Raw genomic sequence first — 57230 nt, 5'->3', positions numbered from 1 at the left:
GCTGCGCGACACCGACATGCAGGCGGCGACCATTGGTGAACCGCTCGACCCCGGGCCGGATTTTGCCGGGTTGCGGCGCGGCGACCTGGTCTTCTGGAAAGGCCACGTCGCGATCATGACGGACCCGGAGACCATGATCCACGCCAACGGCCACACCATGCTGGTGTCGCGTGAAGGACTGAGGGAGGCGGTCGCCCGTATCGGCTATCTCTATGGCGGACCGACCGGGTTTCGCCGGCCGTAATGCGAATCGATCACCTTTTGTTCTGATTCTGCTTGGCGATTGCGCGTCACCGCGCTACCTCTGGCGCGTGACAGAGCAGCCGCGCCTTGCCGAACAGAATGCCGCCGTCGTCCTGCCCGAGCCATTTGTCAAATGGTTTGCGGAAAAGGGCTGGTCGCCGCGCGCCCACCAGATCGATTTGCTGGCCAAGGCCCAGAGCGGGCAGTCGGTATTGCTGATCGCGCCGACCGGCGCCGGCAAGACGCTGGCCGGGTTCTTGCCATCGCTGACCGAACTGGCTGGCCGGCCGAGGAGAAGGCCGGGGCAGGCGCACCGAGGCATCCACACACTCTACATCTCGCCGCTGAAGGCGCTGGCCGTCGACATCGAGCGCAATCTCGGCAAACCCGTCGAAGAAATCGGGCTGCCGGTCACCGTCGAGACACGCACCGGTGACACGCCCGCACACAAGCGCCAGCGGCAGAAGCTGGCACCGCCCGACATTCTCCTGACCACGCCCGAGCAATTGGCGCTGCTGATTGCCGCGCCCGATGCCAGGCGCTTCTTCGAGGACCTGCGCTATGTCGTGCTCGACGAATTGCATTCGCTGGTGACCTCCAAGCGCGGGCATCTCCTGTCGCTCGGGCTGGCCCGGCTGCGCTCGTTTGTGCCCGCCCTGCAGACGATAGGCCTGTCGGCGACGGTCGCCGAGCCCGACGAATTGCGGCGCTGGCTGGTCAGCCAGAATCCACCGGGGCCGATGGCCGAACTGATCATCGTCACTGGCGGCGCCAAGCCCGAGATCTCCATTCTCGATTCGGAGGAGCGCGTGCCGTGGGCGGGACATTCGGCCCGCTACGCAACACCGGAGATCTACAACGAGATCAAGCGCCACAAGACAACCCTGCTGTTCGTCAACACGCGCAGCCAGGCGGAGTTGCTGTTCCAGGAGTTGTGGCGGGTAAACGAGGACACCTTGCCGATCGCGCTGCATCACGGCTCGCTTGATGTCGCCCAGCGCCGGCGCGTGGAGAAAGCGATGGGCGAAAACGCCCTGCGCGCCATCGTCGCCACATCGACGCTCGACCTCGGCATCGACTGGGGCGATGTCGACCTGGTCGTCCATGTCGGCGCGCCGAAAGGTGCCAGCCGGCTGGCGCAGCGCATCGGCCGCGCCAACCACCGTATGGACGAGCCGTCCAAGGCGATCCTGATTCCGGCCAACCGCTTCGAGGTGCTGGAATGCAGGGCGGCGCTCGACGCCAATTATCTCGGTGCCCAGGATACGCCGCCGCTGGTCAACGGCGGTCTCGACGTGCTGGCGCAGCACGTGCTGGGCTGCGCCTGTGGTGCGCCGTTCCATGCCGATGCGCTGTTCGAGGAAGTGCGGACGGCTGCACCCTATGCCGATCTCGATCGGCCGACATTCGATCGCGTCGTCGAGTTCGTCGCCACCGGCGGCTATGCGCTGAAGAACTACGAACGCTACGCCCGTATTCGTCTCAACAGGGACGGGCTGTGGCGGGTCTCAAATCCTCGCGTCGCCCAGCAATACCGGCTGAATGTCGGCACCATCATCGAAGTGCCGGCGCTCAACGTCCGCTACGTGCAGGCTGGCAGCAGAGGCGCGGCTTCGCGTGGCGGCCGGGTTCTGGGCAAGATTGAGGAGGCCTTCCTCGAGACGCTGACGCACGGCGATACCTTCATGTTCGCTGGCAAGGTGCTGCGTTTCGAAGGCATCCGCGAGAATGAGTGCTTCGTCTCGAACGCGCCCGGCAGCGACGCCAAGGTGCCGTATTACGGTGGTGGCAAATTCCCGCTTTCGACGTACCTGGCCGAACAGGTCCGCGCCATGCTGGACGATCCGCAGCGCTGGAAGAAGTTGCCGGAGCAGGTCGCAGACTGGCTGCGCTTCCAGGCCGACAAGTCGGTACTGCCGAAACGCGACGATCTGCTGATCGAGACCTTTCCGCGTGGCAACCGCTACTATCTGGTGGCCTATCCATTCGAGGGTAGGCTGGCGCACCAGACGCTCGGCATGCTGCTCACCCGCCGCCTCGACAGGGCGGGAGCCAAGCCGCTCGGCTTCGTCGCCACCGACTATGCGCTTGCCATATGGTCGCTGGCCGATATGGGCCATATGTTCAGGGCGAAGAAACCGTCGCTGGCTCAGCTATTCGATCAGGACATGCTGGGCGACGACCTCGAAGCCTGGCTCGCCGGCAGTTGGCTCTTGAAGCGCACCTTTCGCAATTGCGCGCTGATCTCGGGGTTGATCGAGAAACGCCACCCGGGGCAGGAGAAGAGCGGCCGCCAGGTAACCGTGTCGACGGATCTCATCTACGACGTGCTGCGCAGCCACGAGCCCGACCATATCCTTTTGCAGGCGACGCGGGCCGATGCCGCGACCGGTCTCTTGGATGTCAGCAGACTTGCCGAGATGCTCTCGCGCGTCCAAGGTCGAATCATGCATAAGAACCTCGAGCAGATATCGCCGCTCGCCGTGCCGATCATGCTCGAGATCGGCAAAATGCCGGTGCACGGCGAGGCCGATGACACGCTGCTGATGGATGCAGCCACGCTGGTCGAGGAGGCCATGGGGACGAAATGACTGTCGCGCTCGCCATGGCTGCGCCTCTGGCGGATGCGGGCGCTGTCCGTATCGCCGGCGAACGCGCGATCTGCGACTGTCGCGGCGTGCTCTATTTTCCCGAATTCCGGCTTCTGGCGGTATCCGACCTGCATCTGGAAAAAGGCTCATCACTGGCCAGGCGCGGCACGCTGGTCCCACCTTACGACACCGGCGCGACGCTGCTGCGGCTGCAGGCGGTGATCGCCGATTATCAGCCCGCGATCGTCATCAGCCTGGGCGACAGTTTTCACGATGGCGGCGGCGCAGCGCGTATGCACGCGAGCTTTCGCGAAAGGCTGGAAGGGCTGATGGTCGGGCGCGACTGGTTCTGGGTCGCCGGGAACCATGATCCTGAAGCACCGGCCGACCTGCCCGGCGAGACCGTGCGCGAGCTGGCCATAGGCTCACTACTCTTCCGGCACGAGCCTTCGGCGGTGAGAGTGGAAGGCGAGATATCAGGCCACCTGCACCCTTGCGCCCGCATCGTGCAGCAAGGCCGCTCCGTGCGGCGGCGCTGCTTTGCCGGTGATGGCAGCCGCATGATCATGCCGGCTTTCGGCGCCTATACCGGCTCGCTCAACGTGCTCGATCGCGCCTATCTGGGACTGTTCAAGCGCGAAACGCTGATGGCCTACATGCTTGGCGCCGAACGCATCTTCGCGATTTCGCACGCGATGCTCAGGCCGGGCTGAACCTACCTGCCGTAGTACAAAGTGACGGTGTGCTTGGCCTCGGCGAAGAACAGCCAGCGCTCGACCAGCATTCCGGCGAGTTGGGCGATTGCGGCGAGTATCGACAGTGCTGCCGCATAGGGCCACGGCAAGGCGAACGCCGCGACCAGCAGCAACGCGGGCAAAGCAAAGGCCAGCACCTGCGTGATCTGGCGGAGTTTAGCGCTGTGCTTGCGCGCGATGCGAAAACCCATTTCCTTGAGCAGATAGTTTTCTTCCGTATGCGGCCACTCGATCGACCGCACCGTGCCGCCGGCGAGCCCGGTTGCGGTGTTGGCATTGGTCGGGATCTCCAGCCTGTCATTGTATCGCCAGGTCGCCAGCTTCAAACCCCAGCCGAGCGCAGTCAGCAACAGGGCAGCCACCAGAAGCGCACTCGAGCCTGCGGCAAATCCCTGCAGCAGGGCGTTGAGCAGTACGCTGCCGGTCATCGCCGAAAAGATCAGATAGCCGGGCAGGGTGAAGCGGCTGTGCCATTGGGCGATAGGCTTCAACGACGCGTAGATCATGCCGGTGGTGCAGACGGTGGCGGCCGCGCCGATGGCAGCGAGCAGCCCGGCGACAGCCACCCAGCCGCTCGTACGGCCGAGGACCACCCAGCCGATGCCGAACAGTCCCGCCGGCACGAAGGTGACGACGGACGCCACGCCTTCGCGCGACAGCCATGAGCTTCGCCATTGCGAGAAGGCACGCCAGGCGCGTTCGGGCCGGCCGAGATGGCCGGCTGACGACAGCAGGCCTGCCGAGATCAGGCCAAGCGCCAATCCCATGCCGATGAGGCCAAGCCAGAAATCGGGCGGGATAAAGCCCTGTCCGGCGAGCACGCCAAGCAGCGCGAGCAGGCCGTAACCGGCGCCCGTGGCGGTGGTGAAAAAGACGACCGAGAATGCTGGATGCATGAGACGCGGGTCAGTTCGAAAGCATGCGGTCGACCCAGCCGAGGAAGCCGCCTTCCGCCCGCACCGCTTCTAGCCCCGGGGCGGAGACCGATACGGCGCGAGAGGTGTGGGCACGTGGCGGCAGATATTTGTTGGTCGGCTTGTAGCCCATCTCCGGCATCAGGTCGACGCCACCGCGCTCGGCCACCAATTGTGAGATAGCCGATTCCGGATCGCCCAGATCGCCGAAATGCCGCGCGCTGGTCGGACAGGCGGCGACGCAGGCCGGCACACGATCTTCTTCCGCCAGATTGTCGTTGTAGATGCGGTCGACGCACAACGTGCATTTCTTCATCACGCCAACATCGGTGTCGAATTCGCGCGCTCCGTAGGGACAGGCCCAGCTGCACAATTTACAGCCGATGCACTTGTCCTCGTCGACCAGCACGATGCCGTCCGACGCCCGTTTGTAGGAGGCGCCGGTCGGGCAGACCGTGACGCACGCCGGTGTCTCGCAGTGCAGGCAGGAGCGCGGGAAGTTCACCGTGCGTCCGCCCATCTCCGTCATGTGCTCATAACTGTGCACGCGGTTGAACCAGACGCCGTCGGCATTGCCGCCATAGGGGTCGATGTCGGTTAGCGGCGCCATATGGCCGCCGGTGTTCCATTCTTTGCAGGCGGTAACGCAGGCCTGGCAGCCGACGCAGGTGTCGAGATCGATGACAAGGCCGAGCTTCTTGTCGGTATGGGCGGGAAGGCAGGTCATTCGGCAGCTTCTCTTTCCCGGCGAAATTCGGCGCCGAAACTGAGTTTGTCGGGCGAGGGCTCGAAGCCCGGCGGCTGCCGGAACCGCTCGAACTGCGGTTCGGTGAAGCCAGCTTCTTCGGGCGCGCATTTGACGATGCGCACGCGCAGGTCGAACCACGCCGCCTGGCCGGTCACCGGATCGGAATTCGAATAGCGTTTGCCGCTGGTATCGGCGGAGGTCTGGTCGCCGATGATGTGGTTGAGCAGGAAGCCGCGATTGGATTCGGCCGCGTCATCCTTGAGCCCCCAGCTGCCGCGCCGTTTGCCGATGGCGTTCCAGGTCCACACCGTATCGGCGTTGACGCCGTCGATCAGCCTGATCTGCCCCTTGACTTTGCCGTTGATGCTCTCGATCCACACCCAGTCGTCATCGACAAGCCTGAGGCCGGCGGCGGTCCGCTGGTGCACGAACAGCCGATTCTGGCTGGTGATCTGTCTCAACCAGGCGTTCTGCCCGCCCCAGGAATGGTACATGTGCATCGGCCGCTGCGTCAGCGCGTGCAGCGGATAGGCTTGGCTATCGACCGCAGCCTCTTCGAAGGGCGCGTACCAGAACGGCAGCGGATCCATATAGGTCTCGATGCGGCTGCGCTCTGCCTTCGGCGGCAGCACCCCGCCATGGCCGCGCGCCGCGAGGCGAAAGCGCTGCATCGGCTCGGAATAGAGCTGGAACACGATCGGCTCGGCCTTCGGGATGAAGCCCATGCTCTCGGCGAATTCGAGATACGAGCGGTTGGCCATTTTGTAGTAGCGCTGATCGGCGGCGAAATCCTGGTGCCAGAAGCCGCCATTATCGATGTAGCGCTGCAACTGGTCGGGATTGACCTCGCCCTTGCCGACCGAGGTCCCGTCCTTTCCGCGCCAGCCGGCGAGCGGACCGACACCTGGCGTGCGCTCGTGATTGACGATGTAGTCGGCATAGTCGCGATATTTGGCGGCGCCATCGTCGTCGACGAAACCGGGTAGGCCGAGCCGCGCGCCGAGCTCGATCAGCACCGACTGGAACGGCCTGACGTCGCGGTCCGGCTCGACCACGGGATGGCGGATGGCGTCGCCCGGCCCGTCGGCGTGGCTGATCGGCCGGTCGAGCAGACTGATACAGTCATGACGCTCGAGATAGGTCGTATCCGGCAGCACCAGATCGGCAAAAGGCACGGTCTCTGAATAATAAGCGTCGGAATAGATGATGAACGGGATCTTGTACTCACCCGATGCATCCACATCGGTCAGCATCGCCATCGTCTCGACCGTGTTCATCGACGAGTTCCAGGCCATGTTCGACATGTACATGAATAGTGTGTCGATCGTGTAGGGATCGCCGGCCCAGGCGTTACGGATGACCGTGTGCATGAGGCCGTGTGCTGCAAGCGGCGCATCCCAGGAGTAGGCCTTGTCGATACGAATGGGCTTGCCGCCTTCATCGACCAGCAGGTCCTCCGGTCCGCAGACGAAGCCGAGCGGCATGCCCTCGAGCGCCGTCATTGGCTTCACATTCTTGCCGGCTGGTTTGGGGCCCGGCGGCGCGGACCGCGGATAGGGAGGCTTGAAGCGGAAGCCGCCCGGCACGTCCACCGTGCCGAGAAGCACCTGAAGCAGATGAATGGCGCGGCAAGACTGAAAACCGTTCGAATGGGCCGAGATGCCACGCATCGCATGCATCGACACCGGGCGGCCCTTGATGGTCTCGTGCCGGCGGCCGGCCCAATCCGTCCAGGCCACCGGCAATTCAATTTGCTGTTCGAAGGCGACATGAGCGAGTTCTGCGGCAATGCGTCGGATGGTGTCGGCGGAGATGCCGCACCGGTCAGCGACGGCGTCCGGTGAATAGCTCTCATCCAGATAGCGGTCGGCGACGAGTTGGAAGACCGGCACGCAACGGCGGCCGTCGACGAGAAAGCCGCCGGTCAATGCGGGCTTCGCGTCGGCATCGCTGGCATCGACAGGCATCTTCGCCACCCTGTCCCAAGCCAGCGGATTGCCGTCGCTATTGCGCATGAACAGCCCGTCATCGACAGCTCCAGGCTCCTGAACGATTAGGATGTGGGCGTTGGTGTAGCGCAAGAGGTACTCGAGATCGACGCGGCCAGCCTTCAGCAATTCATGGATGAGGGCGAATACGAACAGGCCGTCGGTGCCGGGCCGGATGCCGACCCAGTCGTCGGCAATCGCGTTGTAGCCGGTGCGGCAGGGGTTGATCGAGACCACCTTGGCGCCGCGCGCCTTGAGCTTGCCGAGGCCGATCTTGATCGGATTGGAATCATGATCCTCGGCAACCCCGAACAGCATGAAATATTTGGTGTTGTCCCAATCGGGTTCGCCGAACTCCCAGAACGAGCCGCCAATCGTGTAGAGGCCGCCGGCCGCCATATTGACCGAGCAGAAGCCGCCATGGGCGGCAAAGTTCGGCGTGCCGAACTGGCTCGCCCACCAGCCGGTCAGCGATTGCGACTGGTCGCGCCCGGTGAAGAAGGCGAGTTTCTTCGGATCGGTTCGGCGGATGTTCGAAAGCCGTTCTGTCGCGATCGACAAGGCTTCCTCCCACTCGATTTCGCGGAACTCACCCGAGCCGCGCGGACCGGTGCGCAGTAACGGCTTCTTCAGCCGGGCCGGGCTGTAATGCTGCATGATGCCGGCGCTGCCCTTGCCGCACAGCACGCCGCGGTTGACCGGGTGATCCTTGTTGCCGTTGATGTAGCGGACCTTGCCGTCCTTGATATGGACGTCGATGCCGCAGCGGCAGGCGCACATATAGCAGGTCGTCTTGGCGACGCTATCGGAGACATCGGGCGAAGTATCGACGCCGTCGCCTTCAGCGGGCGCGCGCGTATCGGCAAGCGGCCGTTGGGATGGTGCTGAGTTGGCGCCGCGCAGCGGTTTGTTTGTCATGATCCGGCGATGTTTTTGCGTTCCGCGGCCTTGGCTCTCGTCTTCGGGCCTGGCCCGCGCATGTAATGCTGTTCCGGACGATAGCGTTCACCGACGAGCCGCCACCGCAGACTGCGGGACCAGTGCGTGAACACGGATTTGAACAGCCTCACCAAATTTCTACCCTCGACTGTTCTGGCGCGACTTTTTTCCAATTTCGAGCGAAAATTTAGAACAAAGCAATCAATCTGTCTAACAACTTGCTCTTGTAATTCTAATCGGATTTGCTTCTTAATGCCGGCATGACTCTGGACCAATTGCGGATCTTCGTCGCCGTCGCCGAACGGGCGCACATGACCAAAGCGGCCGACTTGTTAGGCATTTCACAGTCGGCCGCGTCCGCCGCCATCCGCTCGCTCGAACAGCAGCACGGCGTCCAGTTGTTCAACCGAGTGGGCCGCAATATCGAGCTCGCCGAGACCGGACGCCGATTCTTGCCCGAGGCCAAGGCGGTCCTCGAGCGGGCTGCGGCCGCCCACAATGTGCTGGAGCATGTCTCGCAGACGATATCAGGCAGTCTCTCGATCGCTGCCAGCCAGACCATCGCCAGCTATTGGCTGCCGCGCCGGCTTGCCTCTTTCCACGAAGCCTATCCTGCCGTCAGGCTGAGCGTGAACATTGGCAACACCAGGCAGGTCGAGACCAATGTACTTGATGGCGCAGCCGATTTTGGCCTGGTCGAGGGGCGCACCGAATCCGACATTTTGCGGCGTGCCAAGGTCGATATCGATCGCATGATGCTGGTCGTGGCGCGCTCGCACCCAGAGATCGCGGAAGTTTCGCCTGGACATCCCGACCTTGGCGGGCTTCGCTGGATCATTCGCGAAGGCGGGTCGGGCACGCGCGAGGCGCTGGAGGACCTTGCCCGACGCGACGGGATTTCGTTCGCGGACCTGCAGATATTCCTGGTATTGCCGAGCAATGAGGCGATTCGCCAGGCAGTCGAGGCCGGCGCCGGCGCCAGCATCATTTCGGAACTCGTCGTCGCGCGCGCGGTCGCCGAAGGCAGCCTGCGTTCCGTGCCGATCGATCTGCCGAAACGCGAATTTGCCATGATCACGCATCGCGACCGGCAGCCAAGCCTGGCCCAGATGGCGCTCAAGGCGCATCTCGGCGGCAAAGCCGAGAGAGCCGCGCCGCTTTAAGCCGATCAGCGGAACTTCCGCTGCGCGTCGAGCGCCAGCCCAAGCCCGACCGAGCCGAACACATCGCCTTCGATTACCGACGCCTGCGGCACCAGAGCCAGGATCTGCTGCCTGGCCAGCGGGATCGCAGTCGATCCGCCGGTCAGGAACACCGCCGTGATGTCGGAGGGCTTCACCTGCGCGTCGCAGACGGTCTGCTCGACGGTAGCTGCAACGCGCTCAATATCCCGAGCGATAGTGGCTTCGAGACCTTCGCGCGTGATCTCTGCCATGAATCTCACCTCCGGTAGCGCGACCTCGATATTGGCCGACGATCGGTCCGTCAGCTCGATCTTGGCCCTTTCGACCAGCGCCGCCAACGCGTGGCCGTAACGATGCTCGACGATGTGGATGAAGCGCTCGACCAGGTCTGCGCGCTCCGCCTCGTAGCGGATCTGGCGCAGATGCGTCATCGCCCTTGCCGTGTAGACCAGGTTGATGCGCTGCCATGTCGCCAGGTCGATGAAGTAGCTCGCCGGCAGATTGCGCTTGCCGTCCTTGGTCGGCGTCAGATAGCCGAGCTGAGGCATCACATGGGCGATGCTCAGCAACCGGTCGAAATCGGTGCCGCCGATGTGGATGCCACGGCTGGCCAGGATGTCGTCTTTGCGGTCGAGCGAGCGGGCGCGCTCGGGCGAAACCCGCACGATCGAGAAATCGGACGTGCCGCCGCCCATGTCCACGATCAGCGCCAGTTCCTCGCGCGTCACCTTCTGTTCGTAATCGAGTGCCGCTGCGATCGGCTCGAATTGGAAGGCGATGTGCTTGAAGCCTTGGGCGCGAGCGGCGTTTTCGAGTTCGTGCTCGGCCTCGGCGTCGGCCCCGGCGTCGTCGTCGACGAACTGCACCGGCCGTCCGAGCACGACGCTTTCGACGGTGTCGAAGGCGTTTTCTTCGAGCTTCTTTTTCAAGTGGCCGACAAATAGGCCGACAATTTCCATGAAGCCGATCGAGCGCGCCTTGACGCGCGTCTTTTCGTGAGCGAGCGAGCTGCCGAGCACGCTCTTCAGCGAGCGCATCAGGCGGCCTTCGATACTGTCCGTATAGTTGGCGATGGCGCGTCGCCCGAAATAGGTGCGGTTGTCCTCGAAATTGAAAAACACCGCACTGGGCAGCGTGACCTGGCCGTCTTCCAACGCCACCAGCCGCGGCTGCCCGTTCCTGACCACGCTCACGGTGGAATTTGAAGTGCCGAAGTCGATCCCGGCAAATGCTGGTCGCATCGTGCGTTCCTGTATTTCTGATTTGGGGAGCAGCAGCTCGTGTCCGGTCGGGCCGGGGGTCGCGGTCTAACCCATACCCTCGGAAAGGGAAACCACTTTTACGAGTTCAGTCTTTCCTGAAGACCAGTCTTCCGAGCCAGCCGGTCAGCATGGCCAGCGAAACGGCAAAGACACCGTAGAGGAAGGAATAGTCGTGCGCGACACGGAAGATCGACTGTTCGAAACCGGACTTGCGGATTTCGAGCTGGGCGGAGCTTTCCTTGATGAACAGGCCGCTCTTGAACAGGAAGGCGCGGGCCTTGTGGGTGCCGACCGGAACGTTTGGGGCGAGCCTGACGGTGGCGCGGAATAGGTTCTGCGACAGGAACTGCACGCCGCCGACATTCTCGCTGTAGAGGCCTGTCGCCGCCTTGCGTTCGCGCAGCGCGGCGGTGAACTCCTCGATCGTCGCCGGACTGTCCTCGGCGTCGGCCGGCTGCAAATAGAGATTGGAGGCGCCAAGCGACAGCTGCTTGTAGCTGTTCGGATCGGTGACGTCCTGCAGCGGCCGCGTCGTCGCCACCGAATAGGAGACGGGTACGTTTTTGAAGGTCTCCGACTCCAGATTGACCCAGACGCCGAGCACCCGGTCCTTGCGGCGCACGACGACCGGTCGGGCCGGGCCTTCCAGCACGACGATCACGTCGTAGCGCCCTTGCCGCGCGACAAGCGGATCCGCATTTTCCAGCGAGCCGAAGATGGTCAGGTCGGCGCCGGAAAAGCCGGCGGTAATCGAGACATTGTCGGTGGAAAGGCCGATCTGGATGTTTTCGGTTAATGGCGTCTGCGCCTTCGCCGGTGGCGCAATGGCCAGCAGCGACAGCAAGGCGGCGGCCGCGAGCGTCCTCAAGCCAGCCATCAGCTCAGGCCCACGCCGGACAGCGAATAGAGATTGGGCGGCGTGACGAAAAGATCGATGGCAAGCCGGATGGCTACCGCCAGCACCAGCAGCGCCAGCAGCGCCCTGAGTTGCTCGCCCCGCAGCCTCTGACCAGCCTTGGCGCCATATTGCGCGCCGGCGACGCCGCCTGCCATCAACAGGAAGGCGAGCATGACGTCGACCGTCTGATTGGTGGTGGCGTGGACCAGCGTGGTGTAGGCCGAGGTGAAGATGATCTGAAACAGCGAGGTGCCGATGACGACGTTGGTCGGCACTTTCAAAAGGTAGATCAGGGCCGGCACCATGATGAAGCCGCCGCCGACGCCCATGATCGAGGACAGGAAGCCGATCGCCGCGCCTAGCCCAAGCACCGGAATGACGCTGACGAAGAGCTTCGAGGCCCTGAACCGCATCTTTAGCGGCAAACGATGGATCCAGTTGTGCTGGCCGGATTTCTTCAATACCGGTGCGGCGCCGCTGCGAGTGGCGCGCAGTGCATTGACACTCTCGACCAGCATCAGTCCGCCGACGGTGCCGAGCAGCACGACGTAGAGCAGCGAGATGAACAGGTCGAGCTGGCCGAGCCGGCGCAGGAGCGCAAAGACATAGATACCACCGGTCGAGCCGACGATGCCGCCGGCTAAAAGCACGCCGCCGAGCTTGAAGTCGAGCGTGCCGCGCTTCATGTGCGACAGGGCGCCGGAGAAGGAGGAAGCGATGACCTGGTTGGCGCCGGTGGCGACCGCGATTGCCGGCGGTATGTTGTAGAAGATCAGCAGCGGCGTAATGAGAAAGCCGCCGCCCACGCCGAACATGCCCGACAGGAAACCTACCGCCGCACCCATGGCCAGCAGTACGAAGATGTTGACGGAAATTTCCGCGATCGGGAGATAGATGCCCACCCGTCAGTCTCGATCAGTTTGCCTCCTGGCGAATGCAACCGTTGCGGGCATCTTGCGCCAAAAGACTATTTCGTTCTTGCGCCGGCCGGGCGGTCAAGTCAAACTTCGCCGCGCCGCCGAAACAAAAAACAACTCAATCAGTTAACAGGCAAATCTGTGGCAAGGGCGTCGCGGAAACGACGCATCTGCCGTTATTTACGCGCGAGCAGCGCCTTGACCAGCTTTTCGTCGATCGCGCCGGTTGCCTTCATATCGTTGTCGGCCTGGAAGGCCATGATCGCGTTCTTGGTTTTCTGGCCCATCATGCCGTCGGGATTGCCGGCCTCGTAGCCGTTCTTGTTGAGAATGCGCTGGATGTTCTGGACCGCTTTCTTCATATCGATGCCGGCGGTTGTCTGTGGTGTGCCGTCCTGCCACGATTCAGGAATGTCGGCCGAATTGGCAGCTGGATCGAGCGGCTTGGCCTTCCACAGTTCAGCCGCGGCCCGCGCACGCTCCAGCTGCTCGGGCCTCAGTGCCTTGGCGATCTCGTCGCGCTTGGCCGCCGCATCCTTGTCGCCGGTCTTGGCGACGAGCGCGAACCATTTGTAGCTCTCCTCGAGGTTCTGCTTCATGCCGACGCCCTTTGCCGCGAGAATGCCGAGATTGAACTGGCTGTCCTTGACACCGAGATCCGCCGCCGCCTGGAACCAGCGCGCGGCCGCTTCATTGTCGGTCACCCCATCCGCCGCCATCGCAAACAGCACGGCCAGATTGTGCATGGCGCTGGCATTGCCCTGCTCTGCGGCAAGCTGGTACCAGGTCTTCGCTTTCTTGATGTCGCGTGCGACGCCGATGCCCTTCTCGTAGAAATTGCCGATGCGGTATTCTGCCGGTGCGAAACCGAGTTCGGCAGCTTTCTCATACCATTTGGCCGCCGCCGCCATGTCTTCCTTGACGCCGCGCGACTCGGCGTAGCGCGAGCCGATCTCGAACAGCGCCTTGGCGTCGCCGCCGGCCGCTGCATCGCGCAGGGCGGCCGGACCGGCATCGGCCGGAACGTCGATCTTGGCAACGCCTGCCGCGACAGCATCCGCTAGCGGCACCGTGCCGGTCGTGTCCTGCGCAGCAGCGGTGGTGGTAGCAGGCGCGGCAGCCATTGGCTCGGCGTCGCTGACCGTCGTCGCTGCCGGCGCGGGCACTGCGGCCGTGGTGTCTGGCGCCGCCAGATCAGCGGACACCGCGGAAGCCGAGGGCGCCGTCGATGCCTCGGTTGCCGGTGTGGCGGGGCCGGTTTGCGCCGCCGTGTCGTCCTTGGTCATTGATGCGGATGGCTCTGCCTGCCTGACGGTGGGCGAGGGCGCGCTCTCCTGTGTTGTCGTCTGCGCGTCCGCCTTCGGCTGGCTGGCAACGCTGGCCAATGCGGTTTCCACCGGCTGTACGGCCACGGCGGGTACCGCCTCATCGTTGGCGACTTCGACCGGGTCGGAGAAAAAGGCTTTGCCCAGTTGCAGGCCGGCAAGCGCCAGCATGATGGCGATTGCCCCCATCAGGATCGGCTTGCGCCGCGCCTTGAGCAGGTCGCCGATCCTGAGTGCCTTGACCGGGCCTTTCATCGTCGACTGGCGCTTGAGGGCGTCCGCCTCGGCGGCCGCCGCTTGCGCAGCCCGTCTGGCTGCCGCGATGAAGTCCGATTTCGCCGCCTCGGCGCCGCCTTCCCGGGCCGGCTGCCCGCGCTCGTCGCGCACGCGCTTCATGATGGCGCTGAGGTCGGGTGCGCCGGAGCCCGGTTCCAGTGGCCGGTTGGCGAGCTTGGGGTCGAGGGGCTCGTCGAGATCGACGCTCGGTATCTCGGCGCTCGGCGCCGAGCCTGCAAGCGGCGGCATCTCGGCCTCCTTCTTGCCCTTCAAGGCGCGCGCCAGCCCGCCTAACATCGATTTCCTGCCGCCGCCTTGCTCGGTTTTTTCACGCGTCGTGTCTGAACCGAGAGCCGCCAGGGCTGCTGCTGCGGCGGCCTCAGCCGGCGTACGCGGACCTGGCTCGTCGCGCGCGAGCGCCGCGGCGCGGCCGTCGAGATCGGCCATGCTGCCCGTCAACGGCAGCGGCTGGTCGAGGTCCATCGACGGTGCGTCCTGCACCGAGATCTTGGATGCCCGGCCGAAGCGCTTGCTCAATTCCGCGCTTGCCGGTTCGCCGGTCTCCAGTGAACCAAGCCTGTCAACGATCTTGAGCAGCGTATCGTGGATAGCCTCGAACGTCCTCGAATTGCGCTCATCCGAACGGCGCGTCAGTGCCTCGAGCGTCTTCAGGTCCTGGGCGAGGCCGGTAACGGCCGCCGTGTTCGCGCTTGATCCGGCCAGCGAGCGGACGGCGCTCTCAGCCGCCTCGCGTGCCGCGCCGAGGATGGAATCGCGGGTTCCGGCCAGCGACTTCTCGATTTCGTTGAGACGCGGGCTGATGTCGTCGAATTCCGGCAGCGGCGTGCCGGGCCTGGAAAGATGCGCCGTCAGGCCGGCGACCTGCGCTTCAAGGCTGCGGATCAACGCCGGGTCGATGCTGGCGACCTGTGCCGCGGACGAATCCAGCCGGCTTGAGATGTCTTCGAGCCGGGTCTCCAGGCCACGGATCGCCGCCTCGTTGGCAGGATCCGGAACGCGCGTCTCCATCCGCTTGGCCAGCGCGGTGAAGCGGGCATCGATGGCATCCATGATGCCGGCGCTGTCGACCTGCGGCATGCGCTGGTCCAGCCTGTCGGCGACCTCGTCCAACCGGCGCTCAAGGTCGCGAAACAGCATGTTGCCTTGTTCGATGGCGTCGCCCTGGCGACGTTCCATCATGCTGGACAGCACGTCGAAGCGCTGCTCGAGCCCCTGGAAGATGTAGTCCGCGTCGGGCATGGCAGGTGCGTGGTCGATCTTGTCGGCAATAAGCGCGACTTGCCTGGCAAGGCGCTCCATCGCCTGTTCCGGCAGATTGGCTCGGCCGGCCAGCTCATCCACGCGGCTCGACAATGTGTTGAGACGATCGACGACCTCCCGGCCCGGACGATCCTGCGACACTTCTTCGATTTGTTGGGCCAGTGAATCGATCCGCTTCTCGATGCGTTCGAAGGGCTCGGGGTCGAACGAATTGGCTTGCGCGGCAACCGTCGAGGCGACGATCGCGCGGGAAATCTCGTCGAGCCGCTCGTCGATCTGACTGAATGTGTCGCCGCCGCGATTGTCCTGCTGGCGGGCGAAATGGTCGACCGCTCCCGCAAGCGTGCGGACCTTTTCCTCGAGCGAGCGCAGCGACAGCGACTCCGGCAGATTGCTGACGGCATTGCTGATCTGTTCGAGCCGCTCCGTCAGCGCCGACAGGCCGGGTGCATCGGAACGCTTGCGCTGATCGGCCTCGACGCGGTCCTCGAAGGCGTTCCAGCGGCGGTCGAAATCGTCCCAGCGGCGTCCGACCGCCTGCACGCTCTCCTCGCGCGCCAGCGTATCGAGCGCGGCCTTGACCTGCTCAAGCTCGAGCCGCAGCATATTGACGCTTCTGTCGTCGCTTTTTTCGGCCAGCGTCTGGATGGCGCCGGAAAGCCGCTCGAATTCGACGTTGAGTTCGGCGCTGCCTTTGCCGCCGCCATTTGACTGGAAGGCTCGCTCAATATTCTTGCGCAGTACCTCGAACTCGCGTTGCAGGCCGGAGGTCATCTGCTGGCGCAACTCTTCGCGCAGGCCGCGCAATTCCCCGGCGATCTTGCCAGCTAGGGCGACGCCGTCCTCCTGGCCGCGCACCCGGTCTATATCGCGGGCGATCGCCTGGTAATTCTGGTCGAAAGCCGCTGCTGGGCCTTTCGGCCGCTGCGCGCGTGGATCCTCATACCGGCGCTGCTGGCCATAGGGCTGGGCGCTGGGATAGCGCGGTTCTGCCGCTGGTCGGCGCGGATCGGGGTGGCTTGCCGTTTCCTCGCGCGTCCGCTCCAGTCGCTGCTCCAGCGTTTCCAGGGAGCGGTTGAGCTCTTCAAGCGTCGTGTGCGGCCGGCGTTGCCTGCCGGCGTTGAGTGTATCGAGGTAGGACCGCTTGCTGTTCATCAATGCGCCCGTTTCAGAATTGCTGGCTTTCACCAGGTTCCCAAAGTCCAGCCGGGACGAAGGCGACTGCTTGGCTTGTTGCAGTGGAAGACGAGCTTCCCGGGTCTCATCCGCGCTCCGAAAAACCGTGAAAAATTCAATACAGGATAGACACGGGCAACCGACATGCGCACATTTCGCCCCAACGTGGTAAACAACGCGTTAACCAAGCTTAAGAAGTTGCAACTTTGTCGCCTGACTGCCGACGGCGTCGCGTGTCCCTTTGGACGCAGAAAGGACGCTGTAGAATTTTGATCTGCCGCAGGGTTCTTTCCGAAGTCGACCGCGATTTTTGGGCTATCCGCTGGTGCTGCGGCATAAAGTTGCAAGACTAGAACGCTCTTGCGTGGTGAGGCGGCTATCGATATAGAATTGACGTAAACGTAAATGAGCGGATTACGCCGTTTGCGATTTGTTTGTTGAAACCACGAGTGGAAGCACGCCCCCGCTTTCACTCAGGCGACGCAAGGTCCGCGACCGCGACGCCACCAGACGGGGAAAGCCAGTGACCATGAAACTTATTTCGCCCGGCCAGGCCGCGGCCAACACCAACGATATGTCGAGCGAAGCCGGTGAAGAGCTTGTCCGCATCGGCGAAATGGCCAAGAAATACGGAGTGACGCTGCGTACGCTGCGTTTCTATGAGGACAAGGGTCTGCTCAACCCGCAGCGCGACGGATCGACCCGTCTCTATACACGCCGCGACAGGGCCCGGCTGAAGCTGATCCTGCTTGGCCGCAAGGTCGGGTTCTCGCTGCGTGACGTCAAGCAGATGATGGACCTCTATGATCCGAACGGCTCCAACACCAAGCAGTTGCGGCTGGCGCTCGACAAGTCGGAGAAGCAGCTTGCCCGTCTGCAGAAGCAGCGGGCGCTGATCGACGATGCCATCAGCGAACTGAGTGCTTCGATGACGACCGTCCGGCAAATGCTGGTCGAGCGCTCGACGCCGCAGGCCAGCGTGGCGAGCTAAACTAAGCTTTAGATTTCCGGCGAATGAGAACCGCGTGGCTTTCGCTGCGCGGTTCTTCGTCGTTTACCGTCCTTCGCCGTTTGCCGCCTTGGCGCGCGGGAGAAAATTTGCCGCACCGCAGAATTGACGTTTACGCAAACGTCAATATTTGTTATCTCGGCCGTAACGTTGGTCCGTCTGCCATCCTCATATGCTGGGGCTGAGTTCGGGGCCAAGACCGCATGGTGGAGGAAACGCATGCCGATCTACAGAGCGCCGGTCCGGGACACGCTGTTCGTGCTGAACGAAGTGCTGGGATATCAGCGCTATTCCAATCTTCCCGGATTTTCCGACGCGACGCCGGATGTGCTCGAGGCCATCCTTGCCGAGGGCGCGAAGCTCGCCGAAAACGTTATGCAACCGCTGAACCGTGTCGGCGATGTGGAAGGCTGCGTGCGCCATGACGACGGTTCGGTAACGACGCCGAAAGGCTTCAAGGAAGCTTTCGACCAGTATCGCGAAGGCGGCTGGATGGGGCTCGCCGCACCTGTCGAGTTTGGCGGGCAAGGCTTGCCCTACGCGGTGCACACCGCGGTCGCCGAATATATGGTGTCGGCCAATATGTCGCTGATGATGTATGCCGGCCTGACGCAAGGCGCGATCGCTGCGATCATCACCCATGGCACCAAAGAGCAGAAGGCAACATGGTTGCCGAAGCTGGTCGAGGGCGCCTGGACCGGCACCATGAACCTGACCGAGCCGCACTGCGGAACCGATCTTGGCCTGCTGCGCACCAAGGCCGTCCCAAATGGCGACGGCACCTACAGGATCTCCGGCCAGAAGATCTTCATCTCGGCCGGCGAGCATGACATGTCGGACAATATCGTCCACCTCGTGCTGGCCCGTATCGAGGGCGCGCCGGATGGCGTGAAGGGCATCTCGCTGTTCATAGTGCCGAAGCTCAAGCTCGATGCCTCAGGCAATCCGGGCGAGAAGAACACCGTCTCCTGTGGCTCGGTCGAGGAGAAGATGGGTATCCATGGCAACTCGACCTGCGTGATGAATTACGACGACGCTGAAGGCACGCTGCTCGGCGAGGCCAATGGCGGGCTGAAAGCAATGTTCACCATGATGAATGAGGCGCGGCTTGGCGTCGGCCTGCAGGGGCTCTCGCTATCGGAGGTCGCCTATCAGAATGCGGTTTCCTACGCCAAGGATCGTCTGCAGGGCCGCTCGCTGTCAGGACCGAAGGCGCCGGACAGGAAGGCCGATCCGATCATCGTCCATGCGGACATCCGCCGCAGCCTGATGACCATGAAGGCGTTCAACGAGGCCGGCCGCGCGCTGGCACTGTGGACGGCGATCAAGTCCGACATCGCTCACCGCTCCGGTGACGACAAAGATCGCCAGGTCGCAGACGACTATACCGGCCTGATGACGCCGGTGGTCAAGGGCGTGCTCACCGACAAGGGGTTCGATCATGCGGTAATGGCGCAGCAGGTCTTCGGCGGCCACGGCTACATAGAAGAGCACGGCATGAGCCAGTTCGTCCGCGATGCGCGCATCGCCATGATCTATGAGGGTGCCAACGGCATCCAGGCGCTCGACCTCGTCGGCCGCAAGCTGGCCTTGAATGGTGGTCGCGCGGTGCAGGCCTTCTTTAGGGAAGTCGGCGAGTTCTGCGAGGAGAACCGCACCGACGAGAAGATGGCGCCCTTCACCAAGGCGCTGAAGAGGGGCCTCAACGATCTGGAGGCGGCGACGATGTGGCTGGTGCAGAACGGCATGGCCAAGCCCGACAATGCCGGTGCCGCCTCGACCGACTACATGCATCTCTTCGGCCTGGTGGCGCTGGGCTATATGTGGGCCCGGATGGCCAAGGTGGCCGCAGCGAAATTGGCTGATGGCGCCGACGGCGCTTCGTCTTTCTACGACAACAAGCTGGTGACGGCGCGCTTCTTCATAGAGCGGATCATGCCGGAGACGTCGGCGCATCTTGCCCGCATCTCCAGCGGTGCCGATACATTGATGGCACTGCCGGCGGAAGCGTTCTAGGTTCGGCGTTCCCCTCCTCCTTGAGGGGAGGGTGGCCCGAAGGGCCGGGAGGGGTCCTGCGTGCAGTGCGCCGACCTCCATTCTGGTGCATGCCTTGGGAGGAAAACGATCGCAATGCCGTGGGACATGGCGCAGGTTGTAAAAGATAAGGTCGAGCACGTCATCGGCGACCCCACCTGGCCGCTTCGCGGCCACCCTCCCCTCGAGGGGGAGGGGAACGTCGGCGCGAGGGAGAAGACATGACCCACCCCGCCGAAATCCTTGGCCTTCCGAAGCCCGCCTGGGCGGCGGACGAAGTCGGCATGCTTTACGACATGGCGCACCGCTTCATGTCGGAAGAGATCGCGCCGCGTTACGACGAGTTCGAGAAGAACGAGATGGTCGACCGCGAAAGCTGGCTGAAGGCGGGTGCTGCCGGCCTGCTCTGCGCTTCTATGCCGGAGGAATATGGCGGATCGGGCGGCACCTTCGCGCATGAGAGCGCCATCATCGAGGCGATCGGCCATGTCGGCGTCGACGGGTTCGGCATTGGCCTGCACAATTCGATCGTCGCCCCCTACATCCTCCATTACGGCTCGGAGGAGCAGAAGAAGAAGTGGCTGCCGAGGCTGGCGACCGGCGAGCTGATCGGCGCCATCGCCATGACCGAGCCGGGTGCGGGGTCCGACCTTCAAGGCGTCAGGACGCGCGCCGAAAAGGACGGCAACCGGTACAAGCTCAACGGCTCGAAGACCTTTATCACCAACGGCCAGCTCGCCAATTTCATCATCGTCGTTACCAAGACCGATCCTGAGAAGGGCGCCAAGGGCATCTCGCTGATCGTCGTCGAGACCGACGAGGTGGAGGGTTTCGAGCGCGGCCGTAACCTCGACAAGATCGGCCTCAAGGCCAACGACACGTCGGAACTGTTCTTCAACGACGTACGTGTGCCGACCTCGAACCTGCTCGGCGACGACGAAGGCCAGGGCTTCGTCCAGTTGATGCAACAATTGCCGCAGGAGCGGCTGCAGATCGGCACCACTGCTATCGCCATGGTCGAGCGGGCTCTGGCGCTTACCATCGACTACGTCAAGGAGCGCAAGGCCTTCGGCAAGGCCATCATCGAATTCCAGAACACCCAGTTCAAGCTTGCCGAATTGAAGACCGAGGCGACCATCGGCCGCGTCTTCTATAATGACTGCGTTGCCCGCCACATTAACGGTGGCCTCGACCCGGTGACGGCGTCTATGGCCAAATACTGGCTGTCAGACCTGCAGGGAAAAGTCGTTGACGAATGCCTTCAATTGCATGGCGGCTATGGCTACATGAATGAATATCCGATTGCGCGGATGTTTCGCGACGCCCGCGTCCAGCGCATCTACGGCGGCACCAACGAGATCATGAAATTGCTGATCGGGCGCTCGCTCTGAGCGAGTTTCAGCAAACCCAAGGAGCAGGAAAATGGCCGAAGCTTATGTCTATGACGCCGTACGCACGCCGCGCGGCAGAGGCAAGAAGGATGGCTCGCTGCACGAAGTGCCGGCGGTGCGGCTCGGCGCCAAGGTGCTCGAGGCCATCCGCGACCGCAACGGACTGAACACCGCCGCTGTTGACGACATCATCTTCGGTTGTGTCGATCCGGTTGGCGAGGCGGGTGCGGTCATTCCACGTGCCGCTGCTTTCGAGGCCGGCTACGACACCAAGGCGCCTGGCATGCAGATATCGCGCTTCTGCGCCTCGGGCCTCGACGCTATCAATTTCGGCGCCGCCAAAATCGCGCAAGGCGCCGACGAGATCGTGATTGCCGGTGGCGTCGAATCGATGTCGCGCGTCGGCATGGGCGCCTCCGGCGGTGCCTGGTTCATGGACCCGTCGGTCGGCCTGCCCGGCTGGTTCGTGCCGCAAGGCATCTCGGCCGATCTGATCGCCACCAAATACGGGTTTTCGCGCGACGACGTCGATGCCTATGCGGTCGAGAGCCAGAAGCGTGCTGCCAAGGCGTGGGGCGAGGGCCGGTTCAAGAATTCGGTGATCTCGGTCAAGGACCAGAACGGCCTGACCATCCTCGACCACGACGAACACATGCGGCCTTCGACCGACATGCAGTCGCTGGCCGCGCTCAATCCGTCCTTTGTCATGCCCGGCGAAATGGGCGGCTTCGATGCCGTCGCCGTGCAGAAGCATCCCGAGGTGGAAGAGATCAACCACGTCCACCATGCCGGCAATTCCTCCGGCATCGTCGACGGCGCGGCGGCCGTGCTGCTCGGCTCGAAAAAGGCGGGAAAGACGCTCGGCCTCAAGCCGCGCGCGCGCATCCGTGCGTTCGCCAACATCGGCTCCGAACCGGTGCTGATGCTGACCGGCCCCGTCGACGTCACCGAGAAGCTGTTGAAGCGGGCGAAGATGAAGCTGTCGGACATCGACCTGTTCGAGCTCAACGAGGCCTTCGCTTCGGTGGTGCTGCGCTACATGCAGGCTTTCGACATTCCGCATGACCGGATCAACGTCAATGGTGGTGCCATAGCCATGGGCCATCCGCTCGGCGCCACCGGTGCGATGATCTTCGGTACGGTGCTGGACGAATTGGAACGCCGCGACCTCAACACCGCGCTGGTGACGCTTTGCATCGGCGCCGGCATGGGCACTGCAACGATCATCGAACGCGTCTGACGGAGAGAGATGATGAGCTACACCAATTTCACCCTCGACATCGACGCCGATGGCATTGCGCTGGTCACCTGGGACATGCCGGACCGTTCGATGAACGTCTTCACCGAGGAGGTGATGCTCGAACTGAACGCCATCGTCGACAATGTGGCGAGCGATGCAGCGATAAAGGGCGCGGTCATCACCTCCGGCAAGGATACGTTCTCGGGCGGCGCCGACATCACCATGCTGCAGAAGATGCTGGCGGCCTTCGCCGCCGACAAGGCGAAGGACCCGGAGAAGGCGACCAAGGCGTTGTTCGACAATGCGGGCACCATGAATGGCCTGTTCCGTAACCTGGAAACCTCGGGCAAGCCGTGGGTTTCGGCGATCAACGGCACCTGCATGGGTGGCGCGTTCGAATTGTCGCTCGCCTGCCATGGCCGTGTCGCGGCCGATTCCGACAACGTGAGGATGGCGCTTCCCGAAGTGAAGATCGGCATTTTTCCGGGCGCCGGCGGCACCCAGCGCGTGCCACGGCTGACCGATCAGCAGCAGGCGCTGCAAATGCTGACGTCCGGCCAGACGCTGTCGCCTCAGAAGGCCAAGTCGATGGGCCTGATCCATGAGATTGCCGAGCCGGACAAACTGGTCGAAACCGCCAAGGCGATGATCAGGAACGGCTTGAAGCCGGTGGCGCCCTGGGACGAAAAAGGCTTCAAGCTGCCCGGCGCTCCGATCTATTCGATGGCCGGTGCCAATCTGTGGCCGCCGGCCATCGCCATCCTGCGCCGCGAGACCTATGGCAATTATCCCGCCGCTGCCGCCATCCTGAAATGCGTCTACGAGGGCTTGCTGGTGCCATTCGACACCGCCTTGCGGATCGAGCAACGCTACTTCACCGAGATCATGCAGACCAGGGAAGCGGCGGCGATGATCCGTTCGCTGTTCGTGTCGCTGCAGGAACTGAACAAGGGCGCGCGCCGCCCGGCCGGAGTACCGGAAACGAAGTTCAAGAAGATCGGCGTACTCGGCGCCGGCTTCATGGGCGCCGGTATAGCCTATGTGACGGCCAAGGCGGGCATTCCGGTGGTGCTGCTCGACCGCGACATGGAGTCCGCCGCCAAGGGCAAGGCGCATTCCGACAACCTGATCTCGGATCAGGTGAAGAAGGGCCGTGCCAAGCCGCAGGACAAGGATCAGTTGCTGTCGCTAATCACGCCGACGGCCGACTATGCGGATCTCGCCGGCTGCGATCTTGTGGTCGAGGCGGTATTCGAAGATTCGGCCGTAAAGAAGGGTGCCACCGAACAGGCCGAGGCTGTACTCAAACCGTCGGCGATCTTCGCCTCGAATACGTCGACCATACCGATTACATCGCTGGCCAGGAATTCGGCGCGGCCGAAGAATTTCATCGGCATCCACTTCTTCTCGCCGGTCGACAAGATGATGCTGGTCGAGATCATCCTCGGCAAGAAGACCGGCGACAAGGCGCTGGCCACCGCGATCGACTTTGTCCGCGCCGTCAAGAAGACGCCGATCGTCGTCAACGATACGCGCGGTTTCTATGTCAATCGCTGCGTGCTGCGCTACATGTCGGAAGCCTACAAGATGCTGATCGAAGGTGTTCCGGCGCCAATGATCGAGAACGCGGCCAAGGCCGCCGGCATGCCGGTCGGCCCTTTGGCGTTGACCGACGAGACGGCGATCGACCTTGCCCAGAAGATCATGAAGCAGACCATGCGCGACCTCGGCGACAAGGCGGTCGATCCGAAGCAGATGGCGCTGGTCAACACGATGGTCGACACGCATGGTCGCTTGGGCCGCAAGAACGGCAAGGGCTTCTATGACTATCCGGCAAAACCGGCCAAGAAGAAGCTGTGGCCAGGCCTCAGGGATCTCTACCCGCAGCTGGCGCCGGAGCAGGTCGATTATGAGGAACTGAAGCAGCGGCTGCTGGTCACCATCGCGCTTGAGGCGGTACGGGTGATGGAAGAGGGCATCGTTACCGACCCACGCGAGGCCGATGTCGGCTCGATCCTGGCCTTCGGCTTCGCGCCCTATACAGGCGGTGCACTGTCCTACATCGACGGCATCGGCGCGAAGAAATTCGTGAAACTCTCCAAGCGCCTGCAGAAGAAATACGGCACCGAGTTCAGGGCGCCGAAGCTGCTGCTCGATATGGCCGAGAAGGGCGAGACCTTCTACGAGCGCTTCGATCCCTATACCAGGGACGAGGCCAAGGAGGCAGCGTGACGCCGTCTTCGGCGGTGGACAAGATGGCGGCCGAGGGGTAGAACAGGGAAGGTATTTTTTCCTGTTTCGAAGGAGAGCAAGGTGCTCTCGCACGACCGCGTTTGGGCCGCCATCGACGCTCTTGCCGAGCGTTATTCGCTTTCGGCCTCCGGACTGGCCAGGCGCGCTGGCCTCGACTCGACCGCCTTCAACAAATCGAAGCGGCTGTCCTCGGATGGGCGGCCGCGTTGGCCGTCGACCGAATCGCTGGCCAAGATCATCGAGGCGACCGGCGCCTCGCTGGATGAATTTGCGGGGCTGGTCGAGGGTCGGGGTAATTCCGGCGCACTGCCCGTGCAGAGATCGTCGGTGCCGCTGCTCGGCTTCGCCCAGGCGGGCGCCGGTGGCTTCTTCGACGACGCTGGGTTTCCGGCGGGGCAGGGATGGGACCTGATCGAGCTTCCGGCGAGGGCAACCGAAACCTCCTATGCCTTGAAGGTCCAGGGCGATTCCATGCTGCCGCTCTATCGCAATGGCGATGTCCTGATCGTCGAGCCGGGGGCTGCCATACGAAAGGGCGATCGCGTCGTCGTCAAGACCAATGCCGGCGAGGTGATGGCCAAGGTGCTCGACCGCCAGACACCGAGGTCGATCGCGCTGGTCTCCCTCAATCCCGATCACCCGGACCGCGACATCCCCATGCGCGATGTCGAATGGGTGGCGCGGATTGTCTGGGCAAGCCAGTAGGCGCGGGGCCGGTGCGTCTGCCTCACCTTGCCTTGGCTGTTCTGGCGATCCCCGCGATGGCCACGGCAATTGTCGCCGGCGGCCGCGCCGTCCAGAGCGAAAGCGGCGGCCCCTGGAAGCAAATCCAGGTCAGCGCTGAACCGCAGCCCGTCGCGCCGGCTACGTCGGCTATCCCCAAATCAGAGCCGGCCAAGCAGGCGGCGCATTCGAGGGCAATCGATCCAGAAATTGTGGTGCCGCCGCAGCTCGGTTCCAACGAGCTTGAACGGATAGAGCCGCGCGCCCCGTTGAGCGATCTGGCATTGGCCGGACCGCCCAAGCCGCCAAAAACGAAAATGCCCGACGACTGGAAAGGCACGAAACTGTTCCAGCCTGTTGCGCCGGCCGCCGGGCTCATCGAGGCAAAGGGCTATTCGATTGCAGTTTCCGGTATCGACATCGTCAAGCAGGAGGAGACTTGCACCGACGGCGGCAAATCCTGGAATTGCGGCATCCAGGCGCGAACGGCCTTCCGCGCCTTTCTGCGTAGTCGTGCGGTGGTCTGTGCCGTGCCGCCCGAAGGCGGCCGTGATCTGATCGCCGCCGAGTGCCGGATCGGCAACCAGGATATCGGCCAATGGCTGGTCGAAAACGGCTGGGCGCGCGCCGCCAAGGGCGGCGCTTACGTAGAAGCCGGCGAGAAGGCGCGTGCAGCAAAGAAAGGCGTCTTCGGGCCGGCGCCGAGCGTTTCAGGCCTGCCGCCGCTTCCGGCTGCGTCGCGATCCGCGCCTGTAGCGCCGAGCTCGATCCTGGAAGAGCAGGACGGCGTCCTCATGCCGCCAGCTGACCAGCCAGCGCCCGCTGAATGAGCTCGCGCGTTTCGGCGATGCCGTAGAGCGCGGCGAAGGAGCCGAAGCGCGGCCCGCGTTCCTGACCTATCAGCACCTGATAGATCATCTGGAAGAAGGCGACGGAGACACCGGGTCCGCCCTCCGGGCTCTGCTTGGAATGATCCTGGTAGCGCTCGATCTTGCGCGCAACATTGAGGGCAGCGTTCTGGATCGCCTCGCTGTCGGCATCAGCCGGCAGCGCGGCGAGAGCTTCCGAAAGCTTGGTCAGCGCCTCGCGCTCGACCGTGTCGGCAGCACGGTACACTTTGGCCGGCTTCACGAAATCGTCGAAATAGCGGATGGCATATTCGGCCAGTCGGTCGAGCTCGGGATGCGTCGTCGGCGTCACACCCGGCGCGTGGCGCGAAATGAAACCCCACAGCACGCTCCTGTTTTGGGCATTCGAGGCGCTGACCAGGTTGAGCAGCAGCGAGAACGGCACCGGCAGGTCGACTGCCGGGGGATTGCCGTCATGCATGTGCCAGACCGGATTGCCCAGCCGCTCCTTCCAGTCCTGCCTCTGATAGGCAGAGAGGAACGTGTAATATTCGTCTACCGCCTTCGGGATGACGTCGAAATAAAGCTTCTTCGCGGTTCGCGGGCGCTGGAACATATAAAGGCTAAGGCTCTCGGTCGGCGCGTAAGTCAGCCACTCGTCGATGGTCAGCCCATTGCCCTTCGACTTCGAGATCTTCTGGCCATGCTCGTCGAGGAACAGCTCATAATTGAAGCCCTCCGGTGCCGGAGCATCGAGCGCGCGGCAAATCTGCCCGGCGAGCTTGACGGAATCGATCAGATCCTTGCCGGACATCTCGTAATCGACGCCGAGCGCTGCCCAGCGCATCGCCCAATCGGGCTTCCATTGCAGCTTGGCATGACCGCCGGTCACCGGCGTCTCGAAGCGCTCGTCGGTGTCAGGGTCGCGCCACACGATGGTGCCGGCATCGAGCTTGCGCTCGTCGATCGCGACTTGCATGACGATGCCGGTCTTGGGATGGATCGGCAGGAAGGGCGAATAGCTCAGCGCCCGCTCCTCGCGCAGCGACGGCAGCATGATTGCCATCACCTTATCGAAGCGCTCGAGCATCTTGAGCAGCGTCGCGTCGAAGCGGCCGGAAGTGTAATAGTCGGTCGAGGAAGCGAATTCGTAATCGAAGCCGAAACGGTCGAGGAAAGCGCGCAGCCGTGCGTTATTGGCGGCGCCGAACGACGGATACTCATTGGAGAAAGGGTCCGGTATCCTGGTCAGCGGCTTGCCGAGATAGGCGCGCAGCATGTCCTTGTTAGGCACATTGTCCGGCACCTTGCGCAATCCGTCCATGTCGTCGGAGAAGCACAGCAGCCGCGTCTTGACCTTGTCTTCGGTCAGCACGCGGAAGGCGTGGCGCACCATAGACGTGCGCGCCACCTCGCCGAACGTGCCTATATGCGGCAGCCCCGACGGGCCGTAGCCGGTCTCAAACAGCACCGTTTCCGGGTAGCCGCTGCTCGCGTAACGGGCGACGATCTTTTTCGCTTCCTCGAATGGCCACGCCTTGCTTTCGGCGGCGGCGGTGAGGACTTCCGGGCTGAGATCGATCGGCTGTTGTTCGGCCATGATGCTATTCCTGCAACTTTGCCGGCATCCATGCTGGCAGCCGCATGCTCTAGACCATGATCCCGAAAAGTGGAACCCGGTTTCCGGGCAGGACCGTGATCAGGCAAGAAGATTAAGAGCCCCCGTCCCGATAGTCAGGATGGATCAAGTTCCAAGGTGTGACCGGAGCGCCAACGATCGCGGCTGTTTTTCCTTGCGGCGCCGGTCCCTCGTTCCTAACTTCGGGACCATCTCAAGGAGTTGTAAATGCCATTGTCGCCACACGAAGCCATGATCTACCTGATGGTCATCACCTCGGCGTCAGACCGCGACATGACCGACGTCGAACTGGCGCGGATCGGCGACGTCGTTCGATCCTGGCCGGTGTTTGAGGATTTCAACCAGGAGCGGCTGGTCGAAGTCGCCCAGGCCTGCCAGAAAATGCTGCAGGAAAAGGACGGGCTGGAGGGCGTCCTGGCGCGTGTCGCCGAGGCGCTGCCCGAACGCCTGCGTGACACCGCCTATGCGGCCGCCTTCGAGGTCGCAGCCGTCGATCTCGAGATGCGCCTGGAGGAGGTGCGCGTGCTGCAGCTCGTCCGCCGGGCACTCGACCTCGATGCGCTGACGGTCGCCGCCATTGCGCGAGCCGCCAAGGCCCGCCTTCGCACGCTGACCTGAGCCGGCAGCCAAGCTCAGAAAAAGCTGACCGGAAAATAGCGCAGATAGAACTCGGCGAACGTTCCTTTCACCGAAATTTCCTGCAGCGCGTAGTCGAAAGCGGCGGCCAGTGCCGGATCGTCGGCCCTGGTGGCGATCGCCATGCCTGAGCCGAGATATTCGGGCGCCAGATAGGGGCCGCCGGCAAAGCGGCAGCAGCCCGCCGCATCGGATCCGCCGAGCCAGAAGGCGAAGCGCATGCCGTCGCCGAAGGCGGCGTCGATCTTGCCGGCTTTCAGCTCGCCATAAAGCTCCTCCGGCTTTGCGAAGGGGACGATTTGGACGTCGCCGAAATAGTCGCGCAGTATCCGCTCATGCGCGGAGCCGGCGATCACGCCGACACGCTTGCTGCGCAGCCTGTCGAACATTGGTTCGGTCAGTGCCTTTGTCTTCAGCATGATGAAGCGCGCCGGAAATTGCAGGTAGGAGCGTGAAAACGCGTATTTCGACCGCGACTCCGGCGTCGCGGCGATGCCGGCGATGATCGCTTCGCCTTCGCCTTTCCCGAGCGCACCTTCGAGCTCGGCCCAGGGCAGCGCCTGGATCTGGCATTTTTCGGCAATGCCGAGCTCGGCGCAGATGGCGCGCGCCAGGTCGACATGGAAGCCCGACAGCCGGCCTGCCCCATCGAGGAAATTGAACGGCGGGAAATCCGTGGTGGTCAGGAAACGCAGCCGCGGCAGCATCGAAAGGTCCGGCTTTGGCAGCCGCTCCTTGGCGTCCCAAAACACCGGCACCTGCGGCTCCGCGGCGGGCGCAGCAGCCGCAAGCAATTGCGCTCCGATCAGTATCGAGATCAATGAAATGGATATGCGCCGAAACGCCACGCGACGACTCCGCCCGGTCTTGCACCGACTTTAGTACGAAATAACACAGGTTTTTGTACGAAAATAACACAGGTACAACGGTTTTTGGTTTCATCGTGACGATTTAGGGATATTGTTTAGTGAGTTTGCAAATGACTGCGTGATGCCGGCTGAAGAGGAGCAGTAGGACGCACAGGGGAAGCAGCTTTGCAGTCCGGGGTTGATGGCGTGGTGCGGGTTGATCACTGCCATTGGCCTCAAGAGCGGAAGGCAACATGGGGTAGATGTTGCGATGGGTCATTTCGATCGTACCCTGGAACTGATAGATCAGTTGCAGCACGCCGGCACTGCGGCCGCCGTCTGCGAAAAACTGCTGGGGGTAACAAGCGGGTTCGGGCTGACGGCGCTGATGGCCGGCACGGTTCCGCAACCTGGCACGCCGAGAAACCAGCAAAAGGACCATGTGCTGCTTTGCGACTGGCCGGCTGAATGGCTTGAGCGCTACGTTGCGCGCAACTACGTCGATCACGACCCCGTCGTCAGTCACATGAAGCAGCTTCAAGCGCCATTCCAGTGGCGGGAAGCGTCTCAGGGCATCCGCATCGGCAAGAGCGGCGGCGAGGTGATGGGCGATGCCGGCGAATTCAAGCTGCGCGACGGGTTGGCCTTCCCGCTAATCACGCTCGATGGCCAGATCGTCATGGTGTCACTTGGCGGCGAGGCTGTCGAATTGTCGAGCGCCGAGTTTGGGCTGGTGTCGCTGGTCTCGACTTATGCGATTGGCCGCGCAATGCAGCTCCACACCATGGCGGGCAAAACCATCGATCATGTCGAATTAACGCCGCGTGAGCGCGAATGCCTGCAATGGGCCGCCGTTGGCAAGTCCGAATGGGAGATCTCACAAATTCTCGGCATTTCGGAACACACGTCAGAGAAACACCTTCTTAACGCCAAAAGCAAACTCGGTGCCGTCAACCGGGTCCAGGCCGTCGCGGAAGCGATAAGGCGCGGCTATATTAACTAGGTCGGCCGCGCCGGCCTAGAAATTCTTGCTTGCGTGATCGCGTAATTTTTTTGGGAAAGCACGGCCGTATCTTCCTATTGAAACAGGAGACGGCAAGATGCTTTTTTCCCTCACGACCCAGGAATTGATGGAACGGCCCGACCTCTGGGAGTCAGTTCATCGTTTGCGTTACAAGATTTTCGTCGAAGAGATGGGATGGACCGATCTGCAGCGCCCCGATGGTCTCGAGATCGATCAATTCGACCACGACGAGGCAGTGCATCAGATCGTCATCCGCAATGGCGAGATCGCCGGTTACCAGCGGATGTTGCCGACGACCCGGGCACATCTTCTAACCGATGTGCTGGCGGACCTTTATGAGGGAACCCCACCGTCGGGCCCGAATGTCTATGAACTGACCCGCTATGCGGTTGCGCCGGGGTTCCGCGACGGTCGGCGCGGCGTGTCGACGGTGGGCACGGAGCTGATCGCTGGCTTCGTCGAGTGGGGCCTGAAGCGCAACGTCAACCAGGTGATCATCGAATTCGAGCCGATGTGGGTGCTTCGCGCTCTGCAGCTGCATTTCCTGGCAACACCGCTCGGTTACCAGCGTACCTATGGCAACCAGCAGGTGGTCGCCACACTGCTCACCTTCAACGAGCACACGCTCGACGTGGTGCGTTCGCGCCGCAACCACTTTGCGCCGGTGCTGGCCAGAGGATACCCGGACATGCTCGGACAGAGACGCGCCTCGTGAGATTGGAGAGAGGCCATGAACGTTCACTCAAAAGCAGAATTCCGCAATCACAGGCTGATCGTCACGGTATCGTCGGGTGACGGCCGCCCGGTGCTGGACAGGCGGGCCTACGAAAGCCTGGCCAGGACATTCCATGAAGCCGCCATCGACGACGACGTCCGCGTTGTGGTCCTGCGCGGCCTGGCCGGGTGCTTCTGCCTCGGTGCCGATTTCTCCGAATTTCTCGACGCCACCAAACATCGGCGACTGATCGACGCCGTCACCGATATGTTCCGCACGCTGGCGACGTTCCCGAAACCGGTCCTTGCCTGTGTCGACGGCGACGCCGTCGGCGTCGGCTGCACCATCCTGTTCCACTGCGACATGGTGATCGCCTCGAGCAAGAGCACGTTTCGGGTGCCGTTCGTCGATTTCGGCCTGGTGCCGGACGCGGCGACCAGTATTCTGGCGCCGCAGAAGCTCGGCTATGCCGGGGCGTTCCGCTTCTTCTGCCTGGGCGACACGCTCGCCGCCGAAGATGCCAGGGCACTGGGCCTTGTCGGCGAGATCGTGACGGACGGCAGCGTCGAGGAAGCCACGTTGGCAAGAGCCAGGCAACTCGCCAAGAAGCCTGTCGCGGCGCTGCTGCAGACGCGCGACCTGCTTAGGGGCGACACCGGCGCGCTCTGCGACCGCATCGACCAGGAGATCTCGCTTTTCCAGCAGGCGCTGCAGGACGACACAACGCTGAAGCGACTGCAGCGGATTGCCCGGCTGGCGGCATGAGAGCCGCGTATCGATGAGGTGAGCTTATTTTTCGAGGAAAGTCGGCCCTTCGCCGATGATCTTCCTGTCCTCCTTGCCGATGACGTCGAGGTCGCGGCCGTCATAGGGAAGCGAAAGGAGAATGCGCTGCATGACGGCCAGCCGCGCGCGCCGTTTGTCGTTCGCCCGCACAATGATCCAGGGCGCGAACTCCTTGTGCGTGCGCTCGACCATCAGGTCGCGCGCTTTGGTGTATTCGTCCCATTTGGTGATGCCGGCGATGTCGATTGGCGAAAACTTCCAGCTCTTCAGCGGGCTCCAGCGGCGGTCATGGAATCGCTCGAGCTGCGTTTCCCGGCCGATGTTCAGCCAGAATTTGAAGAAATGTATGCCCTCGTTGCGGATCATCCGCTCGAAATGCGGAACCTCGTCCAGAAATTGCTCGTGCTGCTCGGGCGTGCAGAATCCCATCACCGGTTCAACGCCGGCGCGGTTATACCAGGAGCGGTCGAAAGTGACGAATTCGCCCGACGTCGGGAAGTGGTCGACGTAGCGCTGGAAGTACCATTGTCCAAGCTCGGTGGGTGTTGGCTTGGTCAGCGCCACGTTGCGCGCCGTGCGAGGGTTCAGATACTGGCGCAAAACGAAGATCGTGCCGCCCTTGCCGGCGGCGTCGCGGCCCTCGAACAGCGACATTACCCGCTTGCCTGTCGACTGCAGCCACGCCTGCGCCTTGACCAGCTCGATCTGCAGCTTCTCAAGCTTCTCGTCATACTCCCCGCTTTTCATCTTCTTGTCGTAGGGATAGCCGCCGGCGGTCAGCTTGCGGTCCTCGACCCAGTCGGGAAGCGTCGGGGCCTCGATGTCGAACTCCCGCTCCTTGCCGTCGATGATGATCTTCAGCGGACCCGATGAAGGTATGGCCGGACTTTCCTTGGTGTTTTTCATCGAGGCGAACCTTTCCAGCTTCCGGACTCATGCTATTGGGAGCCTTACTGCATCGGCCCGGAAATCGGAATCGATTTTCGGAAAGAACAATGCAGCAGATAAAGTGGTAGAGCGTCCTTTGTGCGTCCAATTGAACGCACTGTGCTCTAGCGCCGGTCCAGCAGGAAGTTCTTGAAGTTGGCCGCAGACGGAGCGCAAATGGCCGACATCGGCACAAAGCGGAAAGGCAGGGCGCAATGTGTCGCCATGCGGCTGTGGAACAGCCGCTGGCTGCTGGCGGCCGGCCTCGTTGCGGTTCTGATGGTCTATGGTTTTGCCGGCATGTCCGGCTATGTGGTGCTGCTGGCAGGCGCGTTGCTGGTTGCCGCTGCGATGCTGCCGGCCGGCGTCGCGCGTCAATCGACCGAAAATGCCGCGGCCATCGAGGCGAGCGGCCTGCAGCGGCTTTCCGGCGAATATCTCGCGGCGGCGGTTGCCGATCCGTTGATCATTTTCGATCGCTCCGCCGCCATCGTCCATGCCAACGCCGCCGCCTTTGCCGCCTTTGGCGGGATTGCCCCCGGTATGTCGCTGTCGCTGAAATTCCGCGCGCCGGAAATGCAGGCCTTGCTGGATAGTATCTTGGCAGGCAACGTCGCTTCGGACAGCGTCGACTACATAGAAAAGCTGCCGGTCGAACGAGCCTATCGGGTGAGCGCGTCTTCAGTCGGCCATGCCACGGATCTCTACGTGCTGGTGTTCAAGGACCAGAGTGAGGCGCGCCGGATCGACAGAATGCGTGCCGACTTCATTGCCAATGCCAGCCACGAGCTGCGCACGCCTCTCGCCTCGATCGCCGGCTTCATCGAGACGCTGCGCGGGCCGGCCCGCAACGACCCCGAGGCGCGCGAGCAGTTCCTGCAGATCATGCAGAACCAGACCAGCCGCATGGCGCGCCTCATCGACGACCTTCTGTCGCTGTCGCGCCTGGAGATGAAGCCCTATCTCAAGCCGGGAACCGAGGTCGACCTGCGCCAGGCCATCGACAGCGTCATCGATTCGCTTGGGCCGCTCGCAAAGGAAAACGGCGTCGTCATCGAGCGTGATTTCGCGGAAGGGCCGCTCGACGTGCCCGGCGATCGGGACGAGCTTTTCCAGGTCTTCGAAAACCTGCTGGAAAACGCCTGCAAATATGGTCAGTCGGGCGGACGCGTCGTGGTGTCGATCATACTCAGCGACAGCGATCCCGAACCGGGCATCGACGTCACCATCAGGGATTTCGGCCCCGGCATCCCCGAAGAACACATCCCGCGCATCACCGAGCGGTTCTACCGCGTCGACGTCGAGAACAGCCGGAGCCAAAAGGGCACCGGCCTTGGCCTGTCCATCGTCAAGCATATCCTGACGCGCCACAACGCCAGGCTCTCCATCAGGTCGGAGCTCGGCAAGGGTGCGGCGTTCACGGTCCATTTGCCGGCTCGCTGACGCGGTACTATCTCTACCACATAATGGGCCGTTTCTTTTTTCTGTCATCCGGCTAGCGTATCAGCGGGGATTCGAGGGAACGACTCAACCACAAGATCCCGGGAAGGCATTTCGTCCATGCAGTCCGTGCATATCGTCAGCGCCTATGACGAGGAGCTGAAATATCTGTCGAAGCGCATCGCGGCGATGGGCGGGCATGCCGAGCGCATGGTCGAGCAGGCAGTCGCGGCGCTGGTCAATGCGGATCCGGGGCTTGCCCAGAAAGTCATTCGAGACGACCTGGTTCTGGATGAGGGACAGCGCGAGATCGACGACAAGGCGATCATCATCATCGCCAAGCGCCAGCCGATGGCGACGGATCTGCGCGAGATCGTCGGCGCGATCCGCATCTCGGCGGACCTCGAACGGGTAGGCGACCTCGGCAAGAACGTCGCCAAGCGGGTGGTTGCCGTCGCAGACGGGCGCCAGCCGAACAGCCTGTTCCGCGGCCTCGAGGCTTTGGCCAATCTGGCACTGACCCAGCTCAAGGAAGTACTCGACGTCTACGCATCGCGGTCGGTGGAAAAAATCAGTTTCGTACGCGACCGCGACGACCAGATCGATGCCATGTACACCTCGCTGTTTCGCGAGTTGCTGACCTACATGATGGAAGACCCACGCAACATCACGCCCTGCACACATCTCCTGTTTTGCGCCAAGAACATCGAGCGCATCGGCGACCACGCCACCAACATCGCCGAGACGATCTACTATATCGTCACCGGCGATCAGATGCCGGCCGATCGTCCAAAGGGCGACAAGACGGACAAGATTATTCTTCCTGCAACGCCACCGGCGAAGTGAGTTCTCCCGACACCGATGCGAATTTCGGATTCGCCACCTGACAGAAAATTGCGCTAAGCTTTCGACGCGCCGACTTCTCAGTTCCGCGATGAAGGCCCCGCCTTCAGGAGGCTGCGATGGAATATGTCCGCGAGTTTGCTCCTGCGCCGCCGATGTCGGGCATAATCGCTTGCGGCGTCTATACGGCTGGGCGGCGCATCGCCGACATTCCGATCGAGGAAGCCGGCGAATGGGCCGGGAAGCCGGGCCACGTGGTCTGGATCGGACTGCTGGAGCCCGACCGCAATTTGTTGCTGCGCGTCCAGGCGCAATTCCATCTGCATGAGTTGGCGATCGAGGACGCCGAGCATCCGCACCAGCGACCGAAGATCGAGCAATATGGGGATGCCCTGTTCATCGTTGCCCGCACGGCGCAGCTGATCGACAGCCGTGTCACCTTCGGCGAGACGCATCTGTTCGTCGGCGCCGGCTATATCGTCAGCGTCAGGCATGGCCCGTCGACCTCCTACGCAGCCGTTCGCCAGCACTGGGAAAGCTGCCCGCATTCCCTTGCCAAGGGCGAGGATTTCGTCCTCTACGCCATTCTCGATTTCATCGTCGACAATTACATGCCGGTGCTCGAGCAGATCGAAAACGAGGTCGAGGCGATCGAGGACAAGGTTCTGCTGAAACCGATGACCGGCTCCGATATCGAACGGCTTTATATGCTGCGCCGCGATCTCTTGCGCCTGCGTAATGCGGCCCTGCCGCTGGTGGAGGTCTGCCGGCGGCTGACCAGCGCCGATCTGCCGCAAATCCACACAGCCATGCACCCGCTGTTTCGCGACGTCACCGACCACATCCGCACTGTCCAGGAAAAGATCGACAGCCTGCGTGAGGTTCTCGCCTTCGCCTTCGAGGCGAGCCTTCTGGTCGGTCAAAGCCAGGAGACGGCGATCTCCAAGAAGCTTGCCTCATGGGCCGCCATCTTGGCGGTGCCCACGGCGTTCGCGGGCATTTACGGCATGAATTTCAGCGACATGCCGGAACTGAGGATGGAATATGGCTACCCGGCCGTCCTGGCGGCGATTGCCCTGATCTGCACGTTTCTTTACTGGCGGTTTCGCAAGAATGGGTGGCTATGAAGGGTAGGGCAGTAGGGCAGTAGGGCAGTAGGGCAGTAGGGCAGTAGGGCAGTAGGGCAGTAGGGCAGTAGGGCAGTAGGATATCGCTTCCGAGCACGCTTCTCCGCAATTCACCACATACTGCCGTACTGCCCTACTCCCTAACTCCCCTAACTATCTGCTCCGCCGCCGCTCCGATGCCGGCTGGAACGCCACGCGGGCGTGGTACTTGCAGTAGGGCCCGGTTTCGGCGGCGTCGTTGCCGCAGAAATGAAAGTCTTCCGAAAGCGGATCGCCGTTCGGCCATTTGCAGGTGCGCTCGTTGAGCTCGACAAGTTGCAGATGCCGCGAGATCGGCACGACGACGTTCTCGACCGGGCGGATATAGTGGCGCGCCACCGGTTCGGCATCGAACTGCGCCTTGAGCGCGGTCGCACCGATCGACATCGACGTCGTGGCATGGCGGGTGGCGCTTGCTGCCCGCGACACCGATTTCTGGATCGTCGATCCCTGTACCGTCTTCTTCTGGCGTGCCGGTGAGGCGGTCGTGCGTCCGCGACCGGACAGTTTCAGCCGGTGCACTTTGCCGATGACCGCATTGCGGCTGACCCCGCCAAGCTGTGCGGCGATCTGGCTGGCGCTGAGGCCCTCCGACCACAATTTTCTGAGAAGTTCGACTCGCTCGTCAGTCCAGTTCATGAGACCGCGCTCCTGCTGAAACATGCGGCAATCGGAATCCATTCCCGACCCGGCTTCTGCCGGGCAGACACCACATATATCGGGTGATTAGGTCCGCCGCACGAAATCTAGTTATTTCTCTACTACAATTACCTTATGCGCTGACTCGGTGACAAGAGTCCCAAGGCCAACACGAATCGGTTTTTTCGGTTTTCCCCAACTTGCCCGGTCACTTATGAGCCGGCGTTATGCTGGAGGGCTTGCCGCACGTCCTTGCGCGACCTTTTCGTTGACTTCACGGCCGAAAAACACGATAAGCCACAAGGGCCGCCGCTTTGGCGGCTTTTTGATTTTTCCGGTTCCGGAGACGCATATAATGAGCGGTTCGGCGCTTTTCGAGACCTTTGTTCGCGCACCCCTGGCTTTCGACCACGGTGAAGGCACCTGGCTGGTCACCGACAACGGCGAGCGATATCTCGATTTCGCCGGCGGCATCGCTGTGAATTCGTTGGGCTACAGCCATCCGCATCTGGTCGCGGCCCTTACCGAGCAGGCCGCCAAGCTCTGGCACGTCTCCAATCTGTACGAGATTCCGGGACAGAGCCGGCTCGGCGAGCGGCTGGCCGATGCCAGCTTCGCCGACAAGGTGTTCTTCACCAATTCCGGCGCAGAGGCGCTCGAATGCGCCATCAAGACGGCGCGGCGCTACCACTTCGTCCACGGCCATCCCGAGCGCTACCGCACAATCACCTTCGAAGGCGCTTTCCACGGCCGCACCCTGGCGACCATCGCCGCCGGCGGCCAGTACAAGTATCTGGAAGGTTTCGGCCCCAAGGTCGACGGGTTCGACCAGGTCGGTTTCGACGATATGGATGCCGCCGAAAAGGCGATCACGCCTGAGACCGCGGCGATCCTGATCGAGCCGGTGCAGGGCGAGGGCGGCATCAGGCAAGTGCCGACGCAATCGCTGAAGCGCCTCAGGCAGCTCTGCGATCAGCACGGGCTGCTCCTGATTTTCGACGAGGTCCAATGCGGCGTCGGCCGCACCGGAAAGCTGTTCGCGCATGAGTGGGCGGGTGTCACCCCCGACCTCATGGCGGTGGCCAAGGGCATCGGCGGCGGCTTCCCGATGGGTGCCTGCCTCGCCACCGACGAGGCGGCGGTCGGCATGACCGCCGGCGTGCACGGCACCACCTTCGGCGGCAATCCGCTGGCGATGGCGGTCGGCAACGCCGTGCTCGATGTGGTGCTGGAGGACGGCTTTCTCGAGGACGTCCGGCGCAAGGCACTGCTGTTGAAGCAGGGGCTTGCCGGTGTCGCCGACGAATTTCCGGATGTTATCGAAAGCATCAGGGGCACCGGCCTGATGCTCGGGCTTAAATGCGCGATGCCCAACACCAAAGTCACGGTGGCACTGCGTGACCAGCATCTCTTGACGGTTCCGGCCGGCGACAACGTTATCCGCCTGCTGCCGCCTCTCACCGTCACCGACGCCGAGATCCACGAAGCGCTCGAGCGCATTCGTGCCGGCGCCAAGAGCCTGGCGGATGCCATCGTCGCTGCCGCTGCGAAGTAATCCTGGAATTCCTGATGTCCCTTCGCCATTTCACCGATCTTTCCGCCGTTTCTGAAGGCGATCTGCGCTTCATGCTCGACGACGCAGCTGTGCGAAAGGCAAGGCTCAAGGCCGGCGAACGCAGCAAGCCGCTCGAAGGCAAGGTGCTGGCGATGATCTTCGACAAGCCGTCGACGCGCACGCGCGTGTCGTTCGACGTCGGCATGCGGCAGTTGGGTGGCGAGACGATCATGCTGACCGGCACCGAGATGCAGCTTGGCCGCTCCGAGACCATTGCCGACACGGCCAAGGTGCTGTCGCGCTATGTCGATGCCATCATGATCCGCACCACCTCGCATGACCGGCTGCTGGAACTGACGGAAAACGCTACGGTCCCCGTCATCAACGGGCTGACCGACGAGACCCATCCCTGCCAGCTGATGGCCGACATCATGACCTTCGAAGAGCACCGCGGTCCGGTGGCCGGCAAGACGATCGCCTGGACCGGCGACGGCAACAACGTGCTGCATTCGCTGCTGGAGGCATCTGCGCGCTTCCATTTCAAGCTGAACGTCGCCGTGCCCGAGGGCAGCGAACCGGCCCAGAAGCATGTCGACTGGTCGAAAGCCAATGGCGGCAAGCTGAAATTCACCCGTTCGCCCGAGGAGGCCGTTCACGAGGCCGATTGCATCGTCACCGACTGCTGGGTGTCGATGGGCCAGGAGCACCGTGCCCGCGGCCACAATGTCTTCCTGCCGTATCAGGTCAATGCGGCACTGATGGCGAAAGCCAAGCCGGACGCGCTGTTCATGCACTGTCTGCCGGCGCATCGCGGTGAAGAGGTTACCGACGAGGTCATCGACGGACCGCATTCTGTGGTGTTCGATGAGGCCGAGAACCGGCTCCATGCCCAGAAGGCGGTCTTGGCCTGGTGCCTGGGCGCTTGATAAGGGCCGCCTTGATCCGGGCTGGCCTGATCTGCGCCGCGTTGATCCGGGCCGCCTTGATCCGGGAGTGGGTGGTGCCTATCTCAGGCGCATCACGCAAATCGAGCGCGTCTCGTCGCATGCGCCCCGGAGGGCGGCATCGCCGCGCCCCGGAGCTTTGTCATGTTGGAAACTCATCAATTGGCTGAACATAAACCCAAGCTCGGCGAATTCGGCTACGCTGGCGACGACCATGTCGTGCCGTTCGAGGTCGGCCCGCTCGACGTGCGCGGCCGCACCGTCCAGCTCGGGTCGATGCTCGACGCTATTCTCAGCCGCCACGACTATCCAGAGCCGGTCGCCCGGCTCCTGGCCGAAGCCTGTGTGCTGACGGTATTGCTCGGAACTTCGCTGAAGTTCGAGGGCAAGTTCATTCTGCAGACCCGTACCGACGGGCCGGTCGACATGCTGGTCGCGGATTTCTCCACGCCGCACGCGCTGCGCGCTTATGCCCGCTTCGATGCCGACCGGCTGCAGGCTTTGACTTCTGCCGGTGAGACGTCACCGCAGACGCTGCTCGGCAGCGGTGTCCTGGCGCTGACCATCGACCAGGGCGCCCACACGCAACGCTACCAGGGCATCGTCCAGCTCGACGGCGTCACGCTGGAAGATGCCGCACGCACCTATTTCCGCCAGTCGGAGCAGATTCCGACCGACCTCCGGCTTTCGGTTGCCAAGCTTCTGACGCCCGGCGTCGGCGGTGCCCGCGAGCAATGGCGGGCCGGTGGCCTGCTGGCACAGTTCCTGCCGCAGTCGGCGGAGCGCATGCGCGTACCCGACCTTCCCGGTGGCGACGGCGATCCGCGTGAGGAAATCCACGACCCGACCGACAATTCCTGGCAGGAGTTGCTGGCGCTGCTTGGTACTATTGAACCGACCGAGCTGATCGATCCGACGATCGGCGCCGAACGGCTGCTTTACCGGCTTTTCCACGAGCATGGCGTCCGCGTCTTCGGCGGGGTGCCGGTCGCCGACCAGTGCTCATGCTCGAGGGAGAAGATCCGCGGCATCCTCGAAGGCTTCTCCGCCGAGGAGATCAGGGACAGCACCGAGGATGGCAGCATTCACGTGGCCTGCGAATTCTGCTCGAAACAATATGACTTCGATCCGGCGGAATTTGCAGCGGCTCAATAACGAGCGTCAGTGCGGCTGCCTTCGCAGAACTTGGATTCCCTCGCCCCGCAAGGCGGGGAGAGGAATCCAAGTGAACGTCAATTGACGGTGCGCCGCGTGCCCGGCAAATCGAGCGAGAAGGCGGGGATGGCGACGTCGAACGTCTCGCCCCGCTTGTTGCGCATTGTGTAGTGCCCGACCATGATGCCGGACGGGGTCGAGAGCGGGCATCCAGACGTATACTGATAGCTGTCGCCGGGGTTGAGTCCGGGTTGCTCGCCGACGACCCCGGGGCCGCGCACTTCCTCGACCTTGCCGGTGCCATCGGTAATGTGCCAGTAGCGTGACAGAAGCTGCACGAACTCGTCCGACTGATTGTCGATGGTCACCTGGTAGCCCCAGACATAGCGGTTTTGCGGCGGGTCGGAGTGATCCTCCAGATAGAACGGCCTGACCTGCACTTCGATGTTGCGGGTGACGGCGCTGTACATAAACTGCTCCAAAGCAATGTAGATGGAACTTTCGATGCTCAGCGCAGTTTGGTCAACGATGCGCGGCATCTTCTTGCCCGATCTCAAGCGCAGGTGCCGAAAAACAATGTCATTTGAGTGACACATGACAATGATGGTGTGCAGGCTTGTGCCGGGCGACTCAGCGTTTTGTCGAATTGTTGAAAACGGCCGTCATGCGGCCGGCATTTCTGGAGTGACCAGATCTCGATGGAACCGACATTCGCAGCCGCTCTCCTTTCCATAGCCCTCCTTCTTTCAAATCTCGCCAGCATCCTGTTAGCCTCGCTGAAGCTGAAGCGACCAGCCAAGATTGCACCGCCCGCGGCCAACGCGCCGCCGGTATCGATCGTCATCCCGGCGCGCGGCGTCGAGCCGTTTGCCGAAGAGACGCTGGAGCGCGCCTTCTCCCTCGACTGGCCGCGCTACGAACTCATCTTCTGCGTCGCCCATGCCGACGACCCGGTAGTCAAGCCGATCAACGCCGCAATGGCGCGCTTTCCAGCTATTCGCGCCCGTCTTCTAGTCGGTGACGACCGCATCAGCGGCAATCCAAAACTCAACAATTGCGTGAAGGGTTGGGAGGCGGCGCATTATCGCTGGGTCATCCTTGCCGATTCCAACGTGCTTATGCCGAGCGATTACGTCCAGCAGCTGCTGGCGGCCTGGCGGCACGACACCGGCCTCGTCTGCTCGACGCCGATCGGCTCGCGGCCGGACGGTTTCTGGGGGGAGGTCGAATGCGCCTTTCTCAACACGCTGCAGGCACGCTGGCAGTACGCTGGAGAGGCGCTCGGCCTCGGCTTCGCCCAGGGCAAGAGCATGTTGTGGAACAAGCCGATGCTCGACGCCAATGGCGGCATCCGCGCGCTTGCCGCCGAGATCGCCGAGGACGCCGCCGCGACCAAGCTCGTCAACCGACTCGGACTGCGGGTCAATCTTGTCGCCTCGCCATTCGAACAGCCGCTCGGCCGGCGCACGCTTGGCGAGATCTGGTCGCGGCAGGCGCGCTGGGCGCGGCTGCGCCGCGTCACCTTTGCACTGTTCTTTGCCCCCGAGATCCTGATCGGCGCGGCGCCGCCGCTGGTGCTTGCGCTGGTTGCCGCGGCTGATGCCGGCGTCAGCCTGCCGGCCACCGCCACCGCCGTGCTGGCCGCGGCCTACCTGCCGGAATGCGCCTTGGCCTCGGCCAAGGGGTGGCACCTGTCGCTGCGCACCATCCCGGCGATGATGGTTCGCGACTGCATGCTGCCGGCGATATGGGCGCGCGGATGGCTGAGCGGCGCCGTCGATTGGCGAGGCAATGTGATGACTATCCAGACCAAGGCCGTCGCGGAGCTGGAGGAGACCCCGTCCGGCGCCTGATCGGCGCGTCCCCGCTCGCCTCTGTTCGGCCAGCCCTTATCCGGCAGCTCTCAGCGCCTGCTCGATGTCTTCGAGCAGATCGTCGGTGTCCTCAAGGCCGACTGACAGCCTGAGCGTGCCCGGTCCGATGCCGAGCTCGGCGCGGGCCTCATCGGTCAAGTTCTTGTGCGTCGTCGTCGCCGGATGGGTGATCAGGCTCTTGGCGTCGCCGAGATTGTTGGAAATCAGCACGACGTCGAGTGCGTTCTGGAAGGCAAAGGCCGCCTGCTTGCCGCCCTTCACATCCAGGCAGATCAGCGTCGAGCCGCCCGACATCTGCTTCTTGACCACGGCCGCTTGCGGGTGGTCGGCGCGGCCGGGATAGATGACGCGGGCGATTTGCGGGCGCTCGGCGAGGAAATCCGCGATGCGGCCGGCACTTTCCGTCTGCTGGCGTACGCGCAGCGGCAGCGTCTCCAGGCCTTTCAGCAGCGTCCAGGCATTGAAGGGCGAGAGGCTCGGGCCGGTGTGACGGAAATAGTCATGCAGGTTCTCGTCGATCCATTTCTTGTCCGACAGGACGATGCCGCCAAGACAGCGCCCCTGGCCATCAATATGCTTGGTCGCGGAGTAGACGACGATGTGGGCGCCGAGCTGCAGGGGTTTCTGCTGCAAGGGCGTGGCGAAGACATTGTCGACGATCAGCCTGGCGCCAATCGAGTTGGCAAGTGCGGCGACGGCGGCGATGTCGACCACTTCCAGCGTCGGATTGGTCGGGCTTTCCAGGAAGAACAGTTTGGTGTTCGGCTTGACCGCTTTTTGCCAATTGGCGATGTCTGTGCCGTCGACCAGCGTTGCCTCGATGCCATATTTCGGCGCCAGCGTCTCGATCACCCAGCGGCAGGAGCCGAACAGTGCGCGCGCCGCCACGATATGGTCGCCAGCCTTGGCGCTGCACAGCAATGCTGCCGTCACCGCCGCCATGCCGGATGCAGTGGCGCGCGCGTCCTCGGCTCCTTCCAGCGCGCACATGCGTTTTTCAAACATGTCCACGGTCGGATTGGCATAACGCGAATAGATGAAGCCCGGCTCCTCGCCCTTGAAGCGGGCTTCCGCCGCTTGCGCCGTCTCGTAGACATAGCCTTGGGTGAGATACATCGCCTCGGAGGTCTCGCCGAAGCCAGAACGCAGCGTCCCGGCATGCACGAGTGCGGTCTGAGGCTTCCAGTCGCGCTTCTTGGTCATCATTCTATCCAAACACCAAAATTGGTCCAAACAACAAAAAACCGGTCGCGAAAGTCGCAACCGGTCCATATGGCCTTGCGGCCCGACGGTCCTTTAGCGACTTGTTTAACGTGGCTGCAAGCCGACCGGCCAAATCACCACGGGATAACGAGCTTTAGACCCGCGCCACGCTTGCGTCAATTGCCGGCATGATTAAGAGGGTTGTACCAAGCAGGTGCCAAAGGCGTCCACGGTCGGACCTGCGACAGAACAAGACCTCGCCCGGCGTTCGAACGGAGCCAGACCCTTGCGGCAGACAGGCATTCTTCCCGATCAGGATATTTCCGCGCTGTTCCAGACGGGCGCGCTGAAATCGACGCGCACGCTCGATGCCGATCAGATCCAGCCGGCCAGCCTCGACCTCAGGCTCGGCGACAAGGCCTGGCGGGTGCGTGCTTCCTTCTTGCCCGGCCCGGACCACAGAGTTGTCGACAAGCTCGACCGGCTGAAGCTGCACGAGATTAACCTCGCCGAAGGTGCTGTGCTGGAAACCGGCTGCGTCTACATCGTGCCGCTGCTCGAAAGCCTGGCGCTGCCCGCGCATATTTCGGCTTCGGCCAACCCGAAGAGCTCGACCGGGCGGCTCGATATCTTTACCCGGGTGATGACCGACCGTGGCCACGAGTTCGACAAGATCGCCGCCGGCTATGAAGGCCCGCTCTATCTGGAGGTCAGCCCGCGCACCTTCCCGATTGTGGTGCGGACAGGCTCGCGGCTGTCGCAGATCAGGTTCCGCACTGGCAATGCGCTCTTGTCGGAAAGCGAGCTGCACGAACTGCACCGCGCCGAGATGCTGGTCGCCACCGAACCGCCCAACATCTCAGGCGGCGGCATCGCGCTGTCGATCGACCTCGACGGCGACAAGGATGGGCTGGTCGGCTATCGCGGCAAGCACCACACCGGCCTGGTCGACGTCGACAAGCGCGCCGCGCAGGATGTCGTCGATTTCTGGGAGCCGCTCTACAAGAGCGGCGCCGGCGAACTGGTGCTCGATCCGGACGAATTCTATATTCTGGTGTCGCGCGAGGCGGTGCATGTGCCGCCGCTCTACGCCGCCGAAATGACGCCCTTCGATCCGCTGGTCGGCGAGTTCCGCGTCCATTATGCCGGTTTCTTCGACCCGGGTTTCGGCCATTCGGCGTCGGGCGGCACCGGCAGCCGGGCGGTGCTCGAGGTGCGTAGCCACGAAGTGCCGTTCATCCTCGACCACGGCCAGATCGTCGGACGGTTGGTCTACGAGCACATGCTGAAACGGCCGCAAGCGCTCTACGGCACAGACCTCGGCTCGAACTATCAGGCGCAGGGCCTGAAACTGTCCAAGCATTTCCGCGCCGCGCGCTGATCTTGTTCGCAAGCCGTCAGCCGCGAAACAGATATTCTTTCGCGGCGCCAAGGCAGCCATGAAACTGACCGATAAAGAGCAGTTCTCGCACTGCCAGTCGCTTCTTCCCCCAAAATCCTCTGGTTTGCTTCTCGTCGTCAAGTGAGGCGCTTGAGCTGGACTGCAAGGGGAAGAATTGCTTGCCGAGACATCCCAGCACATGGGCTCTGGCGGAGTCGATACCGCAGGCCCTGCCATTGTCGTTCAGTCTGTCAGCGCGGAGTGCGGACGTCATGCGATCCGCGTTGCGCATCAGAAAGCTCACTTGCGATTTCGAATAGCCGGTGGCCAGAAGCCGGTTAGTCATCGACATCCGGGCTTCGCGATAGGATTTTGCGCTGCATTGTCCGGCGCTGTAAGCCGCTGGGGAGAAATAGGCGAGGAACAGGACTAAACCTACGAACACGGTGCCAATCCGCAGGCCGTTCATTTTTCGCCCCTGAATTCTGTCACCAGTTTACAATGCCTTCACGGCGACCTTCACCGGCTGCTCGATTTCGAGCGGGTTGCGCAGAGGCAGGCCGAAATCCTGCGCCTCGATCTCGAATACGTCACCGGCCTCGGTCCTGATGCCGTCGGCGAAGGACAGCGTCGCCGTGCCGAACATGTGTACATGCACGTCGCCCGGCTGGCGGAACGCCGAGTATTTGAAGTGGTGATGCTCGAGATTGCCAATGGTGTGCGACATGTTCGCCTCGCCCGACAGGAACGGCTTTTCCCAAAGCAGCTTGCCGTCGCGCAGGATGCGTGAAGCGCCGCGGATATCGGAGGGCAGATCGCCGATCAGGATTTCCGGCCCGAACGAAGCGTTGCGCAGCTTGGAATGGGCAAGGAAGAGATAGTTCACGCGCTCGGTGACGTGGTCGGAAAACTCGTTCGACAGCGTGAAGCCGACGCGGAACGGGGCGCCGTCGTCGCCGATCACATAGATACCGGCGATTTCCGGCTCCTCGCCGGCATCCTGGGCGAAGGCCGGCGACATAAGCGGCGCCCCGGGCGCCACTGCCATGGTGCCATTGCCCTTGTAGAACCATTCCGGCTGCACGCCGGTCTGGCCCTTCGCCGGCTTGCCGCCCTCAAGCCCCATGCGGAACATCTTCATGGAATCGGTCAGCTGTTGCTCGCCGTCCGTGCTGAGCTTCTTGTGCATGGAATCGCGGGTCGCGGCGGAGCCGAGGTGCGTCAGCCCGGTGCCGGTGAGATGGAGATGCGCCGGATCGGGATGGTTGATCGGCGACAGCAGCCGCCCCTTCTTGTAGGCTGCGTCGAGATCGACGGTTTCGCCGAAGCCCTTGCGCTCGATCAGGGCGACAAGCCCGCTGCCGGTGCGCGCGGCCTCCATCGCCAGCGAATAGACGCTGCGGGCGCCGTTGATGACGCGGGTCTTGCCGCCGTTGCGGGCAACGACGCGGATCGTCTCGGCGTCGTCGAGGATCTGTGAGATCAGCATGGTAACCCTCTCTGAATTGCGGGCTGGCCTGCCTTTCTCGGCAAACCCTACCCTGCGCGGCCCGGACCCTGTCCGCGCCTCGGTTGAAATTCTTCGTCCGGATTGCGCTCGCGGATCAGGTCCCTCGGGGGACTTTTTTGCGCCGCCCGGCAGCGCCGCGATGTGACCCGTATGCCTCCTGGTTGCCTCTCAAGCCTTGTTCTTGTTGTAGACGTCGAAGACGACGGCGCCGAGCAGCACCAGGCCTTTCACCACCTGCTGCCAGTCGACATTGACGCCCATGATCGACATGCCGTTGTTCATGACGCCCATAATGAAACCGCCGACCACCGCGCCGATGACCTGGCCGACGCCGCCCATCGCCGAAGCGCCACCGATGAACACCGCGGCGATGACGTCAAGCTCGCTGCCGAGGCCGGCCGCCGGCACAGCCTGCCCCAGGCGCGCAGCGATGATCAGGCCGCCGAGTGCCGACAGCACACCCATATTGATGAACACCATCAACGTCAGCCGTTCGGTCTTGATGCCCGATAGCTGCGCTGCCTTGGCATTGCCGCCCATCGCATAGATGCGACGGCCGATCGTCATGCGTTTGGTAACGAAGACGAATAACGCGATCAGCACGCCCATCACCATGAGAACGATGGGAAGGCCCCTGTAGGTGGCGAATTGGTAGACGAGAAACAGCGCCAGCGCGCTGATCACCAGGGTCTTGACGACGAACAGCGAGAAGGGCTCGGCTTCGTAGCCATGCTTCTCGCGGGTGCGCCGTGCCCTGAGCCCGAAATAGGCATAGGCGAGCACGGCGACGAGGCCGATCACGATCGTCGTCAGGTGCAGCGTCAGGCCGCTGCCGACAATGGTTTTGCCGGCGGCGTTCACGGTTGGCGGTATCAGCGTCAATGGGCCGATCAGGTCCGGAATGAAGCCTGAACTGAGCGCCTTGAAGCCGACGGGGAGCGGCCCCACCGAAGACCCGCCACCCAGCAGCGCCTGGCAGATGCCGCGGAAGATCAGCATGCCCGCCAGTGTGACGATGAAGCTCGGTATTCGGTGATAGGCAATCCAGTAGCCTTGTGCCGCGCCGATTGCGCCACCCACGATCAGGCAGATGATCGACACCACCAGCGGATTGCTCAACGGGCCAAGCGGCCAGATGACCATCATCATCGCCGCCAGCGCACCGATGAAGCCGGCGACGGAGCCGACGCTGAGATCGATATGGCCCGAAACGATCACCAGAAGCATGCCCAGCGCCATCACGATGATGAAGCTGTTCTGCTGAACCAGATTGCTGAGGTTCACCGGCTTGAACAGCGTTCCGGACGTGGTGAACTGGAAGAACACCATGATTGCGATCAACGCCAGCACCAACCCGTATTCGCGCAGGTTGGTGACCAGCGCCGAGACGGCAATGCGAGGTCCCTGTTGTAGGTCCTGGGCAACGCCGGTTTGCGGCCCGGGAGCGCTTTCGGTGCTCATGATGCTTTTCCTTCTCCGCGGACGATGGCGCGCATTATCTTTTCCTGGCTGGCGTCGCTTGCCGCCATTTCGCCGACGATGCGTCCTTCGTTCATGACGTAGATGCGGTCGGTGATGCCGAGCAGTTCGGGCATTTCCGACGAGATGACGATGATTGCCTTACCCTCGGAGGCGAGACGCGCGATGATCGTATAGATTTCATACTTGGCCCCGACGTCGATACCGCGCGTCGGCTCGTCGAGGATCAGCACTTCCGGATTGGCGAACAGCCATTTCGACAGCACCACCTTCTGCTGATTGCCGCCAGAAAGGTTGCCGGTCATCTGGTAGACGCTCGAGGCGCGGATATTGGTCCTGCCGCGATAGTCATTGGCGACCGAAAGCTCGCGCAAATCGTCGATCACGCCATGGCGCGAGACGCCGGGCAGGTTGGCCAGCGTGATGTTGTGCTTGATATGGTCGATCAAGTTGAGACCGTAGGTCTTGCGGTCCTCGGTAACGTAAGCGATGCCGTGTTCCACCGCCTTGCTCACCGAAGAGACATCGATCGGCTTGCCGTTAAGGAACACCTCGCCGGTGATGCGGCGGCCATAAGACCGGCCGAACAGGCTCATGGCAAACTCGGTCCGGCCGGCGCCCATGAGCCCGGCAATGCCGACCACTTCGCCCTTGCGGGCGTTGAGGTTGATACCCTTGATGACCTGCCGCTCGGCATGGATGGGGTGGTAGACCGACCAGTTCTTCACTTCGAGAACGGTCTCGCCGATCTTCGGCTCGCGCGGCGGATAGCGGTCGTCGAGCGAACGGCCGACCATCGAGGTGATGATGCGGTCCTCCGAGATGTCCTTCTTGGCCAGCGTCTCGATGGTCCGGCCGTCACGGATGATCGTGACCTTGTCGGCGACCCGGTTCACCTCGTTGAGCTTGTGCGAGATCAGGATCGAAGTGATGCCCTGCCGCTTGAATTCGAGCAGCAGATCGAGCAGCGCCTGGCTGTCTTTTTCGGACAAGCTCGCCGTTGGCTCGTCGAGAATGAGCAACTTCACTTCCTTGCTGAGCGCCTTGGCGATCTCGACCAGCTGCTGCTTGCCGACGCCGATATTGGTGATCAGCGTGTTGGGGTCCTCCTTGAGGCCGACCTTCTTGAGCAGGGCGCTGGTGCGCGCCTCATTGGCATTCCAGTCGATGACGCCGTATCTGGCGTGCTCGTTGCCAAGAAAGATGTTTTCGGCAATCGACAGCATCGGCACCAGCGCAAGCTCCTGGTGGATGATGACGATGCCCTTGCGCTCGCTGTCATGGATGCCTTTGAAATGGCACTCATCGCCGCGATAGATGATCTGGCCGTCATAGGTGCCGGACGGATACACGCCCGACAGCACCTTCATCAGCGTCGACTTGCCGGCGCCGTTCTCGCCGACCACGGCATGGATCTCGCCTTCCTCGACCATGAGCTTGACGTTCGACAGCGCCTTGACGCCGGGAAACGTCTTGGTGATGTCGCGCATCTCCAAAATCGTCGATGCCATTGAGAATACCACTCCTGCGAGGTCCGCAAACAATACCGGGCTGGCTCGCCAACGAAAAGGGGCCCTGCCTGCGCAGGACCCCAGGCTTTGTAACCGCGATTACTTCAGTTCTTCGGCCTTGATGTAGCCGGAGTCGACCACCAGTGCCTGGTAGTTCGACTTGTCGACATCATGCGGCGTCAACAGGATCGAGGGAACGACCTTGACGTCGTTGTTGTAGGTCTTGGTGTCGAGGCCTTCCGGCTTGCCGCCCGAGAGCACCTTGTCGACGAGTTCGACCGTCGCCTTGGCGAGTTCGCGGGTATCCTTGAACACGGTCGAGTACTGTTCGCCGGCGATGATCGCCTTGACCGAAGCGGTCTCGGCGTCCTGTCCGGTGACGATCGGCCATGGCTGATCGGCGGTGCCGTAGCCTACGGCGCGCAGCGAAGCGATGATGCCGCGCGACAGGCCGTCATAGGGCGAGAGCACGCCATCGACGCGGCTGCCGTCCGAATAGTTGGCGGAGAGCAGATTGTCCATGCGGGCCTGGGCGGTGGCGGCCAGCCAGCGCAGCGTGCCGACCTTGTCCATGCCCATCTGGCCGGACTTGATCTTGATCGAGCCGTCGTCGATCATCGGCTGCAGGACAGACATCGCACCATTGTAGAAGAAAAAGGCGTTGTTGTCGTCGGGCGAGCCGCCGAACAATTCGACGTTCCACGGTTTGGTGCTTGGGAAGCGCTCCTTGAGGCCCTTGACCAGGGAATTCGCCTGGATGACGCCGACGCCGAAATTGTCGAAGGTGGTGTAATAATCGACATTTGGCGTCTTCTTGATCAGGCGGTCGTAAGCGACGACGACGACGCCTGCGTCATTCGCCTTCTGCAGCGCATCGCCCATCGTGGTGCCGTCGATCGAAGCGATGATCAGCGCCTTCGGGCCCTTGGTGATTTCGTTTTCCAGCTGGCTGAGCTGGTTCGGAATGTCGTCCTGCGCGTATTGCAGGTCGACAGTGTAGCCCAGAGCCTCGAGCTGGGACTTGACGGCGTCGCCGTCGTTGATCCAGCGCTGCGAGGTCTTGGTAGGCATCAGCACGCCGATCAGGCCTTCGCCCGCCTGCGCCGGCATAGCCGCGATGCCTAGGGCCGCGACGGCGGCCAGTGTCTTGATAATCTTCACATTAACTCTCCCTGGTTGATGGACGCGTACCCTTGGGTTTCGTGGGCCGCGCAATCGTGCAGGAGCGCCAAACGCGCCGCTGCCGTCAATCGATCTCCGGTATCCTCCCAATCGGCCCCGAAACTCTGGTTTCAATCGATACGAGTTTTCCCTCGTCGCCGATCGTCAGGTATCAGGACGCGCGAAGGGTGTGTCGCTTTGCCATAACTGTCAAATGCGATCTTTGATGGTTGCTATATCGAAACCGATATGGCTAAAGCTAGTGGCGAGGCTGCCGGGTGATCAGCCGGGGCGGCCGGCGCAGAAGTAGGGAAAAATCATGGCGGCGCTGCGAAATCCTGGCGGAATATCAGCCGGTTACGATGAAATCCCGGGCGATGGCGGAACCTTGCTGCGCAGCGGCTTGAGCCTGCGTCACATGCGCATGATCGCGGCCCTCGACGAGCACGGGCGGGTGAGTGCCGCGGCCCAGGTCATGAACATCTCGCAGCCGGCGGCCTCGCGCATGATCGCCGAAATGGAGGCCGTGCTCGATGTCAAGCTCTGCGAAAGGCTGCCGCGCGGCATTACGCTGACGCCTTATGGCAAGGCGTTGGCACGGCGCGCGCGATCGATCCTGCTCGAGATGCGCGAGGTTGACCGCGAGATTTTCGAGCTCAAGGCGGGCAAGGGCGGCTCGGTGTTCCTGGGCGCGGTGACAGCACCGGCGATCGAGCTGGCGGTGCCGGCGATCCGTGAGATCCGGCGCCTCTATCCGCGCATCGAAATCACCATGCAGGTCGAGACCTCGAACGTGCTGGCGCGCGAGCTGATCGCCTCCCGCCACGATTTCATCATCGCCCGCATCCCAGACGACCTCAATCCGCGGCTGTTCGAAGCGCGAGTCATCGGCGTCGAGAAGGCCTGCCTGATCGTGCGCCGCGGCCACCCGCTGACCAAGGGCAAGGCGGTGCGGCTGGAAGACACCGCCGCCTATGACTGGGTCTTCCAGTCGGGCGGCTCGCCGCTGCGCCAGGCGATGGAAAGCAACTTCTTGAACCGCAACATCGCGCTGCCGGACCGCATCCTCAACACCAGTTCGCTGCTATTGACTCTGGTCATGGTCGCGCAATCCGACGCCATCGCGCCGGTGTCGGTCCAGGTCGCGAAGTTCATCCAGAACCCCGAAGGCCTGGCCGGCGCTATCGATGTCGTCCAGACTGAGTTCGACATCGAGGTCAGGCCTTACAGCCTGATCACGGTAAAGAACCGCGCGCTGTCACCGGCAGCCAAGATGCTGCACGATTTTATTTTGCGGGAGGTGGGCTGAGGGTTGGAGCGGGTAGCGGGCGCATTCCGTGGCCAGCCAGACGACCAGACGGGCCCGCCTGAGCGGCGCCGGTGCACGTTGGCAATACCGCGTGATGCTCAAAAAAAGCCCGCCAGCAGACGCCAGCGGGCCAAGGGTAGACTTTCCGGTTGGGGTCATTCGAGGCCCCGCCGACCCTCAATGTGAGATATTCCACGAACTGGCACATCGGCCAAACAGATGAAAGACGGCCAGCCGGCTGCAAAAAAATGCCTGTGAAGCCGCTGGTTTTCAGCCTGGCCAGAACAAGTGCAATGCACCGGGGCAAAAGCTGGAGCGGGTAGCGGGAATCGAACCCGCGCGTTCAGCTTGGGAAGCTGACAAGCTACCATTACATCATACCCGCGCTGGTTCCTCCGATATCATGGCCCGGCGCCGATGCGCAATCCGATTTGAGGCGCCGCCTTGATGCAGCGCGGGCGACTGCGTATTTCTTGGCATGTGCCCGAATCGCGGCACCCGACTGTGGAGACAGGCCCTTGTCCGCACTGAACCGCTTTCTCGGCGATACGCCGCTCCGGGTGATCCTGAAGCTGCTCGTGGTGTCGTTTCTCGTCGGCCTGGTCATGAACGCTTTCGGCTGGTCGCCGATGGACGTGCTTTACGGCATCCGCAAATTCTTCATCGACCTGTGGAATTTAGGCTTCCACGCCATCGACCGCTTCCTCGGCTACATCCTGCTCGGTGCCGCGATCGTCGTGCCGGCCTTCATCCTGCTCAGGATCGCTAACTACCGGAAGTGAATTTTCAGGCGTAGGCAGCGGCCACTTCGAACAGGATGGCATGGCGTGCGGCGAGTGCTGCGACATCGGTCGAATAGCCGCCGCCGATGACGCCGCACACCGGTATGCCAAGCGTGCGGAAATGGCGGATCACCATATCGTCGCGAGCGCGCAGCCCTTCATCCGTGAGCGACAACCTGCCGAGCCGGTCCTCGGCATGGACGTCGACCCCGGCATTATAGAAGACGAGGTCCCAGCGCCTTCGTGCCGACAGTTCCGGCAGAATGGCGCCGAGCCGCTCCAGATAGGCTGCATCGCCGGTGCCGTCGGGCAGGGCGACATCGAGGTTGGAGGCGATCTTGCGCGCGGGGTAGTTGCGGTCGCCATGCATGGAGAAGGTGAACACGCGCGGCTCGTCGTTCAGGATATCCGCCGTGCCATCGCCCTGATGCACGTCGAGATCGACGACCAGGATGTTTTGGGCAGCAGCTTCGGCGAGCAGCACCAGCGCAGCCACGGCCACGTCGTTGAAGGTGCAGAAGCCGGCGCCTTGCGCGCGCCGTGCATGATGGCTGCCGCCGGCGGTGTTGCAGGCGATGCCGTTGAGCAAAGCTAGCTGCGCCGCCAGCACCGTGCCGGCCGTGGCGAGCTGCGCCCTCAGCGAGACCCGCTGTCCAATAGGGAAACCGATCTCGCGCTCGATCTTCACCGGCACGTCGCAGGCGAGCACCTGGTCGACATAGTCGACCGAATGAGCAAGCTTCAGCCATGATGGCCGCGCCGCCTCCGGCATGTTGAGCGCTTCGGGCCGCGCCAGGCCGCGTGCCCGCAAGGCGTCCATCAGCAGCGGATATTTGCTCATCGGGAAGCGGTGGTTGACGGCGAAGCCGGCGTCGTAGTCGGGATGATGAACGATCTGCAAGGGCATGGGGCGGCCGGTGCGCCAGAGGCGGGTTTCGGTTGACCACAATGGGGTGGATGGTTGCGCGAGATCCGCAAACTGGGGCACATCGGCTAGCCGATCAAGCCGCAACAGGAAGCGACACGCGTTTGGAGCAGGCTTTACCCACCGAAGTCCACGCCACCGAAGCCAGGGCATTCGTCGTCACCAACCGCTCCGTGCTCGCCATCGCCGTGCCGATGACGCTTGCCTATCTGACGACGCCGTTGCTCGGAATTGTCGACACGGCGGTGGTTGGACAGTTCGGCGACGCCGCCCTTCTCGGCGGCCTGGCGGCCGGCGCCCTGATCTTCGATGTCGTTTTCACGACCTTCAACTTCCTGCGCTCCGGCACCACCGGCCTCGTCGCCCAGGCCTTCGGGCGCGGCGATGCGCTGGAGGAGCAGGCGGTGTTCTGGCGCGCCGTGCTGATCGCGGTCGTCGCCGGCGTCGTGCTTGCCGCGCTTGCGCCGCTGGTTTCCACCGCCGGGCAATGGTTCATCGGCGCCGAACCGCGCGTCAGCGCGGCGATGGACGTCTATATCCGCATCAGGATGCTCGCAGCACCGTTCTCGCTGATCAATTACGCCATCCTCGGTTACGTGCTGGGGCGCGGCGAAGGCGGGCTCGGGCTGATGCTGCAATTGATACTGAACGGCATCAACATCGCCCTCTGCTTCCTGCTTGGCCTGGAGCTCGGCTGGGGCGTTGCCGGCGTCGCCTGGGCGACGCTTACCGGCGAATTCGTCGCCATGCTGCTTGGTCTCGCCATCGTCGGCCGGCGCTTTTGGGCGGCGCCCAGGCTGCCGCGCCACCGCGTCCTCGATCTGCCGGCATTCCTGCGCATGATGTCGCTCAATCGCGATATCATGATCCGCTCCTTTTCGCTGCTCGCCGCCTTCGCGCTGTTCACGCGACAAGGCGCACAATTCGGCACTCTGACGCTGGCCGCCAACGCCGTGCTGATGAACCTCTTCCTGGTTGCCGGCTACTTCCTCGATGGTTTCGCCACCGCCGCCGAACAGCTCGCCGGGCGCGCCATCGGCGCCCGTGCCGCCACGGCGTTTGACCAGGCTGTGCGGCTGACGCTGCTTTGGGGGCTCGGGCTGGCGGGCGCGGCGACGCTCTTCTTCCTGCTGGAGGGCACCGATCTCGTCGCCCTGATCACGACCTCGACGGACGTTCGCACCATTGCCGATATCTACCTGCCGTGGGCGGCGTTCACCGCGCTCAGCGGCGCGCTGGCTTTCCAGATGGACGGGGTTTTCATCGGCGCGACATGGTCGCGCGACATGCGCAACATGATGCTGGTGTCATTCCTGGCGTTCAGCGCCGCGCTGCTGATCCTGGCGCCGGCCTTCGGCAATCACGGCTTGTGGGCGGCGTTGCATGTCTTCCTGCTGGTACGCGGCTTCAGCCTGCTCGCCATATTGCGGCTGCGGGTGCGAACGGCCTTTGGCTGATCGCTAAAGCGGTTTCGCCGCCCATTGATCGAGGCGGCTGTCGCGAAGCTCGCGCAGCGACTTCAGGCCTTGGCTGTCCATGAAACGGGCCATGCCGGAAAGAATGCGCCCCGGTAGCGCCGGCCCAGCATAGATCATGCCGGTATAGAGCTGGACGAGATCGGCGCCGGCACGGATCTTTTCCAGCGTCGTCTCGGCGGAATCGACGCCGCCGACGCCGATGACGGCAGGATCCCGGCCAAGCAGTTTCCGCATTTTTGCCAGCACGGTGGTTGAGCGCTCGAATAACGGTTTTCCCGAAAGCCCGCCGGCCTCGCCGGCAAAAGCGTTGCTGCGCAGTCCCGCCCGCGCGATCGTGGTGTTGGAGACGATGACGCCGTCTATTTTCTTCTCAGTGACCTCGGCGGCAATGTCCTCCAGCTCGCCCTCGACCAGATCCGGCGCGATCTTGAGGAAGACGGGCGGTTTTGCCGGTGCCGCCGCACGCGCAGCCATGACCCGCGACAGGAGCTCGCCAAGCTGTTCGCGCGCCTGCATGTTGCGCAGGCCCGGCGTGTTCGGCGAGGAGATATTGATTGTCAGATAGCTGGCGTATCGCGCGAACCGGATCACGCCGCGCTCATAATCGCCGACGCGGTCGGCGCTGTCCTTGTTGGCGCCGATGTTGATGCCGACGATGCCGGGGCGGCCTTTTCGGGCGGCAAGACGCTTCTCTGCGGCAGCGTGGCCTTCATTGTTGAAGCCCAGCCGGTTGATTACCGCCCCGTCCGAAGGCAGCCGGAAGATGCGTGGCTTCGGATTGCCCGTCTGCGGCAGCGGTGTGATGGTGCCGACCTCGGCGAAGCCGAAGCCGAGGCCGAGCAGCGCGTCCGGCACTTCGGCATTCTTGTCGTAACCCGCGGCCATGCCGAGCGGGTTCGGGAAGTCGAGCCCGCAAAGGCTGACCTTTAGCCTGTTGTCCTGCGGCGGGCGACCGGCGACCGGCAGACCGCATCTCAGCGCGGCAATCGACAGCCCATGCGCGGTTTCCGGATCGAGCGTGAACAGCAGTTTCTGGCCGATCCGGTCGAACGCGCTCATTCGGCCCCCACCGCCGGGAATTCATGCCGGCCGTCGGGGCCGAGCGGCAATGCCCGCACCGAGACGACCGCATCGAGGCCGAGCCCGCCATAGAGATGCGGGAACAAGGCGGCGCCGCGCGAGACCTCATATTTCAGCGCATCGCCGAGGCGCGCGCTGTCGACGGCAACCAGCAGCAACCCGGCCTGGCCGGCGAAATGTTTTGCTGCCGTTTCCCGGACCTGCCCGGCGGTGGAAAAATGGATGAAGCCGTCGGCGACGTCGATCGGCGCGCCGGTGAAGCGGCCTTCTCTTTCGGCCTCGCGCCACAGCGCCTCGGGAACTATCTTGTAGATGATCTCGGACATCGTTGCGCTATAGTCCGAACAGGCCATGCGGGGAAGGGGCAAGCGGGTTTCGCAGGCTCCGAACTCTTCCCCATTTCAGGCGCAAACATGTGATAGATTGAGCCAACCGGCTCATGGAGGAAAACATGCGTCTGAAACACGTTTTGATCCCCGCAGCACTGATCTCGCTTGTCGCGGCGTCGGCCTTTTCCGAGGAGGCCGATCGCTACCGGCTGGAAAAATCGGCCAATGGCTATGTGCGCATGGATACGCAAACCGGCGCCATGTCGCTCTGCGAGGAGCGCTCCGGTCAGCTTGTCTGCAAGACCGCGGCCGACGAACGTGCCGCCTTCCAGGATGAGGTCGACCGGCTGAAAAATTCGGTGAAGGCGCTCGACGAACGCGTCGCCAAGCTCGAAAATTCGCTCGCCGCGCGTTTCGAATCGACTTTGCCCAGCGAGGAGGATTTCAACAAGACGATGGGCTACATGGAGCGCTTCCTGCGCAGCTTTATGGACATCGTCAAGGACATGGACAAGGACGAAGACGGCGCCAAGCCCAATTCGCAAAAGACCTAGGCAATTCGCAAAAAAGACCTGGGGCGGGAATAGCAAGCCGGCCACGCCGAACAGCAGGCGTTGCGTTATGATCGTTCAGATCCTGCAAGGCGGAAAATCGCCAACGGGATTCGGGGAGGGATATCACCGTTGGGCTACACATTCGTCATTGCCGACGATCATCCGCTTTTTCGCGGTGCATTGAGGGAGGCACTCGCGGGCATCGGCGACGTTGCCGCCATTCACGAGGCCGGCGATTTCGAAAGCGCCAAGGCGCTGGTCCTGGCCAATGAGGATGTCGATCTGGTGCTGCTCGATCTCTCGATGCCGGGCGCAAGCGGTCTTTCCGGCCTGATTTCGTTG

At 62.9% G+C, this 57230-nt stretch carries 49 protein-coding genes, 1 tRNA gene and 1 riboswitch (2 of these 51 cut by a window edge); of the genes, 28 read left to right on the top strand and 22 right to left on the bottom strand.

Going from position 1 to position 57230, the window contains the following annotated elements; all coding sequences use genetic code 11:
* From AC0L2Y_RS12125 to pdeM, 3 genes are all read left to right on the top strand, one after another.
* Positions 1–244: the 3' end of a C40 family peptidase gene (locus AC0L2Y_RS12125; protein WP_473556337.1), read on the top strand. The gene continues 617 nt to the left of window position 1, outside the view; 244 of the gene's 861 nt are visible here — the last part of the coding sequence; the start codon falls outside the window, past its left edge; the stop codon is at positions 242–244.
* A 67-nt stretch (positions 245–311) separates the two neighbouring features.
* A complete protein-coding gene (locus AC0L2Y_RS12120; protein ID WP_473556335.1) occupies positions 312–2834 on the top strand; it encodes a ligase-associated DNA damage response DEXH box helicase in 2523 nt (840 codons plus the stop codon).
* Positions 2831–3547 carry a ligase-associated DNA damage response endonuclease PdeM gene (gene pdeM / locus AC0L2Y_RS12115; protein ID WP_473556333.1) on the top strand — a complete coding sequence of 239 codons (717 nt, stop codon included), beginning with the start codon at positions 2831–2833 and terminating at the stop codon, positions 3545–3547. Before AC0L2Y_RS12120 ends, pdeM begins: the two co-directional genes overlap by 4 nt.
* A 2-nt stretch (positions 3548–3549) precedes the next feature.
* On the opposite strand, the gene AC0L2Y_RS12110 is transcribed toward pdeM, so the two are convergent.
* The 3 genes from AC0L2Y_RS12110 to AC0L2Y_RS12100 are packed head-to-tail and all read right to left on the bottom strand — an operon-like array spanning position 3550 to position 8157.
* Complete coding sequence (locus AC0L2Y_RS12110; RefSeq protein ID WP_473556331.1) at positions 3550–4485, bottom strand: dimethyl sulfoxide reductase anchor subunit family protein; 936 nt, start codon at positions 4483–4485, stop codon at positions 3550–3552.
* A 10-nt stretch (positions 4486–4495) separates the two neighbouring features.
* Positions 4496–5230: a 4Fe-4S dicluster domain-containing protein gene (locus AC0L2Y_RS12105; RefSeq protein ID WP_473556329.1), complete on the bottom strand. Its 735-nt coding sequence runs from the start codon at positions 5228–5230 to the stop codon at positions 4496–4498.
* Positions 5227–8157: a molybdopterin oxidoreductase family protein gene (locus AC0L2Y_RS12100; RefSeq protein WP_473556326.1), complete on the bottom strand. Its 2931-nt coding sequence runs from the start codon at positions 8155–8157 to the stop codon at positions 5227–5229. Before AC0L2Y_RS12100 ends, AC0L2Y_RS12105 begins: the two co-directional genes overlap by 4 nt.
* Before the next feature lie 281 nt (positions 8158–8438).
* On the opposite strand from AC0L2Y_RS12100, the gene AC0L2Y_RS12095 reads away from it, so the two are divergent.
* Positions 8439–9341: a LysR substrate-binding domain-containing protein gene (locus AC0L2Y_RS12095; protein ID WP_473556324.1), complete on the top strand. Its 903-nt coding sequence runs from the start codon at positions 8439–8441 to the stop codon at positions 9339–9341.
* Between the two features lie 5 nt (positions 9342–9346).
* Here the strand turns inward: AC0L2Y_RS12095 and AC0L2Y_RS12090 are convergent, their stop codons facing one another.
* From AC0L2Y_RS12090 to AC0L2Y_RS12075, 4 genes are all read right to left on the bottom strand, one after another.
* Entirely contained in the window at positions 9347–10603 is a 1257-nt protein-coding gene (locus AC0L2Y_RS12090) for an Hsp70 family protein (protein WP_473556323.1), read from the bottom strand.
* Between the two features lie 106 nt (positions 10604–10709).
* Positions 10710–11501 carry a TIGR02186 family protein gene (locus AC0L2Y_RS12085; protein ID WP_352464879.1) on the bottom strand — a complete coding sequence of 264 codons (792 nt, stop codon included), beginning with the start codon at positions 11499–11501 and terminating at the stop codon, positions 10710–10712.
* Complete coding sequence (locus AC0L2Y_RS12080; protein ID WP_023676949.1) at positions 11501–12424, bottom strand: sulfite exporter TauE/SafE family protein; 924 nt, start codon at positions 12422–12424, stop codon at positions 11501–11503. Before AC0L2Y_RS12080 ends, AC0L2Y_RS12085 begins: the two co-directional genes overlap by 1 nt.
* A gap of 191 nt (positions 12425–12615) precedes the next feature.
* Complete coding sequence (locus tag AC0L2Y_RS12075; protein WP_473556320.1) at positions 12616–16476, bottom strand: peptidoglycan-binding protein; 3861 nt, start codon at positions 16474–16476, stop codon at positions 12616–12618.
* Between the two features lie 550 nt (positions 16477–17026).
* Between AC0L2Y_RS12075 and AC0L2Y_RS12070 the strand changes: the two genes are divergently transcribed.
* The 7 genes from AC0L2Y_RS12070 to AC0L2Y_RS12040 all read left to right on the top strand — a co-directional run bounded on the left by AC0L2Y_RS12070 (position 17027) and on the right by AC0L2Y_RS12040 (position 25977).
* On the top strand, positions 17027–17488 hold the full coding sequence (locus AC0L2Y_RS12070) for a MerR family transcriptional regulator (protein WP_352488568.1): 462 nt from the start codon (positions 17027–17029) through the stop codon (positions 17486–17488).
* A gap of 237 nt (positions 17489–17725) precedes the next feature.
* Positions 17726–19522: an acyl-CoA dehydrogenase gene (locus AC0L2Y_RS12065; protein WP_473556318.1), complete on the top strand. Its 1797-nt coding sequence runs from the start codon at positions 17726–17728 to the stop codon at positions 19520–19522.
* Positions 19523–19761: 239 nt separating this feature from the next.
* The gene (locus AC0L2Y_RS12060) at positions 19762–20931 is read left to right on the top strand and encodes an acyl-CoA dehydrogenase family protein (protein WP_473556316.1); all 1170 of its coding nucleotides are present in this window, start codon (positions 19762–19764) and stop codon (positions 20929–20931) included.
* A gap of 31 nt (positions 20932–20962) precedes the next feature.
* Positions 20963–22171 carry an acetyl-CoA C-acetyltransferase gene (locus tag AC0L2Y_RS12055; protein ID WP_473556314.1) on the top strand — a complete coding sequence of 403 codons (1209 nt, stop codon included), beginning with the start codon at positions 20963–20965 and terminating at the stop codon, positions 22169–22171.
* 12 nt (positions 22172–22183) lie between these two features.
* Entirely contained in the window at positions 22184–24403 is a 2220-nt protein-coding gene (locus tag AC0L2Y_RS12050; RefSeq protein WP_473556312.1) for a 3-hydroxyacyl-CoA dehydrogenase NAD-binding domain-containing protein, read from the top strand.
* A gap of 81 nt (positions 24404–24484) precedes the next feature.
* Entirely contained in the window at positions 24485–25129 is a 645-nt protein-coding gene (locus AC0L2Y_RS12045; RefSeq protein WP_352488213.1) for a S24 family peptidase, read from the top strand.
* A gap of 11 nt (positions 25130–25140) precedes the next feature.
* On the top strand, positions 25141–25977 hold the full coding sequence (locus AC0L2Y_RS12040) for a thermonuclease family protein (RefSeq protein ID WP_473556310.1): 837 nt from the start codon (positions 25141–25143) through the stop codon (positions 25975–25977).
* Here AC0L2Y_RS12040 and AC0L2Y_RS12035 read toward each other — a convergent pair.
* A complete protein-coding gene (locus tag AC0L2Y_RS12035; RefSeq protein WP_473556307.1) occupies positions 25940–27595 on the bottom strand; it encodes a lysine--tRNA ligase in 1656 nt (551 codons plus the stop codon). The two genes, AC0L2Y_RS12040 and AC0L2Y_RS12035, sit on opposite strands and share 38 nt — an antisense overlap.
* A 246-nt stretch (positions 27596–27841) precedes the next feature.
* Between AC0L2Y_RS12035 and AC0L2Y_RS12030 the strand changes: the two genes are divergently transcribed.
* The gene (locus tag AC0L2Y_RS12030; RefSeq protein ID WP_473556305.1) at positions 27842–28252 is read left to right on the top strand and encodes a tellurite resistance TerB family protein; all 411 of its coding nucleotides are present in this window, start codon (positions 27842–27844) and stop codon (positions 28250–28252) included.
* A 14-nt stretch (positions 28253–28266) separates the two neighbouring features.
* Here AC0L2Y_RS12030 and AC0L2Y_RS12025 read toward each other — a convergent pair whose 3' ends face one another.
* Positions 28267–29118: a transporter substrate-binding domain-containing protein gene (locus tag AC0L2Y_RS12025; RefSeq protein ID WP_473556302.1), complete on the bottom strand. Its 852-nt coding sequence runs from the start codon at positions 29116–29118 to the stop codon at positions 28267–28269.
* 271 nt (positions 29119–29389) lie between these two features.
* Between AC0L2Y_RS12025 and AC0L2Y_RS12020 the strand changes: the two genes are divergently transcribed.
* From AC0L2Y_RS12020 to AC0L2Y_RS12010, 3 genes are all read left to right on the top strand, one after another.
* Positions 29390–30121, top strand: a complete 732-nt coding sequence (locus AC0L2Y_RS12020) for a helix-turn-helix transcriptional regulator (protein ID WP_023677341.1) — start codon at positions 29390–29392, stop codon at positions 30119–30121.
* Between the two features lie 97 nt (positions 30122–30218).
* A complete protein-coding gene (locus AC0L2Y_RS12015; protein WP_473556300.1) occupies positions 30219–30857 on the top strand; it encodes an acyl-homoserine-lactone synthase in 639 nt (212 codons plus the stop codon).
* Positions 30858–30872: 15 nt separating this feature from the next.
* The gene (locus tag AC0L2Y_RS12010) at positions 30873–31622 is read left to right on the top strand and encodes an enoyl-CoA hydratase-related protein (RefSeq protein WP_473556298.1); all 750 of its coding nucleotides are present in this window, start codon (positions 30873–30875) and stop codon (positions 31620–31622) included.
* A 24-nt stretch (positions 31623–31646) separates the two neighbouring features.
* Here the strand turns inward: AC0L2Y_RS12010 and ppk2 are convergent, their stop codons facing one another.
* Positions 31647–32549: a polyphosphate kinase 2 gene (ppk2, locus tag AC0L2Y_RS12005; RefSeq protein ID WP_473556295.1), complete on the bottom strand. Its 903-nt coding sequence runs from the start codon at positions 32547–32549 to the stop codon at positions 31647–31649.
* Positions 32550–32747: 198 nt separating this feature from the next.
* On the opposite strand from ppk2, the gene AC0L2Y_RS12000 reads away from it, so the two are divergent.
* The 3 genes from AC0L2Y_RS12000 (at position 32748) to AC0L2Y_RS11990 (ending at position 35980) form a co-directional block, all read left to right on the top strand.
* A complete protein-coding gene (locus AC0L2Y_RS12000) occupies positions 32748–34013 on the top strand; it encodes a sensor histidine kinase (protein ID WP_473556294.1) in 1266 nt (421 codons plus the stop codon).
* Positions 34014–34130: 117 nt separating this feature from the next.
* On the top strand, positions 34131–34856 hold the full coding sequence (phoU, locus tag AC0L2Y_RS11995) for a phosphate signaling complex protein PhoU (RefSeq protein WP_473556293.1): 726 nt from the start codon (positions 34131–34133) through the stop codon (positions 34854–34856).
* A gap of 116 nt (positions 34857–34972) precedes the next feature.
* Entirely contained in the window at positions 34973–35980 is a 1008-nt protein-coding gene (locus tag AC0L2Y_RS11990; RefSeq protein WP_023677347.1) for a magnesium and cobalt transport protein CorA, read from the top strand.
* 153 nt (positions 35981–36133) lie between these two features.
* On the opposite strand, the gene AC0L2Y_RS11985 is transcribed toward AC0L2Y_RS11990, so the two are convergent.
* Positions 36134–36658 (bottom strand): GcrA family cell cycle regulator, encoded by a 525-nt coding sequence (locus tag AC0L2Y_RS11985; protein ID WP_023677348.1) that lies wholly within the window; start codon positions 36656–36658, stop codon positions 36134–36136.
* Positions 36659–37013: 355 nt separating this feature from the next.
* Between AC0L2Y_RS11985 and AC0L2Y_RS11980 the strand changes: the two genes are divergently transcribed.
* The 3 genes from AC0L2Y_RS11980 to AC0L2Y_RS11970 all read left to right on the top strand — a co-directional run bounded on the left by AC0L2Y_RS11980 (position 37014) and on the right by AC0L2Y_RS11970 (position 40312).
* Positions 37014–38213, top strand: a complete 1200-nt coding sequence (locus tag AC0L2Y_RS11980; RefSeq protein WP_473556291.1) for an acetylornithine transaminase — start codon at positions 37014–37016, stop codon at positions 38211–38213.
* A gap of 14 nt (positions 38214–38227) precedes the next feature.
* On the top strand, positions 38228–39139 hold the full coding sequence (gene argF / locus AC0L2Y_RS11975; RefSeq protein ID WP_254816329.1) for an ornithine carbamoyltransferase: 912 nt from the start codon (positions 38228–38230) through the stop codon (positions 39137–39139).
* A 162-nt stretch (positions 39140–39301) separates the two neighbouring features.
* Positions 39302–40312 carry an Hsp33 family molecular chaperone gene (locus AC0L2Y_RS11970; RefSeq protein WP_352488227.1) on the top strand — a complete coding sequence of 337 codons (1011 nt, stop codon included), beginning with the start codon at positions 39302–39304 and terminating at the stop codon, positions 40310–40312.
* A 77-nt stretch (positions 40313–40389) separates the two neighbouring features.
* Here the strand turns inward: AC0L2Y_RS11970 and apaG are convergent, their stop codons facing one another.
* Complete coding sequence (gene apaG / locus AC0L2Y_RS11965; RefSeq protein WP_254816331.1) at positions 40390–40782, bottom strand: Co2+/Mg2+ efflux protein ApaG; 393 nt, start codon at positions 40780–40782, stop codon at positions 40390–40392.
* Between the two features lie 228 nt (positions 40783–41010).
* Here apaG and AC0L2Y_RS11960 point away from each other — a divergent pair, with 228 nt between their 5' ends.
* Positions 41011–42165 (top strand): ceramide glucosyltransferase, encoded by a 1155-nt coding sequence (locus tag AC0L2Y_RS11960; RefSeq protein ID WP_352488228.1) that lies wholly within the window; start codon positions 41011–41013, stop codon positions 42163–42165.
* 36 nt (positions 42166–42201) lie between these two features.
* Here AC0L2Y_RS11960 and AC0L2Y_RS11955 read toward each other — a convergent pair whose 3' ends face one another.
* Positions 42202–43392 carry an O-succinylhomoserine sulfhydrylase gene (locus AC0L2Y_RS11955; protein WP_473556288.1) on the bottom strand — a complete coding sequence of 397 codons (1191 nt, stop codon included), beginning with the start codon at positions 43390–43392 and terminating at the stop codon, positions 42202–42204.
* A 70-nt stretch (positions 43393–43462) separates the two neighbouring features.
* Positions 43463–43540, bottom strand: a riboswitch (SAM riboswitch).
* 135 nt (positions 43541–43675) lie between these two features.
* Here AC0L2Y_RS11955 and AC0L2Y_RS11950 point away from each other — a divergent pair.
* A complete protein-coding gene (locus tag AC0L2Y_RS11950; RefSeq protein ID WP_352566449.1) occupies positions 43676–44770 on the top strand; it encodes a 2'-deoxycytidine 5'-triphosphate deaminase in 1095 nt (364 codons plus the stop codon).
* Positions 44771–44786: 16 nt separating this feature from the next.
* Here the strand turns inward: AC0L2Y_RS11950 and AC0L2Y_RS11945 are convergent, their stop codons facing one another.
* The 5 genes from AC0L2Y_RS11945 to chvE all read right to left on the bottom strand — a co-directional run bounded on the left by AC0L2Y_RS11945 (position 44787) and on the right by chvE (position 50431).
* On the bottom strand, positions 44787–45239 hold the full coding sequence (locus tag AC0L2Y_RS11945; RefSeq protein WP_473556285.1) for a hypothetical protein: 453 nt from the start codon (positions 45237–45239) through the stop codon (positions 44787–44789).
* Positions 45240–45266: 27 nt separating this feature from the next.
* The gene (gene araD1, locus AC0L2Y_RS11940) at positions 45267–46259 is read right to left on the bottom strand and encodes an AraD1 family protein (RefSeq protein ID WP_473556283.1); all 993 of its coding nucleotides are present in this window, start codon (positions 46257–46259) and stop codon (positions 45267–45269) included.
* A gap of 189 nt (positions 46260–46448) precedes the next feature.
* A complete protein-coding gene (mmsB, locus tag AC0L2Y_RS11935; protein ID WP_292659525.1) occupies positions 46449–47741 on the bottom strand; it encodes a multiple monosaccharide ABC transporter permease in 1293 nt (430 codons plus the stop codon).
* Entirely contained in the window at positions 47738–49270 is a 1533-nt protein-coding gene (gene mmsA, locus AC0L2Y_RS11930) for a multiple monosaccharide ABC transporter ATP-binding protein (RefSeq protein ID WP_023677359.1), read from the bottom strand. The genes mmsB and mmsA overlap by 4 nt, the downstream gene beginning before the upstream one ends.
* A 99-nt stretch (positions 49271–49369) precedes the next feature.
* The gene (chvE, locus tag AC0L2Y_RS11925) at positions 49370–50431 is read right to left on the bottom strand and encodes a multiple monosaccharide ABC transporter substrate-binding protein (protein WP_473556280.1); all 1062 of its coding nucleotides are present in this window, start codon (positions 50429–50431) and stop codon (positions 49370–49372) included.
* A gap of 319 nt (positions 50432–50750) precedes the next feature.
* On the opposite strand from chvE, the gene AC0L2Y_RS11920 reads away from it, so the two are divergent.
* Positions 50751–51740, top strand: a complete 990-nt coding sequence (locus tag AC0L2Y_RS11920) for a LysR family transcriptional regulator (RefSeq protein ID WP_352488235.1) — start codon at positions 50751–50753, stop codon at positions 51738–51740.
* 311 nt (positions 51741–52051) lie between these two features.
* On the opposite strand, the gene AC0L2Y_RS11915 is transcribed toward AC0L2Y_RS11920, so the two are convergent.
* Positions 52052–52125: transfer RNA gene (locus AC0L2Y_RS11915), tRNA-Gly, on the bottom strand.
* Positions 52126–52258: 133 nt separating this feature from the next.
* Between AC0L2Y_RS11915 and AC0L2Y_RS11910 the strand changes: the two genes are divergently transcribed.
* A complete protein-coding gene (locus tag AC0L2Y_RS11910; protein ID WP_023677362.1) occupies positions 52259–52522 on the top strand; it encodes a DUF6460 domain-containing protein in 264 nt (87 codons plus the stop codon).
* Between the two features lie 4 nt (positions 52523–52526).
* Here the strand turns inward: AC0L2Y_RS11910 and AC0L2Y_RS11905 are convergent, their stop codons facing one another.
* A complete protein-coding gene (locus AC0L2Y_RS11905) occupies positions 52527–53429 on the bottom strand; it encodes a histone deacetylase family protein (RefSeq protein WP_473556278.1) in 903 nt (300 codons plus the stop codon).
* 50 nt (positions 53430–53479) lie between these two features.
* Between AC0L2Y_RS11905 and AC0L2Y_RS11900 the strand changes: the two genes are divergently transcribed.
* Complete coding sequence (locus AC0L2Y_RS11900; RefSeq protein WP_473556443.1) at positions 53480–54904, top strand: MATE family efflux transporter; 1425 nt, start codon at positions 53480–53482, stop codon at positions 54902–54904.
* A 3-nt stretch (positions 54905–54907) separates the two neighbouring features.
* Here the strand turns inward: AC0L2Y_RS11900 and AC0L2Y_RS11895 are convergent, their stop codons facing one another.
* Positions 54908–55984 carry a quinone-dependent dihydroorotate dehydrogenase gene (locus tag AC0L2Y_RS11895; RefSeq protein WP_473556276.1) on the bottom strand — a complete coding sequence of 359 codons (1077 nt, stop codon included), beginning with the start codon at positions 55982–55984 and terminating at the stop codon, positions 54908–54910.
* Positions 55981–56331 carry a DUF952 domain-containing protein gene (locus AC0L2Y_RS11890; protein ID WP_473556274.1) on the bottom strand — a complete coding sequence of 117 codons (351 nt, stop codon included), beginning with the start codon at positions 56329–56331 and terminating at the stop codon, positions 55981–55983. The genes AC0L2Y_RS11895 and AC0L2Y_RS11890 overlap by 4 nt, the downstream gene beginning before the upstream one ends.
* A gap of 125 nt (positions 56332–56456) precedes the next feature.
* Here AC0L2Y_RS11890 and AC0L2Y_RS11885 point away from each other — a divergent pair, with 125 nt between their 5' ends.
* The gene (locus tag AC0L2Y_RS11885; protein ID WP_473556272.1) at positions 56457–56888 is read left to right on the top strand and encodes a hypothetical protein; all 432 of its coding nucleotides are present in this window, start codon (positions 56457–56459) and stop codon (positions 56886–56888) included.
* 120 nt (positions 56889–57008) lie between these two features.
* Positions 57009–57230, top strand: the start of a protein-coding gene (locus AC0L2Y_RS11880) for a response regulator (RefSeq protein ID WP_473556440.1). Its footprint extends 441 nt past the window's final position; the window shows 222 of its 663 coding nt (coding positions 1–222); it begins with the start codon at positions 57009–57011; its stop codon lies beyond the right edge, outside the window.

The sequence above is a fragment of the Mesorhizobium sp. WSM4830 genome, from assembly GCF_055811495.1.
The sequence above is the reverse complement of the archived record's forward strand: the minus strand, read 5'-3'. Positions and strand labels throughout refer to the sequence as shown.

Coding starts and splice junctions, on each gene's coding strand:
- AC0L2Y_RS12000 (WP_473556294.1), top strand. CDS start 32,748: ATGGCCGACATCGGCACAAAGCGGAAAGGCAGGGCGCAATGTGTCGCC.
- AC0L2Y_RS12050 (WP_473556312.1), top strand. CDS start 22,184: ATGAGCTACACCAATTTCACCCTCGACATCGACGCCGATGGCATTGCG.
- AC0L2Y_RS11980 (WP_473556291.1), top strand. CDS start 37,014: ATGAGCGGTTCGGCGCTTTTCGAGACCTTTGTTCGCGCACCCCTGGCT.
- AC0L2Y_RS11960 (WP_352488228.1), top strand. CDS start 41,011: ATGGAACCGACATTCGCAGCCGCTCTCCTTTCCATAGCCCTCCTTCTT.
- AC0L2Y_RS12070 (WP_352488568.1), top strand. CDS start 17,027: ATGAAACTTATTTCGCCCGGCCAGGCCGCGGCCAACACCAACGATATG.
- AC0L2Y_RS12100 (WP_473556326.1), bottom strand. CDS start 8,157: ATGACAAACAAACCGCTGCGCGGCGCCAACTCAGCACCATCCCAACGG.
- AC0L2Y_RS11955 (WP_473556288.1), bottom strand. CDS start 43,392: ATGATGACCAAGAAGCGCGACTGGAAGCCTCAGACCGCACTCGTGCAT.
- AC0L2Y_RS12095 (WP_473556324.1), top strand. CDS start 8,439: ATGACTCTGGACCAATTGCGGATCTTCGTCGCCGTCGCCGAACGGGCG.
- phoU (WP_473556293.1), top strand. CDS start 34,131: ATGCAGTCCGTGCATATCGTCAGCGCCTATGACGAGGAGCTGAAATAT.
- AC0L2Y_RS11970 (WP_352488227.1), top strand. CDS start 39,302: ATGTTGGAAACTCATCAATTGGCTGAACATAAACCCAAGCTCGGCGAA.
- AC0L2Y_RS12110 (WP_473556331.1), bottom strand. CDS start 4,485: ATGCATCCAGCATTCTCGGTCGTCTTTTTCACCACCGCCACGGGCGCC.
- AC0L2Y_RS12105 (WP_473556329.1), bottom strand. CDS start 5,230: ATGACCTGCCTTCCCGCCCATACCGACAAGAAGCTCGGCCTTGTCATC.
- ppk2 (WP_473556295.1), bottom strand. CDS start 32,549: ATGAAAAACACCAAGGAAAGTCCGGCCATACCTTCATCGGGTCCGCTG.
- AC0L2Y_RS11990 (WP_023677347.1), top strand. CDS start 34,973: ATGGAATATGTCCGCGAGTTTGCTCCTGCGCCGCCGATGTCGGGCATA.
- pdeM (WP_473556333.1), top strand. CDS start 2,831: ATGACTGTCGCGCTCGCCATGGCTGCGCCTCTGGCGGATGCGGGCGCT.
- AC0L2Y_RS12020 (WP_023677341.1), top strand. CDS start 29,390: ATGGGTCATTTCGATCGTACCCTGGAACTGATAGATCAGTTGCAGCAC.
- argF (WP_254816329.1), top strand. CDS start 38,228: ATGTCCCTTCGCCATTTCACCGATCTTTCCGCCGTTTCTGAAGGCGAT.
- AC0L2Y_RS12075 (WP_473556320.1), bottom strand. CDS start 16,476: ATGAACAGCAAGCGGTCCTACCTCGATACACTCAACGCCGGCAGGCAA.
- araD1 (WP_473556283.1), bottom strand. CDS start 46,259: ATGCTGATCTCACAGATCCTCGACGACGCCGAGACGATCCGCGTCGTT.
- AC0L2Y_RS12030 (WP_473556305.1), top strand. CDS start 27,842: ATGCCATTGTCGCCACACGAAGCCATGATCTACCTGATGGTCATCACC.
- AC0L2Y_RS12090 (WP_473556323.1), bottom strand. CDS start 10,603: ATGCGACCAGCATTTGCCGGGATCGACTTCGGCACTTCAAATTCCACC.
- AC0L2Y_RS11945 (WP_473556285.1), bottom strand. CDS start 45,239: ATGAACGGCCTGCGGATTGGCACCGTGTTCGTAGGTTTAGTCCTGTTC.
- AC0L2Y_RS11895 (WP_473556276.1), bottom strand. CDS start 55,984: ATGAGCGCGTTCGACCGGATCGGCCAGAAACTGCTGTTCACGCTCGAT.
- AC0L2Y_RS12060 (WP_473556316.1), top strand. CDS start 19,762: ATGACCCACCCCGCCGAAATCCTTGGCCTTCCGAAGCCCGCCTGGGCG.
- mmsB (WP_292659525.1), bottom strand. CDS start 47,741: ATGAGCACCGAAAGCGCTCCCGGGCCGCAAACCGGCGTTGCCCAGGAC.
- AC0L2Y_RS12085 (WP_352464879.1), bottom strand. CDS start 11,501: ATGGCTGGCTTGAGGACGCTCGCGGCCGCCGCCTTGCTGTCGCTGCTG.
- AC0L2Y_RS12035 (WP_473556307.1), bottom strand. CDS start 27,595: ATGGCCGAACAACAGCCGATCGATCTCAGCCCGGAAGTCCTCACCGCC.
- AC0L2Y_RS12055 (WP_473556314.1), top strand. CDS start 20,963: ATGGCCGAAGCTTATGTCTATGACGCCGTACGCACGCCGCGCGGCAGA.
- AC0L2Y_RS11905 (WP_473556278.1), bottom strand. CDS start 53,429: ATGCCCTTGCAGATCGTTCATCATCCCGACTACGACGCCGGCTTCGCC.
- AC0L2Y_RS11920 (WP_352488235.1), top strand. CDS start 50,751: ATGGCGGCGCTGCGAAATCCTGGCGGAATATCAGCCGGTTACGATGAA.
- AC0L2Y_RS11985 (WP_023677348.1), bottom strand. CDS start 36,658: ATGAACTGGACTGACGAGCGAGTCGAACTTCTCAGAAAATTGTGGTCG.
- AC0L2Y_RS11890 (WP_473556274.1), bottom strand. CDS start 56,331: ATGTCCGAGATCATCTACAAGATAGTTCCCGAGGCGCTGTGGCGCGAG.
- AC0L2Y_RS12015 (WP_473556300.1), top strand. CDS start 30,219: ATGCTTTTTTCCCTCACGACCCAGGAATTGATGGAACGGCCCGACCTC.
- apaG (WP_254816331.1), bottom strand. CDS start 40,782: ATGTACAGCGCCGTCACCCGCAACATCGAAGTGCAGGTCAGGCCGTTC.
- AC0L2Y_RS12010 (WP_473556298.1), top strand. CDS start 30,873: ATGAACGTTCACTCAAAAGCAGAATTCCGCAATCACAGGCTGATCGTC.
- AC0L2Y_RS11885 (WP_473556272.1), top strand. CDS start 56,457: ATGCGTCTGAAACACGTTTTGATCCCCGCAGCACTGATCTCGCTTGTC.
- AC0L2Y_RS12065 (WP_473556318.1), top strand. CDS start 17,726: ATGCCGATCTACAGAGCGCCGGTCCGGGACACGCTGTTCGTGCTGAAC.
- mmsA (WP_023677359.1), bottom strand. CDS start 49,270: ATGGCATCGACGATTTTGGAGATGCGCGACATCACCAAGACGTTTCCC.
- AC0L2Y_RS11900 (WP_473556443.1), top strand. CDS start 53,480: ATGGTTGCGCGAGATCCGCAAACTGGGGCACATCGGCTAGCCGATCAA.